Consider the following 54,996-nt stretch of genomic DNA (forward strand, 5'->3'; position numbering starts at 1 on the left):
TACGACGCCTTCGTCGACGCCTCGGGATCCCCCGTCGCCGTGAAGCAGGGCATCTCGGCACTGAAGCCCGGCGGCATCGCCGTGCTCGTCGGCATGGGCGCCGACGAGATCGCCCTCCCCGTCTCCACGATCCAGAACCGCGAGCTGATCGTCACCGGCATCTTCCGCTACGCGAACACCTGGCCCACGGCGATCGAGCTGGTCGCGTCCGGCGCCGTCGACCTCGATGCGCTGGTCACCGGGTCGTTCGGCCTCGCCGAGGTGCGCGAGGCTCTCGATTCCGCCTCGCACCCCTCGACCCTGAAGAGCATCGTGCGTCCTGACCGCGAGCACGCGAGGGAATCATGACCGACCTCGAGCGCACGGGGAACATCACCCTCGACGAGCAGCCCGACATGCTCGCGTGCATCGACATCCGCAAGGCGTTCGGCGGAGTGCCCGTGCTCAAGGGCGTGGGGCTGCACCTCGTGCCGGGCACCGTGACGGCGCTCGCGGGCGAGAACGGTGCCGGCAAGTCGACTCTCATGAAGATCGCCTCCGGCCAGATGAAGGCCGATGCCGGTCGTGTGCTCGTGCGCGGCGAGGAGCTCACCGCGGGATCCGCGCGCGACGCCCACCAGCGCGGCATCGCCATCGTGCCGCAGGAACTGGCCTCGATCCTCGACACCACGGTGTACGAGAACATCTTCGTGGGGCGGGAGCTGCGCAACCGGTTCGGGCTGGTCGACCGCCGCCGCATGGCCAGGGAGGCCCGGCAGATGCTCGCCGAGTTCGGCGTCGACATCGATCCCGGAGCCCGGATGGGATCGCTGCCGGTGGGACTGCGGCAGATCGTCGAGATCGTCAAGGCGACCAGCACCGGCGCGCGGGTGCTGCTGCTGGACGAACCGACCAGCGCGATCGCCGAGCGCGAGGTCGCCCGCCTGATCGAGAGCATGCGCATGCTGCGCGACCGCGGCGTCGCGATCCTCTTCACGACGCACAAGATGGAGGAGATCCGCGCGATCGCCGACCGGGTCGTGGTGCTCCGCGACGGCGGCCTCGTCGCGGATGCACCGCTCTCAGAACTCAGCGACGACGACATCGTGACCGCGATGATCGGCCGCGAGCTCGAAGACCTGTTCCCCGACCTGCCGCCGGCTTCCGACGACATCGCCCTCTCGGTGCGCGGGCTCGAGTACACACCGGCCCCGCAGCCGGTCGACCTGCAGGTGCGCCGCGGTGAGATCGTGGGGCTCGCGGGGCTCGTCGGTGCCGGACGCACCGAGCTGATCGAGGCGCTGTTCGGCGTGCGCTCCGCGACTGCGGGTGAGATCGCCGTCGGAGGCGCTCGCGTGCGTCGCGGACGCCCCGCCGACGCGATCACCGCCGGCATGGCCTTGGTCCCTGAGGACCGCAAGGGCGCGGGAGCCGTGCTCAGCATGGACATCCTCGCCAACGCGACCCTGCCGCGCATGAACCAGTTCTCGGTCGCCGGATGGCTCAAGGGCCGCAGCCGCGTGGACGCCGTCTCCGAGGTGATGAGCTCCGTGCGCCTGCGCAGCCGTGGTCTCGGGCAGCTGATGGAGACGCTCTCGGGCGGCAACCAGCAGAAGGTGGTGCTCGCGCGCTGGCTCACCGGCGAGGTGAAGGTGCTGCTGCTCGACGAACCCACCCGCGGCGTCGACATCGGCGCCCGCAGCGAGATCTACCGCATCATCACCGACCTCGCCGCCTCGGGCATGGCCGTGGTGATGGCGTCGAGCGACATGCCGGAGATCCTCGCCCTGTCGCACCGCGCTCTCGTGCTCAAGGACGGCGGCGTGGTGGCGGAGCTCGACCGCACCGCCCTCCAGCAACCCGACGTGCAGGACCGCATCTTCCGACTCGCGAGCGGACTCGACATCTCCGACGCACCTTCCGCAAAGGACGACCAATGACCGACACCCGCACCGCCGCGCCGACCTTCGTGCCCGAGTCGGAAGTGAAGCGCTTCAGCCCGACCTGGTTCGGCGACCTCGCGATCCGCTACGCGATGGTGATCGTGATGGTGCTCATCATCGCCTTCTTCCTTTACCGCAGCGCGCGCTTCGGCACGGTCGACAACCTGCAGACGATCCTGGTCGCGGCCGCACCGTTCGCCCTGATCGCCCTCGGGCAGACGCTCGTGATCCTCACCGGTGGCATCGACCTCTCGGTCGGCAGCGTGATCGCCGCAGCGGCCGTGTTCGGCAGCCTCACCGCGAAGGCGTTCCCGGATCAGATCTGGCTCGCGATCGTCGCCGGAGTCGTGGTGGGGTTCATCGCCGGGGCCATCAACGGCTTCGTGGTGTCGGTGATCAAGGTGCCACCCTTCATCGCGACGCTCGGCATGCTCACCCTCGCGTCCGGTGTCGCCTACGTCGCGGGCAACGGCGCCCCCATCACCGGGCTGCCGGCCGACTTCTCCCGCATCGCCAATGCCCAGTTCGGCGGGCTCACCCTGCCGGTCATCCTGATGATCGTCGGCATCCTGGGACTCGCGATCATCATGCGCCGCACCGCCTGGGGTATGCGGGTCTACGCGATCGGCGGCAACCCGATCGCCGCCGGCATCGCGGGCATCAACGTCGGCCGCACCATCTTCAGCGTGTATGCCATCTCCGGCATGCTCGCCGGCATCTCGGGCGTCATGCTCGCCAGCCGTGTCACGCTCGGCGCTCCGAACCTCGGCGTCGGCTACGAGCTCGACGCGATCGCGGCGGTCGTGATCGGCGGCGCGAGCCTGCTCGGCGGCCGCGGCTCGATCTGGGGGACCGCCCTCGGACTGCTCCTCATCCAGACCCTCAACAACGGCCTCGACATCCTGACCGTGCCCGCCTACTGGCAGAAGGTCATCAAGGGGGTGCTCATCGTCGCGGCGGTCGCCGTGGACGTGTGGGCGACCCGACGACGAAGCCGCTGACCGATCACGACGAAGAACCCTGCTTCATCGCACCATCCAACGAGAGGAATCCCATGTTCACCAAGAAGAGCCGCATCGCCGCGGCTTTCGCCGTCACCTCCGTCGCCGCGCTGATGCTCGCCGGATGCGGCGCGGGCGACCCGAACGCGAATGCCGGCAGCGGAGACGACAGCGGCCAGGAGCGCATCACCATCGGTGTGAGCGTCTACGACATGTCGTCGTTCGTCACCGAGGGCAAGGAGGGCATCGAGCGCTACGCCGAGGAGAACAACATCGAGATCCTGTGGAACTCCGCAGGGCTCGACGTCAACACCCAGGCGAGCCAGGTCGACCAGTACGTCACCGCCGGTGTCGACGCGATCGTGGTCATCCCGGTGCAGGCCGACTCGCTGCAGCCGCAGATCGCCGCCGCGAAGGCTGCCGACATCCCCTTCTTCGACGTCAACGCCTCGCTCAACAGCGAAGACCTCACCGGTTCGGTGCAGCCCGACGACGTGGCCGCCGGCGAGCAGGAAGCGCAGATGATGATGGAAGCCCTCGGCGGGAAGGGCAACGTCATCATCCTGCAGGGTCCGCTCGGAGGCTCGGGCGAGATCAACCGCGGCAAGGGCATCGACAACGTGCTCGCCGAGAACCCCGACGTGAAGGTGCTCGCCAAGGACACCGCGAACTGGAAGCGCGACGAGGCCGTCAACAAGGTCAGCAACTGGATCTCGGCCTTCGGCGACGACATCGACGGCGTGATCGCCCAGAACGACGACATGGGCCTCGGCGCCCTGCAGGCCCTCAAGGAAGCCGGCATGACCGACGTGCCGATCGTCGGCATCGACGGCATCGCCGACGGCCTCGAAGCCGTCAAGAACGGCGACTTCATCGGCACCTCGCTGCAGAACGGCACGGTCGAGCTGTCGGCCGGCGTGGCCTACGCCGCGGCCATCGTGCGCGGAGAGGACGTCAAGGAGAACCCGGTCTACCTGATGCCCGCGATCACGAAGGACAACGTCGACGAGGCGATCGGCCACGTGGTCACCGAGCGCGACGCGTTCCTGAAGAACCTCAGCGAGATGACCAACAAGAACCTCAAGAGCGGCAACATCGCTTACGAGGGTCTCACCGGCCAGTCGGAGTGACGGCCGCACCCGAGCCGCGAGGATGCTTCGGCGTCTTCGCGGCTCGGGTCGTTCACGGATGAGGGAGAGGCAGATGCCGTCGACGTACGTCGCCGGCGTGGATTCGTCCACGCAGAGTTGCAAGGTGACCGTGCACGAACTCGCGACCGGGGCGGTGGTGCGCACCGGACGGGCATCGCATCCGCCCGGCACGGAGGTCGCTCCCGAGGCGTGGTGGTCGGCCCTGCAGCACGCGATCGTCGACGCCGGCGGTCTGGACGACGTGGCCGCGATCTCGATCGCCGCGCAGCAGCACGGGCTCGTGGCACTCGACGCACAGGGGCACGTCGTTCGCGACGCGCTGCTCTGGAACGACGTGCGCAGTGCGGACGCCGCGGCGGCGCTCGTGGCGGAGGTCGGCGCGCAGGAGTATGCGCGTCGGGTCGGAGTCGTGCCGGTGGCGTCGTTCACCGGAGCCAAGCTGCGGTGGCTGCGTGATCACGAGCCCGCGAACGCAACCAGGGTCGCTGCGGTCGCCCTGCCCCACGACTGGCTCTCCTGGCGACTGCGCGGGTACGGGCCCGTCGGTGCGTCCGCGCTCGGTCCCGCCCTCGACGCCCTCGCCACCGACCGCTCCGACGCGAGCGGCACTGCGTACTGGAGCGCCTCCACAGGCGCCTACGACCTCGACCTGCTCGAGCGTGCGTTCGGTCGCGTCCCGATTCTCCCCCGCGTCCTCGGGCCCGCCGAGCGGATGGGCGTCATGCCCGGAGGCACCGCGGTCGGAGCCGGTCTGGGCGACAACGCCGGTGGTGCGCTGGGACTCGGTGCCCGACCGGGCGACGCGATGATCTCGATCGGCACGAGCGGCACGGTCTTCGCGGTCGCGGATCGGCCCCTCGCCGACCCCACCGGAACCGTCGCCGGCTTCGCCGACGGAAGCGGGAATCATCTCCCTCTCGTCGCGACCCTCAACGCGGCCCGCGTGCTCGATACGGTGGCCGGACTGCTCGGCGTCGATCACGACGCACTCGCCCTCCTGGCGCTGGCCGCCGAACCCGGAGCGGACGGCCTGGTCCTGCAGCCCTACTTCGAAGGGGAGCGCACCCCGAACCGCCCGGATGCCACCGCCACGCTGTTCGGCATGTCGCTCGCCTCGACACGACGCGAGACGCTGGCGCGCGCTGCGGTAGAGGGTCTTCTGTGCGGTCTGGCCGACGGCCTCGACGCGATCCGTCGGTGCGGCGTGCCGGCCACCCGCATCCTGCTCATCGGTGGGGCCGCGCGCAATCCCGCCGTCTCGCAGATCGCGGCTCAGGTGTTCGATGTGCCGATCGTGGTGCCGGGCATCGACGAGGCCGTCGCCCGAGGGGCGGCGGTGCAGGCGGCCTGGGCCCTCACGGACGAGCGCCCGTCCTGGGCAGACGGCGAGGCGCGGTCGTTCGCGGTCGACCACCGTCCGATCATCCGAGAGCAGTACGCCGCCCACGTCTGAGCCGGGCGGCGTACTGCTCTGCAGGGGACCTGCGGTCAGGCGCCCCAGCCGGCCTGCACTCCGCCCACCCGCTCGGCGGCGATCCGCTCCTGGTAGCCGGAGGCGAGATAGGCGGCCATCGGATCGGCGGCGAGACCGCGCGACTCCCGCCATTCGGCCAGGGCGGGCCGCACGTCGGTGTAGAAGGCATCCATGAAGAGGGCGTTCGCGGCGAGCACGTCGCCCGACCTCTGGGCAACGGCGAGCGCGTCACGGTCGACGAGCAGCGCACGCGCCGTCATCTCCTGCACGTTGAGCACCGAGCGGATCTGGCCGGGGATCTTGTCCTCGACGTTGTGGCACTGGTCGAGCATGAACGCCACGTCGGGGTTGTTCAGGCCGCCCCCGCGGATCACCTCGAACAGGATGCGGAACAGCTGGAACGGGTCGGCCGCGCCCACGATCAGGTCGTCGTCGGCGTAGAAGCGCGAGTTGAAGTCGAACGAGCCGAGCTTGCCGAGGCGCAGCAGCTGCATCACGATGAACTCGATGTTCGTGCCCGGGGCGTGGTGGCCCGTGTCGAGGCACACCATCGCCTTGTCGCCGAGCGCGCTGACCTGCGCGTACGAAGTGCCCCAGTCCGGGACGTCGGTGTGATAGAACGCCGGCTCGAAGAACTTGTACTCGAGCACGAGGCGCTGGTCGTCGCCGAGGCGGTCGTAGATCTTCTGCAGCGAGTCCTGCAGGCGGTCCTGGCGCCCGCGCATGTCGGCCTGGCCGGGATAGTTCGACCCCTCGGCCAGCCAGATCTTGAGGTCGCGGCTGCCGGTCGCATCCATCACGTCGATGCAGGCCAGGTGGTGGTCGATCGCCTTCCGCCGGATCGCGGCGTCCTCGTGCGTGAGGGCGCCGAACTTGTAGTCATCGTCCTGGAACGTGTTGGAGTTGACCGTGCCGAGGGTGACTCCGTGATCCTCGGCGTGCGTGCGCAGATCGGAGTACGAGTCCACCACGTCCCACGGGATGTGCAGCGCCACCGCGGGAGCGAGTGCCGTGTAGCGGTTGACCTGGGCGGCGTCGGCGATCTTCTCCCACGGATCCCGCGGCGTGCCGGGGGTGCCGAACACCTTGAAACGCGTGCCGGAGTTGCCGAAGGCCCAGCTGGGGAGCTCGATGCCCTGCTTCTCGAGGATGGCGAGGTTCGAGGGGGTGAGGATGCTCACGATGCACTGCTTTCGTTCTGGAGACCGAAGGAGGAGAGCTGGTCTTCGAGGTGGAACACCTCGGGAAGTGTGGGGGCGGCCTGGTCCGGTCGGCCGTCGAGGCCGACGAAGAAGCGACTCATCTCGGCCTCCCAGCGCGCGGCGACGGGCGACGCGGCGAGATACGCCTGGGCCGCGGCGTCGTCATCGGTCTCGTAGTAGCCGATGAGCTCACCGTCGGGAGCGAGGAACAGCGAGTAGTTGCGGCGTCCGGCCGCCGCGATCTCGGCGAGCATCTCCGGCCACACGGGCGCGTGACGCTCGCGGTACTCGTCCAGGAGCTCCGGTCGCACCTGGAGCTTGACGCATACGCGGGTCATGAGGGCCTTTCTGCGAGCGCCCGGCCGACCACTGTGCCGGCCGGGCGCCCGGTGTCCATCAGAAGTCGAACTCGCCGATGTTGTCGGCGTTGAACACGAACGGGTCGCCGAGCAGCACGACGCCGTCGTCTCCGACCGTGTACTCGCCGAGGTCACCGGCGGTGAAGCTGTCGCCCTTCTTGCCCGTGATGTCGCCCTCGATGAGCGTCTGCGCCGCGAAGGCCGCGAGGTAGCCGAGGTCTTCCGGGTTCCACAGCGCGAACGACGTGACGGTGCCGTCCTCGACGTATTCGCGCATCTGGTTCGGGGTGCCGAGACCGGTGAGGGCGACCTTGCCCTTGTAGTCGGAGGTGGACAGGTAGCGGGCGGCTGCCGCGATGCCGACCGTCGTGGGCGAGATGATGCCCTTGAGGTCAGGGTGGGTCTGCAGCAGGGCCGCGGTCTTGTCGAACGACGTCTGGTCGTCGTCGTCGCCGTAGACGGTCTCGACGAGCGTGATGTCGGGGTAATCGCTGGCGAGGTACTCCTTCATCAGGTCGATCCAGGCGTTCTGGTTGGTCGCGTTGGCCGAGGCCGAGAGGATGGCGATCTCTCCGGCGCCGCCGATCTGCTCGGCGATCTGGTCGACCTGGACCTTCGCGATGCCCTCGGAGTCCGCCTGGTTGATGAAGACGTCGCGGCATTCCGGGTTGGTGTCGGAGTCGAAGGTGACGACCTTCACGCCGGCGTCGCGCGCTTCGTTCAGCGCGTCGCAGATCGCCTTCGGATCGTTCGCCGAGACGACGAGTGCTCCGACACCCTGCTGCGTGGCCGTGTTGATGTAGCTGACCTGCGCATCGGGGGTGGCTTCGGCCGGCCCGACCTCGGCGAACGTGCCGCCGAACTCCTCGACGGCCGCCTTGCCGCCCTTGCTCGACGTGTCGAAGTAGGGGTTTCCGAGGTTCTTGGGCAGGAAGGTGATGGCGAGGTTGCCGTCTCCGCCGCCGTCGCCGCCGTCTCCGCTGCCGGTGCTCGCGCATCCGGACAGGGCGACCGCTGCGGCCACCGCGATGGCGGCGAACGCGGTCACACGCTTGCGTGCAAACATCATTGTTCTGTTCCTTTCGTGAGGGGTGCCGCTATTGCGGCGTCGGCGTCATGAAGCTGTGGGTGCGGCGCCGGTGGTCGAACGTCCTGGTCTGCGCCGAGCCTTCTGCAGCCAGGCGAGGAAGCTGGCGGCGACCACCGAGACGATCAGCAGGGCGCCGGTGATGATGTTGATCACGTCGGAGGTCACGTTCATCAGTCGCAGCGCGCTGGCGAGTGAGCCGATGAGCAGGGCCGCGGCGACGACGCCGTAGAGCTTTCCCCGCCCGCCGAACACCGAGACCCCGCCGAGGACGACAGCGGCGATCACCTGCAGCTCGAGGCCGGTGGCGTTGTCACCTCGCGCGCTGCCGTAGCGGAGCGTGTAGAACACCCCGGCGAACGCGGCGACCACTCCGGAGAGCACGAAGAGGATGAACTTCGTCCGCTCCACGTGCACGCCCGAGAACCTGGCGGCGTCCTTCGACAGTCCGATCGCGTACACACCACGCCCGAACGGGGTGTAGTGCAGCAGGAGGATGAAGCCCACCAGCAGGAGCAGGAAGGGGATCATGACCACGGGGATCGTCGTGCCGGCGAGCTTCGCCTTGGCGAGGTCGGTCCAGAACTCGGGGAACTCCGTGACCGCCGCGGTGCCGAGCAGGCCGACCGCGAGGCCGCGGAACAGCGCGAGGGTTCCGATGGTCACCGCGAGCGAGGGCAGGCCGACGACGGTCACGAGGAACCCGTTGAAGGCACCGCCGACCAGACCGACGAGCAGCGCGGCGAGCGCGGCGACCTCGAAGGGGATCCCGCCCTGCACGAGCGCTCCGGTGACGACGCTGGAGAGCCCCACCATGCTGCCGACCGACAGGTCGATCTCGCCGGTGATCATGACGAGCGTCATCGGCAGGGCGATCAGGAGGATCGGGGCGATGTCGAGGAGCAGGTAGGTGAGCGTGATCGGCTGACCGAAGCCGCGCACCGTGCTCGCGGAGGCGATGACGACGAGGACGAGCAGGGCGACGATCGCCATCTCCCTCGTGAGGAGCACACGCCGCCAGACCGGCTTGTCGAAGTCGCGGATCACCCGGGTGGTCGCGGTCGCGGTCGCGGCGGTCATGACTTGTCCCTCGCTTCGATGAGCCGTCGTTTCTGGCGGACGGCGAGGACACGGTCGAGCACGATCGCGCCGATGATCAGGAGGCCGACGACGGCGCGCTGCCAGAAGTCGGGGATGCCGAGGATGGGAAGGGCCCGGTTGATCGTGAGCAGCAGCACCGCACCGATCGCCGCCCCCCAGACCGAGCCGATGCCGCCGGTGATCGCGACGCCGCCGATCACGGCCGCGCCCACCGCATCCAGCTCCCACCCGGCTCCGGCCTGCGAGTTGATGGTGCCGTAGCGGGCGGCGTAGAACACTCCGGCGAGACCGGCGAGTGCACCGGAGACGACGAAGGCGGTCAGCACGCGGCGCGTGACGCGGAGGCCGTAGAGCTCCGCGGCCGCGGGATCGGATCCGATCGCGTAGTACTCGCGGCCGCCGCGTGTGTTCTTCATGTACCAGGCGGCTGCGGCGAGCACGATGAGTGCGACGATCGTGAGGATCGGGATGCCGATGAGCTGCCCGGTGCCGAGGGCGAGGAAGTCCTTCGGCATGTCGGAGGCGTTCACCCGGTCGCTGCCGGTCCACAGCACGTTGATGCCGCGGTAGGCGTAGAGCGTGCCGAGGGTGATCACCATGGCGGGCACTTTGGCGAAGGCGACCAGCGCCCCGTTGATGAGTCCGAGGAGGGCTCCGAACACGACGGCGGCCACCACCACGATCGTGATCGGGATGCCGGGGACGTCGATGAACAGGCGACCGGTGAGGTAGGCGGTGAGCCCCATGACCGAGCCGACCGAGAGGTCGACGTTGCGGGTGATGAGGACGATGGCCTGTCCGACGGCGACGAGCACGAGGATCGAGGGCGTCAGGAGCAGGTCGCGCCAGCCGTCGGGGCTGAACAGGAAGTTCGAGTTGTTCGTCGTCGCGGCGATGATCACGAGCGCCAGGGCGAGGAGGATGCCGAACTCCCGCGCCCTGCCGAGGGCTGCGAGCCTCTTCGTCATCGAGGAGACGGGGATGGCGGTGGTCACGAGGAGAGCTCCGATGCGTGCGTCGCGGCGTACATGACGTTCTCGGAAGTGGCCTCCGAGCGGGCGATCTCTGCGGTGATCCGCCCCTCGCGCATGACGAGGACGCGGTCGGCCATGCCGAGTACCTCCGGCAGTTCGGACGAGATCATGAGGATTCCCATGCCCTGCCCGGCGAGCTCGGAGAGCAGGCGGTGCACCTCGGACTTGGTGCCGACGTCGATGCCTCGGGTCGGCTCGTCGATGATGAGGACCTTCGGCTGCGTGGCGAGCCACTTGGCGAGGACGACCTTCTGCTGGTTGCCGCCGGAGAGCGTCGCGGCGACCGTGTCGAGGGCGTGCGTCTTGACCTCGAGCCGGGTGGCCCATTCCCGGGCGGCGCGGTTCTCGATCCCGGTGGTGAGGAAGCCCAGCTTCGCGAGCTGGCGGCGGATCGAGAGGGTGATGTTGCCGCCGACGCCCGATTCGATCACGAGTCCCTGCTTGCGGCGGTCTTCGGGAACGAGCGCGAGACCGGCCCGCATGGCATCGGTGGGGCGGTTGCGCGGGATGCGCGCGCCCTGCATCGTGACGGCGCCCTCGCGATAGGGGTCGACCCCGAACACGGCACGCGCGACTTCGCTGCGGCCGGCTCCGACGAGACCGGCAAGGCCCACGATCTCGCCCGCGCGCACGGTGAACGAGATGTCGTGGAAGACACCGGGGCTGGTGAGGTTCTCCACCTCGAGCAGCGGAGCGCCGACCGTGGTCTCCTGCTTGGGGAACAGCTCGGTCACCTCTCGACCGACCATCTGGTGCACGATCTCCTCGACCGAGGTGTCGGCGATCGCACTGGTGGCGATGTAGGCGCCGTCGCGCATGACGGTGACGGTGTCGCAGAGGGCGAAGACCTCGTCGAAGCGGTGCGAGATGAAGATGAGCGCGCGGCCCTCGTCGCGGAGGCTGCGGGCGATCGTGAACAGGCGCTCGACCTCGACGCCGGACAGAGCGGCGGTGGGCTCGTCCATGACGAGAAGGCTCGCGTCGAGCGAGACGGCCTTCGCGATCTCGATGACCTGCTGATCGGCGATCGAGAGGCCCTCCGCCGGACGGTCGGGGTCGATGGTCACGCCGAGCCGGGTGAACAGGCGCTCGACCTCGTGCCGCATGGCCTTGCGATCGATCCGTCCGAAGCGCCCCGTGGGCTGGCGGCCCATGAAGATGTTCTCGGTGACCGAGAGGTCGGGGAAGAGCGTCGGCTCCTGGTAGATCACGGCGACGCCCGCGCTCTTGGACTGTGCGGTCGAGGTGAAGTCCACGTCTTCGCCGTGGAACCGGAAAATCCCTTCGTCGCGCTGGTACAGGCCGGCGACGATCTTCACGAGGGTCGACTTGCCCGCCCCGTTCTCGCCGACCAGAGCGTGGATGGAACCGCCGTCGACCGACAGCGTCCCGGAACGGAGAGCGACCACCGCACCGAACGACTTTCGGATGTCGCGGAGCTCGAGCGCCGGTGGAGCACCGGGAGCCCCAGAGGGAATCGTCATTGATCGGACCTAAACTGCAGGATCATCCCTGCGGATTGAATCGTTTTAAAGAGTGGAGCATCTGTAAATTACGACCCTGGGTGGGCTGCTGTCAAGTCACGGAATGAGCAGTGGTACGTTTCAGGGAGAGGTTTCGCGGATCCCGCGGAAAGGAATACGTCGTGGTCGTCAGTGTTCGAGATGTCGCTCTCGCCGCATCCGTGTCTGTCGGGACCGTCTCGAACGTCCTGAACCATCCGGACAAGGTCTCTCCCGCCACGGTGGAACGTGTCACGGCCGCCATCGAGAAGCTCGGGTTCGTGCGCAACGATGCGGCCCGGCAGCTCCGGGCCGGCCAGAGCCGCTCGATCGGCCTCGTGGTGCTCGATGTGCGCAACCCGTTCTTCACCGATATCGCCCGCGGCGCGGAGGAACGCGCCGCCGAGGCCCGGATGACGGTGACCCTCGGCAACAGCGACGAGAAGGTCGAACGCGAACGCGCCTACATCGACCTGTTCGAGGAGCAGCGCATCGCCGGGCTGCTCATCTCCCCTCTCGCCGACGACCTCCCGCGTCTCCGCCGTCTCCGCGACCGCGGGACGACCGTGGTGCTCGTCGACCGTGAGGTCGCCGATGAGAGCTTCTCCTCGGTCTCGGTCGACGACGTGGGCGGCGGCTACCTCGCCGTGCAGCACCTCGCTGCCCAGGGGCGGCGCCGCATCGCTTTCGTCGGCGGGCCGATGGGCATCCGTCAGGTGGTCGACCGTCTCGAGGGTGCCAGCAAGGCGGCGAACGAGGCGGAGGTCTCCCTCGAGGTCATCCTGACCGACTCGCTGAGCGTGCTCGCCGGCCGCGCCGCCGGAGAGACCCTCAGCGCGCGGGCCCCGGAGGACCGGCCCGACGCCATCTTCGCCGCGAACGACCTGCTCGCCATGGGGGTTCTGCAGGCGCTCATGATGCGGGGCAGCATCCGGGTGCCGGACGAGATCGCGCTCATCGGCTACGACGACATCGACTTCGCCGCCGCGGCCGTCGTCCCGCTCTCGTCGATCCGTCAGCCCGCGGAACTCATCGGATACACGGCCGTCGATCTGATGCTGCGAGAGGCCGGCGGGCGGTCCGAGCGCGAGCGGGTGGTGTTCCAGCCGGAGCTCGTCGTGCGGGATTCGACGGCCCGCCCGGTCTGAGCGACGCCGACCAGCCGCACGTCAGCGGCGGAGGGCCTTGCGTACCTTCTTCGACGCCTTCTCGGCGGCCTTCTTGCGCCGCTTCCGCGCCCGGGGGTCGTTCCACAACCGCACCAGCTGGTGCCGGACCGACTCGCCCTTGTCGATCTGCACCGTCGCCGCACGACTGCCGAAGATGTAGGCGACGAAGGCGACGCCGACGATGAGGAGGATCTTGTTGCGCATGATGCCTGCTTTCTCAGGAGAGACGGCGCTGGTCGTGCGCGAGCCGGGCCCGGAGGCTCGTGTGGATCGAGACGAACGTCGCGGTGTCGCGTCCGGTGAGGACAGCGAGGTTGGCGAGCAGACGGTCGACATGGTCGACGAGCTCCCGCGGGTCGGTGTTCTGACGCGGCGTCACGGAGACGTGCAGCACCGGGCTGCGACGCACATCGTTGGCCGTCACCTGCGCCGAGAGGACCTCGTCGCGCGTCGTGAGGGAGTTCTTCACCGCGTCCGAGACGAACGACTCGTTGACCGTCACACGCCCCAGCGGGTTCTGCGCTCCCGTCGAGCGGAGCACGGTCTTCGAACGCCGTCCGGCGATGCTCGTGAGCGCGAGGATCAGCAGCACGATCACGACCACGATCGCGACGACCGCGCCGATGCCGATCCACGACAGTGCTCCTCCCGCGATGGCGGTCGCGGCGATCGCCTGGTCCAGCCAGGACCGCGCATCCCTGCCGCCTGCTGTCCAGATGTCGGACAGCGTCGGCCAGCTCATGATGGCGATGCCGAGGGCGCCGAGCGCGAGGAACAGCAGCCCGATGATCAGGAGCAGGGTGCGATTCAGCGCACGGTTGGTGTTGTTCACAGCTCGTCTTCCTTCTCGGTGGGGCGCTCGATGCGCACCCGCGTGCGAACCCTGTCGGTCAGCCGATACGACTGCAGCTCCGCCTCGGCGGCTGCCCGCACGTCGGATGCGTCGAGAGGCACGCCGATTCCCGGGCGCACGGTCACGTCGACGGTGCGGTGTCCGACACCGACGGTGATGCTGTCGCGGGTGAGACCCGTCTCCTCCGCGAGGTGCTGAGCCAACGCACTGGCGATCACGCCGTTGTCGACGACCACCGCGCGTCCGCCGGCATCCAGCACGTGCTTGGACAGTCGCCCCGGCGTGATGGCCAGCACCACGAAGGTCAGCCCGATGAGGGCGAGCACCACACTGCCGGCGATCACGAGCCCGGCGGGCTGTGCGGTGGGCAACCCGATGAGCCAGCCTCCCGCCGCGGCGGGACCGACCAGGAGTGCGGGCTGCGCGGCGAGGCTCAGCACGATCTCGAGCCCGATGTACGCGAGGGCGAGGATGAGCAGGATGACCGCGACGAACATCGCGACGGTGCGCGGCGAGTGCGTCTCGCGTCGGATGACACGGCGCAGAACCGGGGTGCTCATTGCACTCGTCTCCTTTCCGGGATGGTGGCACCGGTGACGGTGAGATTGATGCGGATGACGTTGCGTCCGAGGATCGTGCTCAGGCTCTGCTGCAGCTGCTCCTGCAGATCCCGCGCACGTTCGAGGACGGGCACGGTCTGCGCGATCGCGGCCGTGTCGTCCAGGCGGGGAACGGGAAGAGGCGTGGCGATCCGCACGCTGATCCCCCGCGGGTGCTCGGCGACATCGACCTTCACGTCGCTGCGAGGCACCCCGATCAACGTCGCAGACGCCTTCTCGGTGACGGTGCGGTAGACGCGATCCTTCACCTCGACGCGTCCGCGGACGGCGGCCCCGCCGGCGGCGGCTCCCGAGGGAGCGCCGCCGGCGATGTGCTGGTCGGCGCGCATCAGGAGGTGCGCCGCCCGGTGAAGACGTCCGCGAGACCGCGGACGTCGAGCTTGCCGGACGCGATCCGACCCACGAGCGCGCCGATGCCCGCGAAGACGGCCATGAGGAGGAATCCCCAGAAGCCGAACAGCAGAGCGGCGAGAGCGAGGAGAGCGCCGATCAGGGCACCGACCGTTGTGGCACTCATGAGACTCGCGACTCTTCGCTCTCGTCGCTGTCGTCGCCGGGCACGTGCACGTCGTTGACCTCGACGTTGACCTCGACGACCTCGAGGCCGACCAGGCGGCTGATCGCGCCCGCGACAGCGGCACGGACGTTGTTCGCGACGTCCTGGATCGGCGCCGGGTACTCGACCACGATGGTCAGGTCGGCGGCGGCCTGCGTGTCGCCCACCTCGACCTTGACGCCCTGGGCGAGGTCGGTGGCGTTGATCACGTCGCGGATCGCCCCGAAGGCACGTGCGCCGCCGCCGCCGAGCGCGTAGACGCCGGCGACCTCACGTGCGGCGATGCCGGCGACCTTGGCGACCACGCCGTCGGCGATGGTGGTCTTGCCCGCGGCATTGGCGTCCGTGGGGACGCGCGATGCGGAGAATCCGCTCGACCGGTCGACGCGCGATGCGCCGGTGGCGGCTTTCGGTGCAGCCTGGGCGAGTTCCTTCTCTGCCGGAGCGGGGGTGGTCTGGTCCTGGTTTGCCATGAGGTGTCCCATCTCGATCTGAAGACCGGTCGCGGGTCCCGTATGAGACTCCCGCCGGGAGCGAAACGCTCGCTCGGAGATAGGACGTGCGGAAGGGCCGAAACGTCACAAAGAAGTGCGGATGCCGCGCAACGGCCCGCGGAACGGGACGTTCAGGAGGACGGAGTTCCGTACATCTCGCCCACCGGGACCGGCACCGGGAGCACGTTGCCCGGCTGCGCGAGCGGGCAGGCCCACGCCGGGTCGTACGCGCACGAAGGGTTGTAGGCGAAGTTGAAGTCGAGCACGATCGTGCCGCCGTCCGCATCCGACCCCAGGTCGGCGCCCTTGATCGTGTCGATTAGGTAGCGCCCGCCGCCGTAGGTTCCGCCGGGACGACCGGCGAGCGCGTCGCGCAGCGGGATGAAGAGACCGCCGCCGTAGGACTTCAGCCGCCAGACGTCGAGCGACCCGGCGTCGGGGATCTCGACCCGACCGACGCGCTCGAACGGAACGATGCCGTCGGTGCCGGTCGCGAACTCGAAGCCTCCCTCATCGGCGGCGAGGACAGGCAGTTCGAATCGCCACTGCGGATCGTACGAGGCGATCGGGAGTCCTTCGAAGAGCGCCCGATCCTCCGACAGCAGCGGGGTGGCGGGATGGCGGAGCATCAGTTCGTCCCGTTCGATCCGCCAGAGCTCGTGCGCCTCCTCCGGGGAGTCGGCGATCCGAACGGCGTCGTACAGGGCGAAGACCCGACGCCGCCAGTCGACGACGTCGATGGCGGTGCGTGCGGCTGTGTTCGTCATGGCCCCAGGCTACGCGGCCGAGCCGGCGATCATCGCGGCATAACCCTCTCGATAGGTGGGGTAGTCGAGGCGGCCGAGCACGGACCGCAGGAGGGTGCCGTCATAGACGAACCCGCCCGGTTCCGCCGAGGCGATATCCGGCGGCACCTCGACCCCCAGCTCGCGTGCGATGAACGTGACGACATCGCCGAGCGGAGCAGGGCTCTCGTCCACGGCGTGCAGGAGTCGTGGCGGCTCCGGCATCCGCAGCAGCATCTCGAGCGTGCGGACGAGGTCGGTCTCGTGGATGCGGTTTGTGCGTCGCGCATGTTCCACCGCCACCCCCGCGCGCACCGTGCGCAGAAGGTACTCGCGTCCGGGTCCGTAGATTCCCGCCGGCCGCACGATCGTCGCGTCGAAGATCTCGACCGCTGCCCGCTCCCCGTCGAGAAGCCCTCGCGAGCGCATGCTCGTGGGCCCTGGCTGATCCCGCTCGGTGATCGGCCGCGCGGACCCCGAACCGTCGAAGACCCCGGTCGACGACACGAACACCGTGCGCGCGGGGATCGCCGGCAGGGCGGCGGCGAGATGCGTCAGCGCGGTGCGATAGGCGGCGGGGGTGTCACCGGGTGGGAGCGTGACGAGCATGCGGTCGACCGCGGGAAGCCGCGCGGCGAGCGGCGCCGCCAGGTCGGCGCGGATCCCGATCGCACCCGCAGGAGGAGGACTGTCGCTTCGACGCAGCGCGTACACCTCGCCGTTTTCGAGGAACTGTGGCGCCAGGCGCGCGGCGATCTTGCCGGAGCCGACGAGGAGGGTGCGGGAGGAGGGCGCAGCGGAGCCGTGCATGCGTTTCGATCAGCCCGCGGCGAGCGCCGGCAGCGCGACGCCGTGCAGCGCGTCGACGACGGGGGCGAGTTCCGGCTGCGCCGCGGCGTCTTCGAGCACCTGCTCGAGGGCGGCGTCGTGGATGGGTCGAGCCCGCTCGTAGAGCTCACGCCCTGCGGGGGTGAGCTCGGTGTAGATGCCCCGACGATCGTCGGCGCAGAGGATCCGGGTCAGGAGTCCGCGGTCTTCCAGGCGGTTGACCAGGCGTGTCGTGGCGCTGGGACTCAGGGCCGCGGCTCGGGCGAGCTGCTGCATGCGCATATGCCATCCGTCTTGACGGTCGAGCGCATCCAGCACCGTGTACTCGACCACCGAGAGCGAGGCGGCGTCGGCCAGGCTGCGCTCGAGGGCCGACTCGATCAGGCCGTGCAGGGCGGCGAGCGTCCGCCACCCTTGCGCGCGCACCTCCACCGCGTCGTCACCGATACCCATGGCCATCCTCCGAGATAGTTGCTTGCGCTGGATACTTGCGTGTGCAATCATTGTCCTTCGATGCGCAATATGCCGCGTCTGCAAGTATCCCCACCAATGTACCAGGAGAATCGTCATGCCTCTAGGACTGATCGCCCTCGCCATCGGGGCGTTCGGCATCGGACTCACCGAGTTCGTCATCATGGGCCTGCTGCCCGAGGTCGCCCACGACTTCGGCGTCACCGAGTCCGCCGCCGGCTGGCTCATCTCCGGCTACGCGCTGGCCGTCGTGGTCGGTGCCCTCGTGCTCACCGCCGCGGCGACCCGTCTGCCCAAGAAGCCCGTGCTGCTCGGCCTCATCGTGCTGTTCATCATCGGGAACGTTCTCACCGCACTCGCCGACGACCACGGCATCGCCATGCTCGGCCGCATCATCGCCGCCCTCTGCCACGGCGCGTTCTTCGGCATCGGCTCCGTCGTCGCGGCCGGCCTCGTCGCCCCCGAGAAGAAGGCGGGCGCCATCGCCATCATGTTCACCGGCCTCACCGCCGCGAACGTCTTCGGCGTGCCGTTCGGCACCTTCCTCGGCCAGGAGCTGGGCTGGCGCTCGACGTTCTGGGCGATCTCCGGCATCGGCGTGCTGGCCTTCGTCGGCATCGCACTGCTGGTCCCCCGTCTCCCGCGTCCGACCGCACACGTCAGCCTGCGCAGCGAACTGTCCGCCTTCCGCTCCGGTCAGGTGTGGTTCTCGCTCATCGTCACGATCCTCGCGTTCGGCGGGATGTTCGGAGCCTTCACCTACATCGCCTACACGCTCACCGAGGTGAGCGGCTTCGCGACCTCGACCGTGCCGTGGCTGCTCGTGCTCTTCGGCGCCGGCCTCGTGCTCGGCAACTGGCTGGGCGGACGACTCGCCGACCGTGCGATCGACCGCACCCTGGTCATCTTCATCGCCGCCCTCGTGATGGTGCTCGCCCTGTTCTCGGTCGCCGCGCCGTCGGGCATCGCCACGATCATCGCCCTGTTCCTGATGGGCGGGTTCGGGTTCGGCACGGTCCCCGGGCTGCAGAGCCGCGTCATGCAGTACGCCGGCGGAGCGCCCACCCTCGCCTCCGGCGCCAACATCGGCGCCTTCAACATCGGCAACGCGCTCGGTGCGTGGGCGGGCGGAATGGGCATCTCGGCAGGGCTCGGCTACACCTCGCCGATCTGGATGGGGGCGATCCTCACCGGCATCGCGCTCGTCGTGATGGTCGTGGCGGCGGCCCGTGCCCGCAGCGTTCTGTCTCGTGATGCACTGTCTCGTGATGCACTGTCTCGCGATGCACTATCGCGCGATGCGGTGTCGTCGGGCACGGGTCCGACCGCCGTCGCCTCGGTCCCGGCCGGCTGACCCGACACTCGGTCACCCGTCGGACGGATTCACGGATGCAGGACGATTCGACACTCTTCTTGTCGACCTCCGTGCGTTCTCCCGACATGTGCACCCGGCGACGATCGCCGCACGCAGAAGCGCCGCACCCTCCGACGAGGATGCGGCGCTTCGTTCCCGCTGCGGGTTACTCCGCGGCGGCGATCTTCTTGGCGTCGTCCGTGTTGAGCACGCGGAACAGGATCGCGGCGATCACGGCGCCGACGACAGGGGCGACGATGTACAGCCACAGCGAGCTCCACGCGAAGTGACCGCTGACCGAGAGGCCGAGCGCGACGGCCGGGTTGAAGCCGCCGCCCGAGATCGATCCGACCGTGGCCGCACCGACGAAGACGGTCGCACCGATCGCGAGACCGTAGAAGGAGTTGCCCGCGGTGTCCTTCGAGGTGGCGGTGTTGAGCACGACCCACACCAGGATCAGCGTGAAGAGGGCCTCGACGAGGAACGCCGGCCCGACCTCGATGACCATGGCCTTGTCCCCGGCGGGCCACACGGCGAGCGCGACGAGCGCTGCCACGGCACCACCGACGAACTGGGCGATGAGGTAGGCGATGAAGTCGACGACGCTGAGGCCGCCGCGCAGGAACACACCGACCGAGACGGCCGGGTTCAGGTGTGCACCCGAGATGTGACCCGTCGAGTACACGAGCACCATCAGGGTGAAGCCGATCGCGAGCGGGGTCAGCGGGCTGCCGCTGTTGACCGCCGCGATGATCGCGAGGACGAAGAGGAAGGTGGCGATCGCTTCTGCGAGCGCCTTGCGTGCCGTACCAGTCATGAGAGAGCCCTTTGTCTTGGGGATTCGTGGGAGAGGAGGCTCGTTTGGCCGCTCACTCCGGTCGACGCCCCCCTCTTGCGGCACTGACGCTATCGCTGCGCCGACCGGAATATCGGGAGCCGCGCGGGCTTTCTGTGAATTCGCTGAACTACGCGCGAGCGGCGATCGCGGCGCTGTCCACGCCTCGGGGCAGCGCACCGAACAGGCCGGAACCGCCGTCGATGCGGGCGGCGATGAACCCGTCGGCGACCACGGCGGGCGCCGCGCGCAGCAGCTGTGCCGCCGACAGGGTCAGCGCGAGGGCCTCGACGAGCCTGCGCGCCGAGGCGTCCGGCATCGGATCCGCCGCCGCCTCTGCCACCAGACGCCTCGTGCGGTCCAGATGGGCGTCGAACCGGGAGTCCACACCCCGCACCGCCGACACCTCGGCGTCGAAGGCCTCGAGCGATTCGGGTTCTCGGGCGAGCGCCCGCAGCACGTCGAGCGCGATCACGTTGCCCGAGCCCTCCCAGATCGCCATCACCGGCTGCTCGCGGTACCGCATCTCGAGGGGCCAGTCCGTCGTGATGCCGTTGCCCCCGAGGCACTCCAGCGCCTCGGCGGCGTGGCCGGGCGCGCGCTTGCACACCCAGTACTTCATGACCGCCGTCGCCAGCCGGCGGAACGCCCGATCCTGTGCCGAGGCGTCATCGTCGTACGCACGGGCGAGCCGCATCGCGACCGCCGTCCCCGCCTCGACCTCGAGCTGCAGGTCGGCGATCACGGCCGTCATCGCGGGCTGATCGATGAGGGTGCGCCCGAACGCCGATCGATGCCGCACATGCCAGGCGGCCTCGGCGACCCCCTGGCGCATGCCGGCCAGCGAGCCGAGCATCGAGTCGAGCCGTGTGCGGGTGACCATGTCGATGATGGTGCGCACGCCGCGCCCCTCCTCCCCCACGAGGGTCGCCTCGGCCTGCTCGTACTCCACCTCGCTCGAGGCGTTCGACCGGTTGCCCAGCTTGTCCTTGAGTCTCTGGAAACGCAGCCGATTGCGCGTGCCGTCGTCGAGCAGCCGCGGCAGCAGGAAGCACGACAGCCCACCCGGCGCCTGCGCGAGCACCAGGAAGGCGTCCGACATCGGTGCGGAGCAGAACCACTTGTGGCCGGTCAGCGCATAGCGCCCGTCGCCCTGCGGCACGGCGGACGTGGTGTTCGCCCGCACATCGGACCCGCCCTGCTTCTCGGTCATGGCCATGCCGAACAGGGCGCCGGGCTTTCCGAGGCGCAGTCCGGGCTCGTACGAACGCGACAGCAGCCGGGGCATCCACTCCTCCGCGAGGCGCGGATGCGAGGCGATCACGGGAACGGCCGAATGCGTCATCGACACCGGACAGGCATGACCGGGCTCGACCTGCGCGTAGAGCATGAACGTGGCGGCGCGAGCGGCGCCGGCCCCCGGACGGGGATCGGCGAATGCGGCGGTGTGCGCCCCGTCGGCGACGGCTGCGCCGATGACCCGGTGATAGGCGGGGTCGTACTCGACCTCGTCGATGCGCTCGCCCCAGCGGTCGTGCGTGCGCAGCACGGGCTCGTTCCGGTTCGCCCGCCGGGCGTCGTCCTGGAAGCCCGCCGACCCGACGCGACGACCGATGCCCCGCAACGCCTCGTCCGCCCACTCCGCGCCGTGCAGCCGCACCGCCTCGGTCAGCGCGATGTTCGCCGCGTACTCGTCGACATCGACGCGCGGCGGGGCCTGATTGAAGACGCTGTATGTGCTCACGATGCCCCGATGGAATCACGGATACCGATCTCGGGGCAATGGCGGGGGCGAGCGATGTCAACCCCATGGCCGCTCTTCGCCCTTCCCCGTACCGTTCGAGGATGACCACGGAGACCGCGCCCGCCGCCGAGACCTCGACCCGGCTGCGGAGGGCGATCACCGGCCCCCTCCTGTTCGCGTTCATCCTCGGGGACGTGCTGGGCGCAGGCATCTACGCCCTGATGGGGGTGCTCTCCGAGAAGGTGGGCGGGATGCTGTGGGCGCCCCTGCTCCTGGCACTGCTGCTCGCCATGCTCACCGCGGGTTCCTATGCGGAACTCGTCACGAAGTATCCGCGCGCCGGAGGAGCCGCCGTCTTCGCGGAGCGGGCATTCCACAGTCCGCTGGTGTCGTTCCTGGTGGGATTCAGCATGCTCGCCGCAGGAGTCACGAGTGCGGCCGGCCTCGCCATCGCGTTCGCGGGCGACTACCTGGGCACGTTCCTCGATCTGCCGACGATCCCGGTCGCGATCGCCTTCCTCGCCCTGGTCGGCCTCCTGAACGCCCGCGGCATCCGCGAGTCCATGGGCGCGAACCTCGTGATGACCGCGATCGAGCTGAGCGGCCTGGTCATCGTGATCGCCGTGGTCGCGGTCTTCGTGGGCGGCGGAGGCGGCGACGTCTCCCGTGTCGCGGAGGCGCCGGAAGGGACGAGCGTCGCCGTCGCAGTGCTGTCCGGTGCCGTCATCGCCTACTACTCGTTCGTCGGGTTCGAGACGTCCGCGAACATGATCGAAGAGGTGAAGGATCCGCGCCGGACGTACCCTCGTGCCCTCTTCGGCGCCCTGTTCACGGCCGGAGCGGTCTACGTGCTCGTCGGTCTGGCGAGCTCGATCGCCCTCCCACCTGCCGAACTGCAGGATTCGAGCGGTCCCCTGCTCGCCGTGGTCGAGGCCACCGGCGTCAGCATCCCCTCCTGGCTGTTCAGCCTCATCGCGCTCGTCGCGGTCGCCAACGGCGCACTGCTGACGATGATCATGGTCAGCCGTCTCACCTACGGCATGGCCGAGCAGGGCCTGCTGCCCGCCGCCCTCGGCCGCGTGCTCCCGAAGCGGAAGACCCCCTGGGTCGCGATCCTCACCACCACCCTCGTGGCGATGGGGCTGACGCTCGTCGGCGATCTGGCGACGCTCGCCGAGACGGTGGTCCTGCTCCTCCTCGTCGTCTTCCTCAGCGTCAACGTGTCCGTGCTGGTGCTGCGCCGAGACCGCGTCGACAACGATCACTTCCGCGTGTGGACCTTCGTCCCCGTGCTCGGCGTCGGCTCCTGCATCCTGCTCCTCACCCAGCAGCGACCGGCCGTCTGGCTGTTCGGCGCGATACTGCTCGCCGTCGGAGGCGTGCTGTACGTGCTGGCGCGCTGGGGCAGGAAGCACTCCGAGAAGAAGAACGCCCGCCCCGACGGCGAGCCCGTCCACGACCAGAAGGAGAACCATGAGCACGCCTGAGCACACGTCCGCCGACGAGATGACGAGCGCGGAGAAGCGGCACGATCAGCTGACGTCCGCACCGGACGCCACCGAGGCCGACGCCGCCCCCCGCGTCGAGGTCAGCGAGCACGAAGGCAACACCCGCATCGACATCGCCCCGGGGGCACCGGTGCGTCCGGGGCCCGGTCCCGGAATGCCCGAGGCCGATTCCGAGGCCGATTCCGAGGACTGACGCGCGGCCCGGCTCTAGAGCCAGCCCTTGCGCTTGAAGGCCGCGTAGAGCCCGAAGCCCAGCGCGATCATCATCCCGACCGCCATCGGGTAACCGAGGAGCCAGTGCAGCTCGGGCATGTGATCGAAGTTCATGCCGTAGATCGTGCCGACGAGCGTCGGGGCGAACAGGATCGCCGCCCATCCCGAGATCTTCTTGACCTCGTCGTTCTGACGGATGCTGAGCTCCGTCATCCGCCGCATCTCCTCGTTCTGGCGACGCGCGACGATCGTCGACTCGACGGTGAGCGCGTTGTCGAGGACGGTGCGGAACGTCGTGGCGCGGTCACTGACGCGCAGGGTGTGATCCAGCACGTCGCGGAGATACCGCTGCAGCTCTTCGGTCACCTGGTACTTGTCCGACCCGCGCAGCAGGGCCTCCAGCATGCCCGACAGCGGCTGCGTGGCCCGCTGGAAGTCGATGACCTCCCGCCCCAGGTCGTAGATGCGCTGGGTGGCGTCGGTGTTCTCCTCGAACAGCTGGCTCTCGATCTCGTCGATGTCGTTCTCGAGCCCGGCGAGGACGGGCGTGTACTCGTCGACGACCTCATCGAGGATCGCGTACATCACGGCCTCGGGACCACGGGCGAGGAGGGCGGGGTCGGCCTCCAGCCGTCGGCGGACGCGCGCGAGGTCCGGTGACTCCGCATGCCTGATCGTCACGACGAAGTCGGGTCCGACGAGCACGTGCACCTCGCCGAACTCGACCTCCTCGACGTCGTCGAGATAACGCGCCGGCCTCAGCACCATGAACAGCACCTCGCCGTAGCGTTCGAGCTTGGCGCGCTGGTGACCGGAGAGGGCGTCCTCCACGACGAGCGCATGGATGCCGAACTCGTCCGCGACCGCACGGATCTCCTCCTCGCTCGGCCGATAGAGGCCGATCCACCCCATGCCGCCGCGCTCCCGCATGCGCTCGAAGGTCTCGCTGAGGGTCACCGGATTCTCGGTGCGGACGCCATCCACGTAGATCGCATTGTCGATGATCGCCATCGTCGCCCCTTCGCGTTCCTGTCGGTCAGAGCGGGATCACTCCGCAGCGGGCGGGGCCACGCAGGGGATCGCGGTATCGGCGATCGCCTGGTGGTACTGCTCGGCCGTGAACGGAAGGCCGAACTCGGGCGCGGTCTGCCCCGCAGCGGCCGGGGCTTTGGAGGCGATGGCGGCGAGTTCCCACGAGAGCTGCTGGGCGAACTGCGCCCCGGCCGTCGAGTCGTTGAGCACGACGGCCACGGTGAACCCGGTGGCAGGGTCGGAGTACGCCGCCGTGGCGTATCCGGGCGTCCAGCCGTGCTGACCGATCATCGATCCCACGAGGTAGGCACCACCCGTGGCCTGGAACCAGGAGTCGGCTCCGTCGGCAGCCGGGAGCGGCTCACCGAAGCGGTCCGGCTTCTCCTTGGTGCGCAGCGCCTGCTTCGCCTCCGCCTGTGCGTAGCGACCCAGGTCGGTGATGGTCGACACGACACCGGAGTCGGTGAAGCCCGAGCTGGAAGACAGCTTCGTGATGTCGACGGGGGCGGCGCAGTCGAACCCGCCTTCGACGGCGTTGAGGAAATGACCGTTCAGTACCGCTCCGGTTCCCGGCGGCGCAGGGGTCGGGCTCGGCAGCGAAGTGTCCGGGAGCCCGAGGGGCTCGGTGACGTATTCGGCGATCAGCTCGGAGGCGGTCATCCCCGAGGCGCGTTCGAGGGCCAGCCCCAGCAGGAGGTAGCCGGCATCCGAGTCGCGGAAGGTGGTGTGCGGGGCGACGCGGTCACGCGCCAGGCCGAAACCGGCCAGCTCCAGAGGAGACCAGACCCGGTCGGGGGTGTTCAGCCACGCCGACTTGACGGTTCCCTCGGAGGATCCCGCCCCACTGGTGCCGTTGCACAGGTCGAGGAGGGTGATGCCCTCGTCTCGCATGTCGGCGACACCCGAGACGTAGTCCGCGACGTTCGCATCGAGTTCGACCACATCGCGGTCGGCGAGGGCATAGAGCACGTCGCAGGTCATCAGACGGGTCACGTCGGCGATGCGGAAAGACATGTCGGTCGACACCTCGGCTCCGCCCTCGCGGTCCTGCGTGCCGATGCCGGCCACCCAGCTCCCGCTCCACGGCGCCCAGACACCGACGATCGCGCCCGTCGCACCGGACGCGACGAGGGCGTTGTCGACGGCGGCCTGCATCGCGGCGACCGTGTCATCGGGGAGCGCCCCGTCGACCTGAGCGGGGGGCGTGTACGAGAAGGACTCCTCGGAAGAGCATCCGGTGAGAACGAGAGCGAGCACAGCCGCCGTGGCCGTTGCGGCGCGCCACCGGCGCGACGAGAGAAGCTGCATGGAAAGAACCCCCGAAGACGTGTCTCCCGAGTCTAGAGCGCCGATGCTGAAAGTCGGCCCCGGAGCGGACGTCGAGCCCCGCATAAGGTTGTCGTCATGCCCCACACCTTCGATGCCGACGTGATCACCGCCGTCCTCCGCCACATGAACGGCGACCACACCGATGACAACATCCTCATCGCCCGGGCGTTCGCGGAGCCGTCGGATGCGGAGATCACCGCATCGATCATGACCGGCTTCGACGGGGACGGCGGGCTGTGGGAGATCACACACGACGGCGCCGTCACCGAGTTGCGCGTGCCGTGGCCCGGCGGCCCGATCGACGACCGCCCCTCGGTGCGCCGTGAGGTCGTGGCGCTGTACGACGCCGCCTGCGCCCGGCTCGGCGTCGAACCTCGCCCGCACGCCTGACGGATCCGGCTTCCCTCCGGGGTTAGGTAACCCTTACACTGGCCTCATGCCCGAGATCCTCTCCTTCTCCGCCGCCCTGCGCGAGCGTTCGTCCGGATCGCACTCCCGCAGCGAGACCGCCGGCTTCATGTCCGACCTCCTGAAGGGCGAGGGATCGCGCGAGGACTACATCTCCCTCGTCGCACAGCACTACTTCATCTACGAGGCCCTCGAGGGCGCCGGCGAGCGCATGCGCCAGGATCCGGTCGCCTCGGTCTTCATCACCGACAAACTCACGCGTCTACCCGCGCTCGAAGCCGACCTCGAGTTCCTGCTCGGTGCCGACTGGCGTGAGCGGATCGTCGCGCTGCCCACCACGCAGCGTTACGTCGACCGCATCCGTCAGGTGGGCGCAACGTGGGCCGGCGGTTTCGTCGCCCACCACTACACCCGCTACCTCGGCGACCTCTCCGGAGGCATCTTCATCGGACGCGTGATGGCACGCCGCTTCGGCTTCGAGACCAACGGCATCGGCTTCTACCTGTTCGACGACATCGCCGATCCGGCCGCCTTCAAGGACGTGTACCGCGAGCAGCTCGACGCCGCTCCCTGGGACGATGCCGAGCGCGAGCGCGTGATCGACGAGGTGCTCCTCGCCTACCGTTTCAACACCGAGCTGTTCGAAGACCTCGACCGCGCGCGCGCCGCTGCCTGAACGGCTGCGAGAGCCGGAGCCTGAGCCTGAGCCTGAGCCAGGGCCGGGCCTTCAGCTCTTCGGCAGCTCCGGGGTCGATGCCGCGAGCCAGGCGTCGCGCATGAACCGGCGCACGTCTTCGTCGACCCGGATGTCACGGGGTCGCAGCGCACGCGACAGGTAGAGCCCGTCGAGCGAGGTCAGCCGGCTGAGCGCGACGTAGGTCTGCCCCGGTGCGAACGCCCCGGAGCCGAGGTCGATGATCGCCCGCTCGTAGGTCTTGCCCTGCGACTTGTGGATCGTGACCGCCCACGCCAAGCGCAACGGGAACTGGGTGAACTCCGCGACCACGTCACGGGAGAGCTTCTTGGTGTTCTGGTCGTACGCGTAGCGGAACCGTTCCCACACGGCCGGTTCGACGTCGACCTCCTCGCCGTCGATGTCGACACGCACAGCGCTGCCGAGGATGCGTACGACCGTGCCGATGGTGCCGTTGACCCACCGCGGCGGCTCCCCCGACATCGCGGTGTCGTTGCGCAGGAACATGACCTGCGCTCCGACCTTCAGCTTCAGCTCCGACTCGGCGGGGAGCGCGGCCTCGCCCCGCCCGAAGTCTCCGCTCACCTCGGCACGTGCGGTCTGCTCCTTGCCCGGCAATGCGGCCAGGTGACGACTGTTGATGCTGTTCACGATGTCGTTGCGGGTCGCGAGCGTGATCATCGGCACCTCCCCCGGCTCCGGGTCCGGTGGGGTCCGCGCTCCCTGGGCGTTCAGCACCCCGGCGATCTCGGCGGTGACCCGTCCGTAGCGCACGGCGTTCAGCATGGCCTTGAACCCGTCGTCGGACTGGCGGTGGATCTGCACGAGTTCGCGTACGTGCAGTTCGGCCCGCGAGTCGACCGCGAAGAGTCCGTCCTGATCGGACTCGCCGGTACCGCCGCCGGTCCCTGCCCACACCTTCGCATCGAAGAACCAGAACGAGCGGTAGTGGTCCTGCACGTAGCGGGCCTCATCACCGCGGGGCGGCACGGGCGCCAGCTGGTACGGGTCTCCGAACATGACGACCTGCACGCCGCCGAACGGCTCGCCCCTGCGCCCCCGCGCCTGGCGCAGGGAGCGGTCGATCGCATCCATAAGATCCGCGTTGACCATCGAGATCTCATCGATCACGAGCGTCTCGATGGCGTTCAGGATGCGACGGGTCGCGTCGTTCTGATCGATGTCGGCGTCCCCGATCAGACCGATCGGCAGGCGGAACAGCGAGTGGATCGTCTGCCCCTCGACGTTGAGCGCCGCCACGCCCGTGGGCGCGCAGATGGCGATCTGCTTCTTCGTGTTCCACGCGAAATGCTGCAGGAGGGTCGACTTGCCGGTCCCGGCTCGACCGGTGATGAAGACGTGCTCGCCGGTGTCCTCGATGAGGCGGAACAGCTCTTGCTGCTCCTCGGACAGGGCGGGAAGGGACACGGTTCTCACAGGGGCAGGGGGCGGACAGGGCGCTCGTCCATGCTACGGCCCGGCATCCGCGCACGCCCGCCGACGCTCGGCGTCCCCCCAGGACACCCTCCTAGACTGACGCCATGGACCGGGCACGTGCGAGCGCGCCCCGGCGCGCGCGCCTGGGGGTCGACCTGGCGATGCTCGCTGTCGTCGGCATGATGCTCGTCGCCGCACTCGGAGCCGGTGGCGTCACGCTGTATCAGCAGTTCTACGGACCGTCGGCGTTCGTGGTCCGCTACCTCGACCTGCTCTCCTCCGGTCGCGCCGCTGACGCGCTGCGTGTTCCCGGGGTCGCGATCGACCGCGAGACACTCGATGCCGCGGGCATCGACCCCGCGGCATCCGAGGCGATGCTCCGCCGCGCCGCGCTCGCGCCTCTGACCGACGTGACGGTGACGTCGGAGAAACCCGCAGACGGCGGCACCGCCGTCACCGTCAGCTACCAGGCGAGCGGCCACCCCGGGACCAGTACGTTCCTGATCGAACAGGACGGATGGGCGGGAGTCACCCCCCATTGGCGTTTCACGACGAGCCCCCTGGCCGTCGTGGATCTCACGGTTCGCGGTGCGGACAAGTTCGCCGTGAACGGGTTCGAGGTCGATCGGCGTCAGGTGTCGATCGACGGCGCCGATGCCGTCCCCCTCGACCCGCTGCCGCTGCTGGTGTTCACCCCCGGACTGTATGCGATCACGGTGGACACCCCCATATCGACGGCCTCCGGCCACGGAGTGCTCGCCGACACCCCCCTCGCCGTCACGCCGCTCGATGTGCAGACCGAGCCGACCGACGAGTTCATCGACGTGGTGCAGGAGCGCGTCGAGGCTTTCCTCACCGAGTGCACGACGCAGGAGGTGCTGCAGCCGACGGCCTGCCCGTTCGGCCTGCGGGTCACGAACCGCCTCGCCTCGGCCCCGAAGTGGTCGATCGCGACCCAGCCACGGGTCACGGTCACCCCCGACGGCGGGCAGTGGCAGATCCCGACGACGGATGCGGTCGCTCACGTCGACGTCGACATCAAGTCGCTGTTCGACGGCAAGACCCAGCCGCTGTCGGAAGACGTCCCCTTCCAGCTCACGGGAACGATCGCGATCCTTCCCGACGGCACCGCGTCGATCAGGATCGGCTCCCCCGGAGAGCAGCCCGTCGGCTGACGCCCGAGCGAGCCGGCCTCAGCGGCCTGCGCGCTGCTCCCGCTCGTCGCGCTCGGCGAGGGCAGCCAGCTTGGCGTTGTACTCCTCGAGCTCGGCGTCTCCCGTGCGATCGGCGTGCCGGTCCGCGCGGCGCTGCAGCTTGGTGTCGCTGCGACTCCACTGGATCGCGACCGTGATCGCGAGGATGAGCGTGGGGATCTCGCCGATCGACCAGGCGATGCCGCCACCCACGTACTGATCCTGCAGCGGGTCCACGCCCCAGTCACGGCCCATCGATCCGAACCAGTCGGCCACCATGAGCCCCTCCTGCATCATGATCGCGATGCCGAAGAAGGCGTGCATCGCCATCACGGCGATCAGTGTGATCAGACGACCGGGGTAGGGCAGACGGTAGGGCACCGGGTCGGCGCCGATCAGGCTCATCACGAAGAGGTAGCCCGAGATCAGGAAGTGGATGATCATCCACTCATGGCCGAGGTGCTCGTACATCGACCAGCGCACGAGGTCGGTGAAGTAGAACGCCCAGAGCGACAGGATGAAGATCGCCGCCGCCACGAACGGGTGCGTCACGACGCGGGCGAAGGGCGAGTGCACGGCCCACATGATCCACTCGCGACCGCCTCGGGTGCCGTCGTCGCGTTTGTGGATCGCACGCAGGGCGAGGGTGATGGGGGCACCGGACACCATCAGCAGCGGGATAGCCATCGACAGCATCATGTGGCCCATCATGTGGATGCTGAACAGGTATTCCTGGTAGGCGTTGAGCGGCCCGCTGGTCACCCAGACGAGCATCAGCATGCCGAGCACCCAGAACACGGTGCGATGGATCGGCCAGCGGTCTCCGCGCAGTCGCAGCCGCCGCACTCCTGCCAGGTAGAGGAACAGTCCGAAGCCGGCGGCGACGAGCCAGAGCACGTCGAAGTCCCAGGCGGTGAACCAGCGCTCGATCGTCAGTTCCGGCGGCAGCGTCGAGCCGGTGAGGATCTGCGCGGGGGTCTGGGCGAACGCGGCGACCTCCCCTGTGGGGGGAGGTGTGCGTGCGAGTGCGGCGGCAGCACCCGAGGCGAGACCCATCAACGCGACCTCGCACAGCACGAGGAGCCAGAACCAGCCGGCCGCGCGCTGACCGGAGAGCTTGGGGATCAGGCGGGCGCGGTACCAGGCCCCCAGCAGCCCCATTCCTCCCAGGAGCGCGACCTTGGCCAGCACGATCCAGCCGTAGGGCGTCGCCCACAGCGCATCCCAGCTGCCGACGGCGACGATGGACCGGGTGACGCCCGACACGGCGACCACGGCGAAAGCGGCGATCGCGAGCGACGAATAGCGCCCGACGAGTTGCGCGGTGTCGACATCGGCTCGTCCGCGCAACAGGACCAGGAGCAGGAGACCGCCGAGCCAGACGGCGGCGCCGATCGTGTGCAACAGGATCGAGTTGACGGCCATGTTGTGCCCGGCGAGGTCGCCGGCATGGCCCTGAGTCGCGAGCGGGAGGAAGGATGCGGCGGCGAGGAGGGCCGTGATCAGTGTGGGTGTCCACGAACGCCACGCGAACGCCAGCACCGTGATGATCGCACCGAAGATGGTGGTGATGAGCCAGGACTGCCCCAGCGGCAGCTCCAGCAGGAATCGACCGAGCTGAGTGCCGAACTCGCGCTCGATGCTGAGCTTCGGGTTGAAGGCGGCCATGAAGGCGAGGAAGCCGGCGAGACCCGCGGAGACCGTGAACACGGCCGCTCCCACCGAGGCGATGTTCAGGGCGGCATCGAATGATCGGTCCCCCGCGCGCAGTCCGAACAGCGCGAGCACGAGCGAGCCGAGCATGACCGCGCCCGAGATGTTCATGACGAGCTTGGCGATCGGCGTGCCCCAGAGCACGAACGGCCCCGGATCCTGCAGGAGCGGCGGCTTGGCGCCTCCGCCGACGAGCAGCGCCAGCACGAGGGCTGCCATCGCGGCGAGCAGGAGGATGACGATTCCCGCGATTCGATACGCCGAAATCCGACTCGTCGACTCGCTGCGGGAACTCACCCCTCCAGCCTAGGCGCGACCGGCGGTGAGAAAGCACGAAGGCCGCTCCCGTCGGAACGGGAGCGGCCTTCGAAGAGGTGCGGTCGAATTACTTGACGGCAGCCTTGAGCTTGGAACCAGCGGTCACCTTGACGCGCTTGCCGGCCGGGATCTTGATCTCGGCGCCGGTCTGCGGGTTGCGGCCCGTGCGAGCAGCGGTGTCGACCTGCTCGAAGGAGATCCAGCCCGGGATGGAGACCTTGCTGCCCTTGGCAACAGCGTCGGAGACCGTGGCGAACAGCGAGTCGAGGACACCGGAGACGGTGGCCTGGCTCTGGCCCGTGGCGCTTGCGATGCTCGCGACGAGCTCGGTCTTGGTGATGGACTTGTCAGCCATGTCATCCTCCAGCGACGAGATCCCGTCGCATCGTTGTGGGTATCGGAGCGGGTGCTCCTGGTCTAGCGACCGCCTCGAATGTACCAACCACCACCCTCATTTCCGCGTCATTTCGCGGGTTTTGGGCAATTACTGGGCGTGTCGCGTCACTTTTGTCACTCCAGTCACAGAAACCAAGGCCCTCAACGGGGCCGGTGCGCCTTGATCACGGCGCTGGACGTGCGCGCGAAAGCCGGCGCGACGCGGTCCTCCCCGTCCCCCACACCCCCACCCCCCACACCTCCACACCCCGTGTGGGGAGGAGTTCTCGCCGATGGGCGGAGGATGTTCCTGAGAGGTTCCGCCCGACGGGGAGTTCTCCGCCCGTCGCGGAGTGCAGAGGTGCGGGGATCAGCGCGCAAGATGGAGGCGCTGAGCGATCGCAGCCAGGATCAGGCTCTGCACGTCCGCCCAGTGGTTCATGAGCTGGTCGTAGCCGATGCGGATCACGTGATAGCCGCGGAGCATCAGCTCGGCGTCGTGCGCGATATCGCTCGTGCGTTGGGTTCCGACATGATGCCCACCGTCGATCTGCACGACGAGTCGTTCGCCGATCAAGAAGTCCACTCGGTGCCCGATGATCCAGACCTGCGGCGTGATCGGCAGGTCCAGCCATGCCATCCGCGTGCGGAAGATGGTCTCCGTCCCCGCGTCGGCGAAGGGACGGGCGTCGCCCAGGAGCCGCCTCGCCGCCGGCGGCAGGGGTGCCCGTTCGAGCACGTCGTGGTCCACGGCCCCTGCCCGCATCGCGGACTCCCAGGTCGCGAGCGCATCTTCATATGGCTGACAGCGCGCCACGAGCACGAGCGCGTTCTCGATCGAGTCCTCGAGCAGATCCGGATCTCGAGGGAAGATCGGCCGGCTCCAGTGCACGACCCCACGAGCATCCTTCGCGTGACCGGACTTCGGGGGTGCCGCCAGGTGCGGTCGCGATACGGCCGTCACCCACAGATCCTTCCGCGCGGCAACGGTGACGCAACTGAGCACGACTCCTCGCTTCGCCGCCGCGACGAGCATCGGGTCCGCACCGGGGAGTCCCACCCACCCCCGGCACACCGAGACCACCGCCCCTGCGCGCACCGCTTGCCGCAGCGCGTGCTCGGTGACCCCCGCTCGGCGCATAGTGACGACCCGCGCGATCCCGTTCCTGGCTGTGAGGGCGCGCACGACATCCATGCCTCGAGCCTGCCGCGCCTCGACGGCCCCGCAGCGCCACAGATCCGCCCTCTGTTGACTCCTTAGCAGTGGCTACTCGCTGTGCAGGGGCAGTCTTCGGGCGGACTTCCTCGTGATGGGCGGCGAACCCCATCACCGAAGTCCGCCTATCAGCGAGAAGTCCGCCCTTCGCGTGGCGCTTCAGGAGACAGGAGACAGGAGACAGGAGACAGGAGACAGAGACAGAGACAGGAGACAGGAGACAGGAGACAGGAGACAGAGGAGACAGGAGACAGGAGACAGAGACAGGAGACACAGGCGCGGAGCGAACGTGAGGGTGGAGACGCGAAAGGGGCGAGGATCCGAAGATCCTCGCCCCATTCGACTGTCTGCTGAGACTTACCAGCTCGACTTGGTCACGCCGGGCAGCTCGCCACGGTGTGCCATGTCACGGAAGCGGACACGCGAGATGCCGAACTTCGTGAGGACACCGCGGGGGCGGCCGTCGATGACGTCGCGCGAACGCACGCGAGCCGGCGACGCGTTGCGCGGCAGCTTCTGCAGGCCGACGCGAGCGGCCTCGCGGGCCTCGTCGGTGGCGTTCGGGTCGACCAGGGTCTTCTTCAGCTCGGCGCGACGCTCGGCGTAACGCTCGACGATGACCTTGCGCTGCTCGTTGCGAGCGATCTTGCTCTTCTTAGCCATTGATCAACGCTCCTCTCGGAATTCGACGTGCTGACGGATGACCGGGTCGTACTTCTTGAGCACGAGGCGGTCGGGGGTGTTGCGGCGGTTCTTCTTGGTCACGTACGTGTATCCCGTACCTGCCGTCGAACGCAGCTTGATGATCGGACGTACGTCCTGAGCCTTCTTGGCCATTAGAGCTTCACACCCTTCGCCTGGAGGTCCTTGACCACGTTCTCGATGCCACGGACGTCGATCACCTTGATGCCCTTGGCGGACACGTTGAGCGTGATCTTACGACCGAGCGAGGGAACGAAATACGTCTTCTTCTGCACGTTCGGGTCGAAGCGGCGCTTCGTCCGGCGGTGCGAGTGCGAGACATTGTGTCCGAAGCCGGGAACAGCTCCGGTCACCTGGCACACTGCTGCCATGATGTGACTCCTTCTATACCGTGAGGCCGGACGGCCCCACCCAAGATCCCTTGTCTGCACGCAACCACGACCCGCCGATCTCTCGGCCGCAGAAGGGGAAGCACGCGAACTGCGCACAGGAGTGTGCGCAGACAAAGAGTCAGTTTAGCACGGGCGCCGACGCGGTCGATCCCGGCTCCCCCGAAGCGAGTTCGGCAGCAGCCTCGGCCGCGCCCCTGCCCCATCGGAACGGCGACACCGTCGGGTCCGCGTCGATCCAGAAGCGCCACGGGAAAGCCGCGGTCCCGGCGACGCCGGCGACACCGACGCGCGGACCGCTGGCCACGTCGTCCCGCTGCGGACCCAGCCACAGCTCGGCTCGTGCTCCGCGACGCTCCCCACCCGTGATCGCGTCGATCCCGTCGTGCATGGGATGCCGCAATCCCACTGCCTGTCCGAGACGACCCGGCCCGCGGGCGAGGTCCCGCAGCGTCGTGCGCCGAAGGGGAAGCGCGACGCCACGTCGGAGGGCCGCCGCCTCCGTGCCGCTCACGATCTCGCCCGCCCGGAGCAGCACGCCGTCGCCCTGCCCTTCAGGGCCGCACACGACGTTCACGCACGAGTGGATGCCGTGGCTCAGGTACACGTACAGGTGGCCCGGCTCGCCCCACATCGTGGAGTTGCGGGCCGTGCGCCCCATGCGCGCATGAGAACCCGGATCGGGGATCTCGCCCGTGCCCTGCCCGTGGTATGCCTCGACCTCCGTGATGCGCAACCGCACCTCGACGGGAACGGAGTCGCTCCCGATCGTGACGACCGTGCGCAGCTCGCCTCCGAGCAGGCGCGGTGCGACGTCGACCGCAGAGGCGCTCAGGTCTGCACGGACGGCACGGCGCAGGCTTTCGTGCGGCAGGTCGACGCCGCGGAGGAGGTCGGAACCGTCCGTCATCTCAGAAGCGCGGAGCCGTCTGGCACCACGAGGCGTCGAAGCCGGTGAGGGCGACGATCTCCTTGCCGGAAGCCATGTCGATCAGGTGGGTCTCGACGTTCTCGGGCAGCGGCAGCAGCATCCCGTCGTAGGCGTTGTTCGCCAGGTCGGGAGCAACGACGACGGCGGCGTACTGGCCGCTCGGCGACGCGCAGGCCTGCAGGATCGAGTCCGTGGATCCGACCTCGACCAGCGGGGTCGCCGCGCCGTCGTCGTCGACGCGCACGACCACCTGTCCGATCGGCAGCCCCTCGTCGTCGCGAGCGATCACGTGGCGCAACGTGCCACCGGGATACGGCGTGATCGAGCTCGCCGTCCCGTAGTCGGGATCGGATGCCGCGAGCGGCTGCTCCGACCCGTCTGCGAGATTGAGTTCGACCACGGCCCCGTCGAGCCGTTCGACGATCGCCGTGTAGGTGCCGCGGGAGATCCCCTGGATGGTGGCCGCGAGGCCGAGGGACTGCACACCCGTGTCGGTCGAACGGTCGACGAGCGAGAGGGCTCCGTCGAAGTCGATGAACAGCACGGCTGCGCTGTCGGGCACGAACTGCCAGACGAAAACGCTCGCCTCGGCGCCGGCGACCTCGATGATCTGCGGGTCGTCATCGCCGCTCAGCGACTGGGTGACCAGCACGCTCGCACGCCCCTCGGTGTCGCTGAGCTCCTTGTCGGAGTAGCTGTAGCCGACGAGGCCGCCGCGTTCGGAGACCTGGATCGCGCCCACGTATCCCTCACCGGGAAGAGTGAGCTCACGCTGGTTCTTGCCGTCGCGGTCCATCACGAGCAGGCGGGACCCGTCGTCCTCCTCGACCGACACCACGAGCTGCGTGGAGGTCGCGCGGAAGTCGTTGATCTTGTCGTGCTCGAAGACCGGGACGGCCTTCTCGCCGCTGAGGTCGGTGAGGAAGATCTTGTCCTTGCCCGCGACATCGCGACGCAGCAGGAAGATGTTCGACGGCGGCGTCGTGAAGCTCGTGGTCAGCGTCGTCTTCGGGCCACCGCCGGCACCGACCACATCGGCGACACGGACCGTGTACTCCGTCGAGTCGTCGAGCGGGACCGTGAATCGCACGCCCACGCCGCGCCCCGAGGCATCCACCGTGAAGGGCACCTCCGGCTCGACCGTGACCTGCGCCGGGTCGATGTCGGCGAGTGCCTGGTTCGCAGTGAGGATCACGCGGCTGCCGGACGATTCGATCGCCTGTGCCGCATCGACCTGCACATCGCTGATGCGCGGACCCTGAAGAAGGCTGGCGATGCCCAACCCCGTCCCGACGACGACGAGCACCCCGAGGACCGCGGCAACCGTGAGCACGAACCGGCGTCGGCTCCCCGGCGCGGGCGGGACCCGGCGCTCGGCGGTGGCGCGGGGGGTCGGCGGCGCATACGGATCCACTGTCGCGTCATGTGCCGCCGCACCTACCGCTGCACCGGCCACCGAGGTCTCGACGACGGGTTCCGGTGCGGCGCCGACGAACACGGGTTCGGTCGCGAGGGGGACGGGCGGAAGAGCGGTCGCCTCCGCATCCTCGCGCGCCGCAGCCTCGAAGGCGGCCATCTTGCGGGCGGCGGCCTCCTGCTCGGCGACCTCACGGTCACCTGCCTCACGGACCGCGGCTTCACGAGCAGCGGCTTCACGCGCAGCCGCCTCGCGCGCAGCCGCCTCGCGCGCAGCCGCTTCGTCTGCACCGGCAGGTTGCTGATCGCCCGGCCGATCGGCCGGGGTGGGCTGGTCGGCGGGCGGTGCGACATGGTCGGCAGACGCCACCGCGCGGTCGATCCGCTCGGCCTCCGCCGCTTCGGCAGCTTCTCGCGCTGCACGCATCTCCGCGCGGGTGCGCGGGACGGCGGGCACCTCTGGGCGCTCGTCGTCAGTACTCATAGGGGTCTCCCGGCTCATCGATCGCGACGACATCGGTCGGCTCGATGCGGAGCTTGCCGTCGGCATCCGCGCGCACGGTGCCGGTGATCTCGACCCATTGGCCGGTCGCGTACTCGTCGGGCTTCACATCGACGGGCAGAACGGCGGTCTGGGCATCGATCACGCAATGCGTGATGACCAGACGGGTCAGGTTCACACCGTCGTCCCCCGACGCGCCGGGCGTCACGAAGCCCGTGAGCTTCACCGCGGCGCCGTCGTAAGCGGCCGTGTTCGTCGCCGCCGTGAAGACGCTCGCCCAGTCGCCGACGCCGAACGTCGACGTGTCGGCCACGCCGAGCGCGACCGAGTCCGCGCCGGCGAACAATGCGCTCTGCTCTCCCGCGCGCGACATCGCGAGCTCGACCGACAGGGAGGCCGGCGGCAGGACGAGACCCGCCACGACGACACCCGAGGCGATGACTCCGCCGGCGACGGCCGCGACTCCGGCGAGCGCGCGGCGAGAGGAGGCCGGGGCACCATCGTGATCCGCACCGTCGTGATCCGCACCGTCTTGATCCGCACCCTCGCGGTCGCCGTGGACTGCGGGAGCGGGCACAGGCCCGTGGTCGTGGCCGTGGTCGCCCTCCTCCCCCAACGGGAGGGTGCACGACCAGATCGCTCCGGCCAGGGTCACGACCGCGGCGGTACAGGCGAACCACACCGACTCCGGGCTGATGTAGAGGTTGAGGCGCCCCGTGAGACCGAGGCCGAGGGTGACGACCGAGATGACGGTCGCGAGCCCCACACCCAGCCAGCGGGTGCCGAGTGCACGTATGCGGGTGGCGGTCTGCTCGGACCGCGCCGTCTGCTCAGACAAGGACGTTCACCCCGATACCGATCGCGAAAGCCGAGGCGAGCACGATGCCGACGATCCCGACGAGCGTGCGCGCGGTGAACGTGGTGCGCATGAGCGCCAGCATCTTGATGTCGACGAGCGGACCGACGAGCAGGAAGGCGACGAGGGCGCCGGACGAGAACGTCGAGGCGAACGAGAGCGCGAAGAACGCATCGACGTTCGAGCAGATGGCCACCGTCATCGCGAGCGCCATCATGGCGACGATCGACAGCACCGGGTTCGACCCGATCGCGAGCAGCCACTCGCGCGGGATCAGTACCTGCACGGCCCCGGCGAGCGCCGAGCCGATCACGAGTGCGGGCATGACGGCGCGCAGCTCGATCAGGAACTGGGTGAGACTGCGGCGCACCGGCGTGCCCGGTTCGTGGGTGACCAGCTCGCAGGTGTCGACGAAGCGCTGGGTGAGCATGCCGTCCGGGTCGGGGTGGCGGCTGTAGATCCAGCCGATGAGGTTCGCGATGAGGTAGCCGCCCACGAGCCGGGCGACGAGGATCCCACCGTCCCAGCCGAAAGCGGCGTGCGTGGTGAGGATCACGATCGGGTTCACGATCGGCGCGGCGATGAGGAACGTCATCGCTTCGGCCGGCGCGAGGCCGCGCATCATGAGGCCACGGGCGAAGGGCACGTTGCCGCACTCGCACACCGGGATCAGCATGCCCAACAGTGACAGCACCGCACGGCGGGCCCACGCGCGCTTCGGCAGCCAGCGGTGGATCGCATCGGCCGGGAGCCACACCTGCACCACGATCGAGAGCAGCACGCCGAGGATCACGAACGGCAGGGCTTCGATGAGCACACTCAGCGCGAGGGTGAGCCCGTCCTGCGCGCGGGTGGGCAGCGAGGCGGGGAACAGCGTCGGCAGGAAGGCATCGATCAGGAAGAGCGCGGCGATGATGGCAGCGCCCAGGCCGACGCCGATCCATGCCGATCGCGGCGAGGGCGCCGGGCGATGGGAGTGGCCGTGACGGGTCGCCGTTGCTGCCGAGGAGCTCACGCGGACGCGGCCCTCTCGGCGTCGCGCTTGTTCGCACACGGGGTGCACAGCCCGAAGATGTCGACCACGTGGGCGGCCTCGGTGAAGCCGTGCAGTGCCGCGGTGCGGTGCGCCCACTGCTCGACGTCCTTGGCCTCGATCTCGACGGTCAGACCGCAGGATCGGCAGATGAGGTGGTGATGGTGGCCCTGCGTGGTGCAGGCGCGGTACAGCGCCTCGCCCTCGGGACTCTGCAGCGAGTCGGCGTCTCCGGAGGCGGCGAGTCCGGCCAGCGCACGGTAGACGGTGGCGAGGCCGATGCCGGTGTTGTCGTCGCGCAGCGCGGCGTGCAGGCTCTGCGCGCTCACGAATCCGCGCGCGTCGGCGAGTGCTTCGCGCACACGTTCGCGCTGCCAGGTGTTCCGCTGAGCCATATGAAGAGTCTAGGCCGCGGGGGTTGGCGAGGGCTGGGAGAGGATCTCAGGCCCGCACACGGCGCACTCGGGCCCGCGCCTTCTGCACGATCCAGCACACCACGTAGATCGTGAACGACAGGGTTGTGATGTACGGGCTCACCGGGAGCGTGCCGGCGAGGGCCAGCAGGATGCCGCCGACCGCGGAGACGAAGCCGAACAGCGCGGCCAGCAACGGCACGGCGATGGGGCCTGCGGTGACGCGCATCGCGGCGGCCGCGGGGGTGACCAGCAACGCCATCACCAGGAGCGCACCGATGATGTGCACGCTCACCGCGACGATCAGGCCGAGCAGCACCATGAACAGCAGGCTGACGGCACGGGTCGGCACGCCGCGGGCCGCAGCCGATTCCGGGTCGAGCGAGTCGAACCGCAGCGGGTTCCACATCACCAGCAGCCCGATCAACACGACCATGCTGATGCCGATGAGCCAGCCGAGGTCGGGGCTCGAGACCGACACGATCTGGCCGGTGAGCAGGCTGAAGCGGTTGGCGCTGCGGCCGTCGTAGAGCGAGAGGAACAGGATGCCGAGGCCCAGGCCGAACGGCATGAGCACACCCACGATGGAGTTGCGGTCCCTGGCCTTGGCCCCGAGGACCCCGATCAGGATGGCGGCGACGAGCGCTCCGCCGAGAGACCCGGCCACCACGCTTCCGCCGAAGAGCAGGGCGGCAGCCGCTCCCGCGAATGACAGCTCGCTCACGCCGTGCACCGCGAAAGCCAGGTCGCGCTGCATCACGAAGACGCCGATGAGTCCGCCGACGATGCCGAGCACCGCGCCGGCGATGATCGAGTTCGCGAGCAGGGTGACGAGCTCGCCGTAGTCCTGAAACGAGAAGACGTCGCTCCAGTCGACCAGCGGCACGATGCCCAGTGCGACGCTCATGCCGCTCCTCCGTGGTCGTGGTGTCCGTGCTCGTGGTCGCCGTGGTCGTGGTGGGGCTCGGCGTCCGGCACGCCCACGACCACCAGCCGGTCGCCCGCGCGGAGCACGAACACCGGAGTGCCGTAGAGGTCGGTGAGCACGCGCGTCTGCAGCACCTCGTCGGGGGTTCCGAGCAGGAACCGTCCGCCGGCGATGTAGAGGATGCGGTCGACCCGGCCGAGGATCGGGTTGATGTCATGGGTGACGAACAACACCGCCGCCTCGCGCTCACGGCGCTGACGATCGATGATGTCGGTCACGGCGACCTGGTTCGCGAGGTCGAGGTTCGACAGCGGCTCGTCGCACAGCAGCAGAGCCGGCTCGTCGGCGAGGGCCTGACCGACCCGCAACCGCTGCTGCTCGCCGCCCGAGAGCAGTCCGACCCGGCGATCGGCGAAGTGCGAGGCGCCGACCGCCTCGAGCAGGTGGTCGACCTTGGCGCGGTCGCCACGGTGCGGGATCGGGAAGCCGAAGCGGCTCCCCTGCACGCCGAGGGCGACGAGGTCGCGGGCTCGCATGCTCGTGTCGGGGGCGAGCGAGCGCTGCTGCGGGATGTACCCGATACGGGAGTTACCGCGGTGCACGGGCTCACCCGCGACGCGGATCGTGCCCGAAGACAGCGGTTGCAGGCCCAGGATGCTCCGCAGCAGGGTGGTCTTGCCCGACCCGGAGGGGCCGAGCACCGCGATGAACTCCCCCGGCTCGACCGTGAGGTCGAGGCCCGACCAGAGTTCGCGATCACCGCGCTGCAGCGACGCGTCGGAGATCTCGAGGACCGGATTCCCGCGCTGTGCGGCGCCGCTCACGACTTGACGGCGGCGGCGAGGCTCTGGATCGCGTCACTCATCCACTCAGAGTACGACGATCCGTCCTCGAGCAGCTCCGTGAAGGCGACGATGGGGATGCCGGCGTCCTTCGCCGCGGTTTCGACGCGCTGGGTCTCGGACCCGCCGGTCTGCGCGTTGGTCAGCAGTGCCGTCACCTGACCGCTGCCGATCACGTCGAGCGCCTGCAGCAGCACGGCCGGGGCGACGTCGGTGCCTTCTTCGACCGACTCGGCGAATCCGTCGGGGGTGACATCGGTGAATCCGGCGGCTGCGGCGAGGTAGCCGGGCAGCGGCTCGGTGATGAAGACGTCGACGTCGGGCGCCTCCGTCTTGAGGGTCGCCAGCTCGGTCTCGAAGCCTTCGAGGTCGGCGGTGAGGGTGGCCGCGTTCGCGGCGAACTCCTTCGCTCCGTCGGGGTCGAGCTCGGTCAGCTCGTCGGCGATGGCCTCTACGACGTGGATCATGGTGTGCGGGTCGAACCAGACGTGCTCGTTGAAGCCCTCGATGTGGTCGTGGCCCTCGTGCCCGGCCTCGTCGTCGGCGTGATCGTGCGCCTCGTCCTCGGGCGCGTCGCTCTCCTCGGGGGCAGCGCTCGCCGACTCGTCGGCGTGGTCGTGGCCCGCCTCGTCGTGACCCTCGTTCCCGGGGAAGTCGTGCGAGTACTCGACGGCTGTGACCACATGCGGGTCCTTCGCGTCCTGCAGCAGCGTGTCGATGAAGGCGTCGTAGCCGCCGCCGTTCTCGATCACGAGGTCGGCCTTCTGCACGGTCAGCCGGTCGCGGGCGCTGGCTTCGTAGGAGTGCGGGTCCTGCGAGGCGGAGGTGATGATCGACTGCACGTCGACGCGGTCTCCGCCGATCGTCGCGGCGATGTCGCCGTAGACGTTGGTGCTCGCGACGACCGTGATGGTGCCGTCGTCGCCCTCCCCCGCCGAGGGGGTGGAGCATCCGGCCAGCGTGAGAGCGGCGACGGATGCGAGGGCGAGGGCGACGACGGGCTTCTTCATGCCCTCACTCTAAACGCTAATGAGAACCATTATCAAATCCGCCGCCCCACCTGGCCAGGAACCTGCTGCCCACGAACCTGCCTGCCCGCCAAAACGGAGACGATTCGACGTTCACGCGGGGTGTCGGTGATCAACACCCCGCGCGTGACGCGAATCGTCTCTGTTTTCGCAGCTGCGGGAGCTCAGGCGCGCAGCTCGGCCGGCGCGATCCAGACCGTGGCCTCGCCGGGAAGCGTCGAGCCCTCGAGCGGAGCACTCGCGAGCACGACGTCGGCGGCATCCGCACCGAGGTCGACGGGCTCGGCGCCGAAGTTCGACACCACCTGCCAGCCGTTCGGGCGGGCGAAGCGCAGCACATCGTCGCGGCCGGTCTCGATCCACTCCAGGGTCTCGCCGGTCTGCAGCAGGTGCCGCAGGCGCAGGGCCTCCCGGTACAGCGAGAGCGTCGACGACGGGTCCGCCGCCTCGACGTCGACCGCATACTGCGCGAACCACTCCGGCTGCGGAAGGTGCGCGCCTGCGGCCCCGAATCCGTACGAGGATCCCGCAGCGGTCCACGGCAGCGGCACGCGGCATCCGTCCCGACCGAGGCCGTCGAACTCCGCGCCACGGAAGAAGCCCGGATCCTGACGCTGCTCCGGCGTGATCTGCGCGACCTCGTGGAGACCGAGCTCCTCCCCCTGATAGAGATAGGTGCTGCCAGGCAGGCCGAGCAGCAGCAGGGTGGCCGCGTGCGCCCGGCGGAGCCCGCCCTCGCGGTCGAGTGCGTCCGCCGGACCACCGGCCTTCACCCACTCGGTGCCCTGCTTGACCGGACGGCCGTTCAGTGCCGGGAGCCCGTAGCGGGTGGCATGGCGGGTGACGTCATGGTTCGACAGCACCCAGGTGGTCGACGATCCGGTCGCCGCCGCCTGCTGCAGGTTGTCGGCGATGATGCTGCGGAACTGCGCGGCGTCGAAGTCGGCGACCAGCAGATCGAAGTTGAACGCCTGCCCGAGCCCCTCGGCCGACGCGTACTTCGCCCGGCGCTCCGGCGTCTCCACCCAGGCCTCGGCGACGGCGGTGCGCGGCGGGTCGTACTCGTCGAACACCGCACGCCACTCGGCGTAGATCTCGTGCACGTCGTCACGGTCGACCATCGGGTGCGTGCCCGAGGTGCGGTCCATCGCGTCGAGCTCGGCACGCGAGGGCAGCGGTTCGCTGAGGTCCTTCGTGAGCATGTGGGCGACGTCGATGCGGAATCCGTCGACACCGCGGTCCGACCAGAAGCGCAGCGTCTTCAGGAAGTCGGCGCGCACCTCGGGGTGGTCCCAGTTCAGGTCGGGCTGCTCCACGGCGAAGTTGTGCAGATACCACTGCCCGTCTTCCACGCGCTCCCAGGCGCTGCCTCCGAACACCGAGTCCCAGTCGGTCGGCGGCTCGGAGCCGTCGGGTCCGGTGCCCTCGCGGAAGATGTAGCGGTCGCGCGCCGCCGAGCCGCGCCCCGCAGCGAGCGCCTCCTGGAACCACTCGTGCTGGTCTGACGAGTGGTTCGGGACGATGTCGACGATCACGCGGATGCCGCGGGAGTGCAGCGCCTCGACCATGTCGTCGAAGTCGGCGAGGGAGCCCAGCCGCGGGTCGACGTCACGGTAGTCGGCGACGTCGTATCCGCCGTCGGCGAGCGCGGACGGATAGAACGGGCTGAGCCAGACCGCATCGATACCGAGGCCCTGCAGGTAATCGGCCCGGGAGACGATGCCCGGGATGTCACCGATGCCGTCGCCGTTCGCGTCGGCGAAGCTGCGCGGGTAGATCTGGTAGACGGCGGCCTGACGCCACCACGCGGCGTCTTCGGCGGTGCGGGTCTCGGCGAGAAGCGCGTCGGTCATGAGGGGAGGACTCCTTCTGTGTTTCCGGTGATTCGGTGGCTTCGAGTGTTCGGGTTCTTCGGTGGCTTCGAGCGGTTCGAGCGGTGCGGCGGTCAGCCCTTGACGGCGCCCTGGGTGACGCCCTCCATGACCCACCGCTGCGTGAACAGGTAGGCCACGATCGCGGGCGCCATCGCCATGAGGTACGAGGCGAAGGCGACGTTGTAGTTGTTGCTGAACTGGTTCTGGAACAGGTTCTGCCGCACCGGCAGCGTCTGCAGCGCCGGATCGGCGATGATGAGCGACGGCATCATGAAGTCGTTCCAGGCGTAGAGGAAGGCGAAGATGCCGACCGTCGCACTCATCGGGGCGAGCAGCGGGAAGATGAGCTTCCAGAACGTCTGCCAGGTCGTGGCTCCGTCGATGCGCGCGCTCTCCTCGAGCTCGATCGGTATCGAGCGCAGGAACGCGGTGAACAGCAGCACGCTGAAGCTCAGCTGGAACATGGTCGCGAGGATGATCACGCCGAACGGGTTGTCGAGCCCGACGCGTCCGGTGAGCTGGATCTGCGGCAGAGCCACGACCGGGAACGGGATGAACATCGCCGCGAGCAGATAGAAGAACGAGTAGCGGAACAGCCGACGGTCCCAGTTGCGCACGATGGCGTAAGAGGCGAAGGCCGCCAGCACGATCGTCGCGATCACGGTGCCGGCGGTGACCAGCAGCGAGATGCCCGCACCGACGGGGAACTTCGTCAGCGTCCACGCCTCGACGAAACCGTCGACGCTGAACGGGGCCGGCAGCGAGAAGGCATTGCCGTCGACCGCCTGACCCGTGGTCTTGAGCGCCATCGAGATGGTCACGTACAGCGGCAGGAGCACGGTCACGGCGCACAGGATCAGGATGATCGTGCCCGACCAGTTGACGCGCTCCATGCGCACGCGCGGCTTCTTGCCCGAGGTGGGGACAGTGGTGAGTGTCTGCGTCGACATCAGAGTGCGTTCCTTCCGCGCGTCAGCGACAGCTGGAGGAGGGAGATGAGCACGGCGACGATGAAGAAGATGGTCGCGTTGGCCATCTGATAGGCGTAGTCGCCGCCGTTGAAGCCCGCGATGATCGTCATCGCGACGCTGCGGGTGGAGGTTCCGGGGCCTCCGTTGGTGAGGCCGACGATGATGTCGTAGGCGTTCAGGAACCCCTTGAATCCGAGGATCACGTTGATCACCACATAGCCCGCGACGAGCGGGAGCGTGATGCGGGTGAGCTGCTGCGCCTTGCTGGCGCCATCGATGCTCGCCGCCTCGTACACCTCGCCGGGAACCGAGAGAAGGCCGGCGATGTAGATCAGCAGGGTGCCGGGCACGGCCTGCCAGGCGGTGACGATGACGATGGCGATCCAGGCGAGGTCGGGGTTGGCGAGCAGGCTCGTCTCGAGCCACGGGATGCCGGCCGCCGCGCCAGCCGCGGGGATCGAGTTCGAGAACAGGAAGTTGAAGACGTAGGCGATGATGATGCCCGAGATCACCATCGGGATCACGAAGATCGTGCGCAGGCCCGTCTTGAAGCGGATGCGCGAGGTGAGCCCGACCGCCAGCAGGAACGCGACCACGTTGACGACGATCACCGTGGCGATCGAGAACCCGAAGGTGAACAGGTAGCTCTGCAGGATCGACGGATCGCTGAACAGCGCGATGTAGTTCGTCAGTCCGTTGAAGCTCCACTCCCCGATGCCGATCGAGTCGGTGAAGCTGAAGAAGATGCCGATGACTCCCGGAACCGTGATCGCGAGCGTGAAGAGCACCAGCGTCGGCAGCAGGAACAGGTAGTAGATCGGCTCGACGCGACGCGTGTGCCGCCGGAGCTTCCGGTCGCCGCCGGTGACGATGAGGGTCGTGCTGTCACCGGGCGCGGTGGGCGTGGTGGGCGTGGTGGTGCTCATGGCGCGGACTCCTCTGTCTCGCCGGAAGCGGATGGGGTGCCGGAAGCGGACGCGGCGTCCTTCGTCGACGGGATCGGCGCGCGGAAGGCGATGCGGGCCCAGTCCGCGTCCATCGTGCGCAGGATGGAGGTCGGAGAGGCGCCGAGCACCATCGCCTGCGCGTAGTTCATGATCGGAAGCGTCTTGGGCACGAGCACCGACGGGCCCTGGTAGATCTGCCCGTTGTCGTAGTACTCGACCATCCCCTCGATGCGGGGGTCGTCGGGGGCGGGAGCACCCTTCGTCGGGGTGAAGCCGAGCTGCGAGGCGTTGTACTCCTCGATGTTCTGCGGCTCGTAGAGGAACTCGAGGAAGTCGCGGGCGGCCTCCTGATGGCGAGAACCCTCGGGGATCATCGCGGCCAGGTCCATGTTGACGCGCACGCCGAGGTCGGCCGGGTCGTCGGTCATCGGCAGCGGGAAGGTGCCCAGCTGCAGGTCGGGTGCGGTCTTCGCGATCTCGCTGAAGGCCCACGGGCCCTGCAGGTACATCGCGGCCTCACCCTTGCCGAAAGCGAGGTTGCCGTCGCCGTAGCCGCGGCTCGGCGCATCCCCGTTCGTGTAGTCGTTCGCGAGCTGCATCATCTTGTCCATCGGCTCGGCGAAGTCCTTCGAGAACGAGACCGCGGAGTCGGGACCGACGTCCGCGCCCTCATCAGCGAGGGCATCGAAGAAATCGATCACGTCCACCGAGCCGCCCGCGGTGTAGTCGTACCACCCCTGGCCCACGGTCCAGTCGTCCTTGAACGTGCCGTAGAACGGATCGATGCCGGCGGCCTTGAGCTGGTCGCACACCGCGAGCAGCTCGTCCCAGGTCTGCGGGACCTCGAGGCCCTGCGCCTGGAAGATCTCCTTGTTGTAGATGACGGACGCGGCCATCACCGAGTACGGGAGGGCGCTGGTGCGGCCCTCGCAGGACCCGTACTGGTCCATCAGCGGCTGCAGGTCGTCGCGGATGCCCGCGGCGGCGTCGGTGCCTGCGAGATCGGTGAGCGCGCAGCGCTGCACGAACCGGGCGATCTCGTAGTTGTAGTTGGCGAGCATGATGTCGGGCGGGTTGCCCCGCACGAAACTCGCCGAGACGACATCGACGCCCGAGGTGTCGATCTCGACCTTCACGTCGCTCTGCGAGGAGTTGTACTCGGCGACGAGGGCGGTCATGAACTCGATCGCCTCGCGCTTGCTGAAGGTGAAGCGGATGGTCTCCGCTCCCGTGTCAGCGGCGCAACCCGCGAGGGCTGTGCCGACCAGGGTGACCCCCAGGGCCGCGGCCGCCGCTCGCACCGCGCGTGTTCGTCTCTCAGACACCGTCGTCCTTCCGTCATATAAATTCATGCACTAAATCTAGTGAGCGAATTTACTCTATCGAACGGTACTCTCTCATTGGAGGACAGGGAGGTCAAGGGCCATGACAGAAGTCTCCGCAGACCTGGGAACCGGACGCGCGAGCGTCGGTGCCGTCCTCGACTTCGCCTGGACCGCCGGCGAGTTCACCGCGACCGAGGCGATGGCCGGCACCTCCCTGACCCGTTCCACCGCGATCGACGCCATCGACACGCTGGTCGGGGCCGAGGTGCTGCGCGAGCTGCCGAACGCCCGTGCCGCGGGCACCTACCGCTCCGGCCGCCCCTCGCGTCGCTTCGTCCTCGCCCCCGATCTCGGGGTCGTGATCGGTGTCGACGCGGGAGACACCCACCTCGCCGTGACTGTGGCCGACCCCCTCGATCGGACCCTCGTGCATCACCGCGTGGAGTTCGAGCCGGGGCAGTCGGCGCCCGAGCGGCGCACGGCGATACTGGAGCGCCTGGACGATGCGCTCGCCGAGGCCGAGGTGACGCGCGACCAGGTGCTCGCGCTGTGCGTCGGCGTCGCGGCGCCCGTGAACCGCGACGGCATCTCCCCACCTCACCCGGACGGCTTCTGGGAACGGACCAACCCCGGGCTCGCCGAGGCACTGAGCGACTGGGCCCCGGTCGTGCAGATCAAGAACGACGCGCAACTCGCCGCCATCGCCGAGGGCGCTGAGGGCGCGGCGATCGGATGCCGCGACTACGTGGCGCTGCTCGCGAGCGAACGGTTCGGCGGCGGCGTGGTGGTCGACGGCCATGTGCTGCACGGTGCGCACGGCGGTGTCGGCGAGGGCGTCGTCTTCGACCACATCGTGGGTGTGGGTTCGGCGTTCGGGCTCCGCTACGCCGTGCAGGATCAGGTGCGTGCAGCTGTGGATTCCGGGGAGATCGCCGGCGACAGCACCGTCGGCCGGCTCGTCGAGGCCGACCGCATCGACCCCCGGCTCGTCCTGACCCTCGCGGCCTCAGGCGACCCGGACGCCGTGCTGGTCACCTCGCGCGTCGGGGCCACCGTCGCCCGCATCGTCGGCGTGCTCGGCAGCATGTACGACCCGGCGCGCGTCATCGTGTGCGGAGCGGTCGCCGAGAGCATCGAGCCCGTGCTGACCGCCGCCCGTCGCATCCTGCCCGAGGAACTGCACCTGCCGGCGCCGGAGATCCTGGCGTCGACGCTGGGGGCCGAGGTCGTGTCACGGGGTGCCGTGGCGACCGCCCGGAAGGCGGCAAGGGAACACGCGGTGCCGCGTCTGGCGGAGGAGCGCCTCCGCGCGAGCGCCTGACGCGGGATCCGGCGCCGCCCTGCGCGCCCCCGCCTCGACATCAGGCCATCTTGCGAGAACCGGCAACCTGCCGCCGGATCGGCATGATCCGGCGGCAGGTTGCCTGATCTGACGCTGACCGACGCGGGGTCAGTCCACGAGCAGCGCGGGCTCCTCGAGCACGGAGGCGACGTCGGCGATGAAGCGGCTCATGCCGTCGCCGTCGATCACGCGGTGGTCGAACGACCCTGCGACCGTGGTCACCCAACGAGGACGCACCTCGCCGTCGACGACCCACGGCTTCTGACTGATGGTGCCCATCGCCACGATGCCCGCCTCGCCGGGGTTGATGATCGGCGTGCCGGCATCCATCCCGAACACACCGATGTTCGTGATCGTGATCGTGCCGCCCTGCTGATCGGCCGGTGGAGTCTTGCCCTCGCGCGCCGTGAGCGTGAGACGGTTCAGAGCCCGCGCCAGGTCCTTCATGCCGAGGTCCTGCGCGTCCTTGATGTTCGGCACCAGCAGGCCGCGCGGGGTGGCGGCGGCGATCCCGAGGTTCACGTAGTGGCGCACGGCGATCTCCGCACCGGCTTCGGTCTCGATCCAGGCCGCGTTCACCATCGGCGTGCGACGGGCGGCCCAGATCACGGCGCGAGCCATGATCAGCAGCGGCGAGACGCGGATATCGGCGTAGTCGGGCGAGGCCTTCAGACGCTTCACGAGCTCCATCGTGCGGCTCGCGTCGATCTCCTTCCAGACCGTCACGTGCGGGGCCGAGTACGCGCTCTGCACCATCGCTGAAGACGTGGCCTTGCGCACACCCTTGACCGGGATCGACTCGGTGCGGTCGTCGCCGGCGGCCGAAGGCTGGGTCGGAGTGAGCCCTCGCGCGAGCCCTGCCGGTGCAGCCTGCGGTGCGGGCACGGTCTCCTCGCGCACGGCTCCCCACTCGGGAGTCTCGATGTTGCGGAAGACGCTCGCCTGCGACGCGTGCTTCATGACGTCGTCCCGGGTGACCTCGCCGTCGGCACCGGTCGCGGCGACCGTGGTGAGGTCGACGCCGAGGTCGCGCGCGAGCTTGCGGATCGGCGGCTTCGCGATCACGCCCACCGACGAGCGCACCGGACGCTCGGCCGGGCGCTTGCGACGCGAAGTGGCGCCGCCGCCCGTGCCGTAGCCGACCAGCACCGATCCGCCGCCCTCTTCTGCGGCGGGAGCCACGGCGACGGGAGCGGCCGTTGCACCCGCCGCAGGCTCGGTCACGAAGGTGATGATGGGCGTGCCGACCTCGACCGTCGTTCCCTCCTCGACCAGCAGCTCGCCCACCACACCCGCGTGCGGCGACGGCAGCTCGACGAGCGACTTGGCCGTCTCGATCTCGCAGAGCACGTCGTTGATCGCGACCGTGTCGCCGGGGGCGACCTTCCAGGCCACGATCTCGGCCTCGGTCAGGCCTTCCCCGACGTCGGGGAGGGTGAAGTTCTGCGTGCTCATGACGAGTCCTTTCGGCCGAGCGGGGATGTCAGTAGGCGAGTGAGCGATCGACGGCCTCGAGGATGCGGTCGGCATCCGGGAGATATGCGCCTTCGAGCTTCGCGGGCGGGAACGGGGTGTCGTAACCGGAGACGCGCAGCACTGGAGCTTCGAGCGCATAGAACGCGCGCTCCATGACGGTCGCCGCGATCTCCCCGCCGATGCTTCCGAAGCCCTGGGCCTCCTGCGCGTAGACCATGCGTCCGGTCTTGCGCACCGAGTCGAGGATGGGCTCGTAGTCGACCGGCGACAGCGAGCGCACGTCGACGACCTCGCAGCTCGTGCCCTCGGCTTCGGCGAGCGCCGCGGCCTGCAGGAGGGTGGTGACCATCGCGCCGTGGCCGACGAGGGTCACGTCACTGCCCGTGCGCACGACACGTGAGGAGTGCAGCGGCACGGCGGAGGAATCGAGCTCGACCTCGCCCTTCTGCCAGTAGCGGCTCTTCGGCTCCATGAAGATCACCGGGTCGTTCGAGGCGATCGCCTCCTGGATCATCCAGTACGCGTCGTTCGGCGTCGACGGCGAGACCACCCGCAGACCCGGGGTGTGCGCGAAATACGCCTCGGGGCTCTCCTGGTGGTGTTCGACCGCGCCGATGTGCCCGCCGTAGGGAATCCGGATCACGATGGGCATGCTGATGGCGCCCTCGTGCCGGTTGGTGAGCTTCGCGAGCTGGGTGGTGATCTGGTCGAACGCGGGGAACACGAAGCCGTCGAACTGGATCTCGATGACGGGACGGAACCCGACCATCGCCATGCCGATCGCGGTCCCGACGATGCCCGACTCGGCCAGCGGGGTGTCCAGCACCCGGCGGTCGCCGAAGTCGCGCTGCAGGTGCTCCGTCACACGGAAGACGCCGCCGAGCTTGCCGATGTCCTCGCCCATGAGCAGGACCTTCGGGTCGTTCTCCATCGCCTTGCGCATACCCGCGTTCAGCGCCTTGCTGAGCGGCATCGTCTCGAGAGTCACCGGGCTCCTCCTTCGAGCGACGCGTCTTCGAACGACGCCTCGTACTGCGCGCGCCAGGCCTTCTGCTGGTCGATCAGCGGATGCGGCTCGCTGTACACGTGGTCGAACATCTTGTCCGGGCTGGGCGGCCCCAGCTCGACCGTGCGGGCGCGCAGATCCTCCGCGGCATCCGCCGCCTCGGCCTCCACGTCGGCGAAGAGCTGCGCCGAGGCACCGCGTCCTTCGAGGAACGCGCGCATCCGGACGATGGGGTCGCGACCGGCCCAGTACTGCTCCTCGTCGCTGCCGCGGTACTTCGTCGGGTCGTCGCTGGTGGTGTGCGCGCCGAGCCGGTAGGTGACGGCCTCGATCGCCTGCGGACCTTTGCCGGCACGGGCCTCGTCGAGAGCCGTGCGCGAGACCGCATAGCTGGCGAGCACGTCGTTGCCGTCGACCCGGACGCTCGGGATGCCGTAGCCCGCGCTGCGCTGCACCAGCGGCACACGCGACTGCGTGGAGACGGGCACGGAGATCGCCCAGTGGTTGTTCTGGAGGAAGAAGACGGTCGGCGCCTGGTAGCTCGCGGCGAAGACCATCGCCTCGTGCACGTCTCCCTGGCTGGACGCACCGTCGCCGTAGTAGACGATGACCGCTTCGTCGCGGTCCGGGTCGCCTGTACCGGTGCGGCCGTCGAACGCGAGACCCATCCCGTAGCCGGCCGCGTGCAGCACCTGCGACCCGAGCACGAGGGTGTACAGCCGGGTATTGCCGTTCTTGGGGTCGGTGGGGTCCCACCCGCCGTGCGAGACACCACGCATCAGCTTGATGATGTCGACCGGGTCGACGCCGCGGATGCGGGTCACCGCGTGCTCGCGGTACGAAGGGAAGATCGTGTCCTGCGCACGGGCCGCACGACCGGAGCCGACCTGCGCCGCCTCCTGCCCCCGGCTCGGCGGCCACAGCGCGAGCTGCCCCTGCCTCTGCAGGTTCGTCGCCTGGGTGTCGATCGCGCGGATGACGACCATGTCCCGGTAGAACTGCTCGAGTTCGGCGTCGCCGATCGCTTCGATCAGGGGAAGGTACCGTTCTGCGGCGGCGGACGGGGCGTACCGTCCGGTCTCGTCCAGAACGCTCACAAGGGGTGTCTCGGAGGTGGTCACGCTCTCACGCTACCCGCGCCCGCATGCGTCGTCACGCATACCTAGGACGCCCTTGTAACTGCCCGGAACCCGGAGAAAACCGCGGAAAACCGCCCCGGGCCGGTGCGGCGACGGCTCAGCGGACCGAAGCGGCCACCTCGAGCACGCGGGCGATGGAGCCCTCCTCGCCCACCGAGATGCGGATGCCGTCCCCCGAGAACGGCCGGACGATGAGGTCGTTCTCGACGAAGGCCGCAGCGACCTCGTCGGTGCGCTCTCCTGCGGGCAGCCAGACGAAGTTGGACTGGGAGTCGGGGACGTCCCAGCCCTGTGCGCGGAGGCCCTCGACCAGGCGGGCGCGTCGCTCGACGATCACGGCGATACGCTCCAGCAGCTCGGGCTCGGCGTCGAGGCTCGCGATCGCGGCGTTCTCGGCGGCGGACGTGACCGAGAGGGGGATGCCGGTGGTGCGCGCGGCGTCGAGCACCTTCTCGTGGCCGATCGCGTAGCCGACGCGGAGGCCGGCGAGGCCGTAGGCCTTCGAGAAGGTGCGCAGCACCACGACGTTCGGGTGCTGCTCGAACACGCGCTCGGCGAGACCGTCGACCGCGTCGGGCGCCGTGACGAACTCGGCGTACGCCTCGTCGAGGATGATCAGGACATCGTTCGGGACGCGCTCGACGAAGGCGGTGAACTCGGCCGACGTGATGATCGGACCGGTCGGGTTGTTGGGCGTGCACAGGATGATCGCACGGGTGCGGTCGGTCACGGCGTCCGCCATCGCGTCGAGGTCGTGGCGGGAGTCGGCGGTGAGCGGAACCTGCACCCCGGTCGCGCCCGCCACGAGCGGCAGGCTCGGGTAGGCCTCGAAGGAACGCCAGGCGTAGATGACCTCATCGCCGACCGATGCGGTCGCGAGGATTAGCTGGTGCAGGATCGACACGCTGCCGGAAGCGACGTGCACCTGGTCGGGCTCGACCCCGTAACGGGCTCCGAGACGCGCGCGCAGGCGGCCGGCGGTGGCATCCGGGTAGCGGTTGATCGGCGTCGTGCTCTGCAGGGCTTCGAGCACCGAGGGCAGCGGATCGAAGGGGTTCTCGTTGCTCGACAGCTTGAACGCGTCGGGCCCTGCCTGCTTGCCCTGACGGTACGGCGCGAGAGCGGCGATGGCGGGACGGATGCGGGGCAGGATCGGCTCGGTCACGAGGTCGAGTCTACGAGGGCAGCAGACTCTTCCCCGGCGGCTTCTCCCCTGTCGACGACCGATTCGCGGTCGTACCATTCCGGTATGGCGATGACGGTGCGACTTCCGGAAGAACTCGATGCTCAGCTCGAGGCGATCGCGCGCGCCCGGCACACCTCGAAGCACGCGGTGATCATCGAGGCGGCGACGCGCTTCGCGAACAGCGAGTCGAAGACGGATCGCGTGCTCTCCATCGCGGACGAGATCACCGAGCGCTACCAGGCCCTCGCCCTGATCGCGAAGCTCGGCCTGCACGTCCGCGACGAAGGACTGCTCTTCTCCGCGCTCGCTTGACCATCCGCAGGGATGTTCGGCGCCGACGCGTACCCGACGTTCGAAGCGAAGGCCGCCGCGCTGATCAGTTCGGTAGCTCAGAACCACGCGCTGTTCGATAGCAACGAGCGCGTCTCGCTCTGCCTCACCTTCATCTTCATCCGACTCAACGGCTACGAGCCGACGTTCACGAGCGACGAGGCATTCGACCTCGTCCTCGACGTCGCACAGAGTCGGTTGGACTTGAAGCAGATCGCGCAGGTCATTGCCGCCCATATCCGGGAAGACACGGCGCGCTGACATCTCGCGGGCGTCCGTGGGACACTGGTCGGACTATGCGCTTCATCATCCGCGTCGTCGTCAACGCCTTCGCCCTCTGGGTCGTCACGCTCATCCCCGCCCTGCAGGTCGTGATCACCGCCTTCCCACCCGGCGAGACGCTGCAGCTGGTGCTGACCCTGCTCGCGGTGGCCGCGATCTTCGCCCTCGTGAACACGATCATCGGCACCGTGGTGAAGATCGTCGCGTTCCCGCTCTACATCATCACGTTCGGGCTGATCGGGTTCCTGATCAACGGCTTCCTGCTGTGGCTGACGGCCTGGATCACGAGTGGCTTCGGCTGGGGCCTGACGGTCGGCGACTTCTGGTGGGGCGTGGTGGCCGCGCTCATCATCTCGATCATCAACGGCATCTTCGGCTTCATCCTGCGCCCGCAGAGCAAGAGCCGCCGCGACTGAGAAAGCGCGCTCCTCCAGCCGCTCGAAAAGCAGCCGGCTGATCTCGAAGTCGGTCATCATCCCTTTCGCTCGGCGTGGTACTCGGTCCGCTCGACCTCGACCGCCTGTCCGAGCTCGTCCCAGTACTCGTCGAGAGCCTCGGCGCGGGGATCGCCCGACGCATCCACCATCTCCGCTGTCTCGATGTAGGTCTCGAGATGGTGGGTCTGCAGCGTCAGGTCCTGCATCCCGTCGTGCGGATCCCCTTCGCGCGAGGCCGTGAAGCTGTCGGGGGATCCCGTGCCGGCCGCGGAGCCCCCGGCGGCGAGCGCCGAGACGACGTCGTCGGTGTGGCGGAGCTGGATCAGGGTCTGATCCTCTCCGAGCGTCGGTTCGGTCGGGCTCCCCGCGGTCAGCTGCATCGACACCTCGAAATCGCTCTCCATCGCGAGATGGGCGGCGATCATCCCGCCCTGCGAATGCGCGACCACGTCGACCTGATCCCCCGGCTTCGCCCCCGCCGCGCCCAACGCGTCGACCGTGGCCTGATACGACGCCGATGCGCGGCCCTGATAGAGCTCGATGTTCGACTTCATGTCCCACGGCTCGGACTTCCCCGACCGCCACGGCAGGGACTCCTGAGTCCCGGCGACGTAGGCCACATACCGGGTCGCCCCACCGACCATCGTGTATTTCTCGACCGCG

Annotated in this window: 59 protein-coding genes (2 of these 59 only partly in view); 16 read left to right on the forward strand and 43 right to left on the reverse strand. The window is 68.9% G+C overall.

The genetic code is table 11. From position 1 onward, the window contains the following. The 5 genes from GZ64_RS0100900 to xylB form a co-directional block, all read left to right on the forward strand. A protein-coding gene (locus GZ64_RS0100900; protein WP_029264807.1) for an NAD(P)-dependent alcohol dehydrogenase crosses the window boundary here: on the forward strand, window positions 1-348 show its end. The gene continues 699 nt to the left of window position 1, outside the view; the window shows 348 of its 1,047 coding nt (coding positions 700-1,047); the start codon falls outside the window, past its left edge; it ends in the stop codon at window positions 346-348. Further along, the gene (locus tag GZ64_RS0100905) at window positions 345-1,919 is read left to right on the forward strand and encodes a sugar ABC transporter ATP-binding protein (protein ID WP_081859627.1); all 1,575 of its coding nucleotides are present in this window, start codon (window positions 345-347) and stop codon (window positions 1,917-1,919) included. The genes GZ64_RS0100900 and GZ64_RS0100905 overlap by 4 nt, the downstream gene beginning before the upstream one ends. After that, window positions 1,916-2,923, forward strand: coding sequence for an ABC transporter permease (locus GZ64_RS0100910; RefSeq protein ID WP_021201646.1), 1,008 nt, complete (start codon window positions 1,916-1,918; stop codon window positions 2,921-2,923). Before GZ64_RS0100905 ends, GZ64_RS0100910 begins: the two co-directional genes overlap by 4 nt. 113 nt (window positions 2,924-3,036) lie before the next feature. Then, window positions 3,037-4,053, forward strand: a complete 1,017-nt coding sequence (locus tag GZ64_RS0100915) for a substrate-binding domain-containing protein (RefSeq protein WP_373695394.1) — start codon at window positions 3,037-3,039, stop codon at window positions 4,051-4,053. A gap of 73 nt (window positions 4,054-4,126) precedes the next feature. Continuing rightward, the gene (gene xylB, locus GZ64_RS0100920; protein ID WP_029264810.1) at window positions 4,127-5,527 is read left to right on the forward strand and encodes a xylulokinase; all 1,401 of its coding nucleotides are present in this window, start codon (window positions 4,127-4,129) and stop codon (window positions 5,525-5,527) included. A gap of 35 nt (window positions 5,528-5,562) precedes the next feature. On the opposite strand, the gene rhaI is transcribed toward xylB, so the two are convergent. From rhaI to GZ64_RS0100950, 6 genes are read right to left on the reverse strand one after another with little or no spacing between them, the layout of a single operon-like run. Next, a complete protein-coding gene (rhaI, locus tag GZ64_RS0100925) occupies window positions 5,563-6,729 on the reverse strand; it encodes an L-rhamnose isomerase (protein WP_021201643.1) in 1,167 nt (388 codons plus the stop codon). Then, on the reverse strand, window positions 6,726-7,088 hold the full coding sequence (locus tag GZ64_RS0100930) for an L-rhamnose mutarotase (RefSeq protein ID WP_029264811.1): 363 nt from the start codon (window positions 7,086-7,088) through the stop codon (window positions 6,726-6,728). Before GZ64_RS0100930 ends, rhaI begins: the two co-directional genes overlap by 4 nt. A 58-nt stretch (window positions 7,089-7,146) precedes the next feature. Then, window positions 7,147-8,178: a rhamnose ABC transporter substrate-binding protein gene (gene rhaS, locus GZ64_RS0100935; protein WP_029264812.1), complete on the reverse strand. Its 1,032-nt coding sequence runs from the start codon at window positions 8,176-8,178 to the stop codon at window positions 7,147-7,149. 45 nt (window positions 8,179-8,223) lie between these two features. Next, window positions 8,224-9,276 carry an ABC transporter permease gene (locus GZ64_RS0100940; RefSeq protein ID WP_029264813.1) on the reverse strand — a complete coding sequence of 351 codons (1,053 nt, stop codon included), beginning with the start codon at window positions 9,274-9,276 and terminating at the stop codon, window positions 8,224-8,226. Then, a complete protein-coding gene (locus GZ64_RS0100945) occupies window positions 9,273-10,265 on the reverse strand; it encodes an ABC transporter permease (protein WP_036271616.1) in 993 nt (330 codons plus the stop codon). Before GZ64_RS0100945 ends, GZ64_RS0100940 begins: the two co-directional genes overlap by 4 nt. A 23-nt stretch (window positions 10,266-10,288) precedes the next feature. Then, the gene (locus tag GZ64_RS0100950; RefSeq protein ID WP_021201638.1) at window positions 10,289-11,815 is read right to left on the reverse strand and encodes a sugar ABC transporter ATP-binding protein; all 1,527 of its coding nucleotides are present in this window, start codon (window positions 11,813-11,815) and stop codon (window positions 10,289-10,291) included. 161 nt (window positions 11,816-11,976) lie between these two features. Between GZ64_RS0100950 and GZ64_RS0100955 the strand changes: the two genes are divergently transcribed. Continuing rightward, on the forward strand, window positions 11,977-12,981 hold the full coding sequence (locus GZ64_RS0100955; RefSeq protein ID WP_029259386.1) for a LacI family DNA-binding transcriptional regulator: 1,005 nt from the start codon (window positions 11,977-11,979) through the stop codon (window positions 12,979-12,981). A 21-nt stretch (window positions 12,982-13,002) separates the two neighbouring features. Here GZ64_RS0100955 and GZ64_RS0100960 read toward each other — a convergent pair whose 3' ends face one another. The 9 genes from GZ64_RS0100960 to GZ64_RS0101000 all read right to left on the reverse strand — a co-directional run bounded on the left by GZ64_RS0100960 (window position 13,003) and on the right by GZ64_RS0101000 (window position 17,591). Further along, entirely contained in the window at window positions 13,003-13,206 is a 204-nt protein-coding gene (locus GZ64_RS0100960; RefSeq protein ID WP_029264814.1) for a hypothetical protein, read from the reverse strand. Window positions 13,207-13,219: 13 nt separating this feature from the next. Beyond that, entirely contained in the window at window positions 13,220-13,834 is a 615-nt protein-coding gene (locus tag GZ64_RS0100965; protein WP_029259388.1) for a hypothetical protein, read from the reverse strand. Continuing rightward, the gene (locus GZ64_RS0100970) at window positions 13,831-14,415 is read right to left on the reverse strand and encodes a DUF6286 domain-containing protein (RefSeq protein WP_021201634.1); all 585 of its coding nucleotides are present in this window, start codon (window positions 14,413-14,415) and stop codon (window positions 13,831-13,833) included. Before GZ64_RS0100970 ends, GZ64_RS0100965 begins: the two co-directional genes overlap by 4 nt. Next, window positions 14,412-14,804 (reverse strand): hypothetical protein, encoded by a 393-nt coding sequence (locus GZ64_RS0100975; protein ID WP_021201633.1) that lies wholly within the window; start codon window positions 14,802-14,804, stop codon window positions 14,412-14,414. The genes GZ64_RS0100970 and GZ64_RS0100975 overlap by 4 nt, the downstream gene beginning before the upstream one ends. Then, a complete protein-coding gene (locus GZ64_RS0100980) occupies window positions 14,804-14,992 on the reverse strand; it encodes a DUF2273 domain-containing protein (protein ID WP_017829702.1) in 189 nt (62 codons plus the stop codon). The genes GZ64_RS0100975 and GZ64_RS0100980 overlap by 1 nt, the downstream gene beginning before the upstream one ends. Next, window positions 14,989-15,504: an Asp23/Gls24 family envelope stress response protein gene (locus GZ64_RS0100985; RefSeq protein ID WP_029264815.1), complete on the reverse strand. Its 516-nt coding sequence runs from the start codon at window positions 15,502-15,504 to the stop codon at window positions 14,989-14,991. Before GZ64_RS0100985 ends, GZ64_RS0100980 begins: the two co-directional genes overlap by 4 nt. Before the next feature lie 152 nt (window positions 15,505-15,656). Next, entirely contained in the window at window positions 15,657-16,292 is a 636-nt protein-coding gene (locus GZ64_RS0100990; protein WP_029259390.1) for a DUF1684 domain-containing protein, read from the reverse strand. A 9-nt stretch (window positions 16,293-16,301) separates the two neighbouring features. Continuing rightward, window positions 16,302-17,120 carry a sugar nucleotide-binding protein gene (locus GZ64_RS0100995; protein WP_029264816.1) on the reverse strand — a complete coding sequence of 273 codons (819 nt, stop codon included), beginning with the start codon at window positions 17,118-17,120 and terminating at the stop codon, window positions 16,302-16,304. Between the two features lie 9 nt (window positions 17,121-17,129). Beyond that, window positions 17,130-17,591, reverse strand: a complete 462-nt coding sequence (locus GZ64_RS0101000; RefSeq protein WP_029264817.1) for a MarR family winged helix-turn-helix transcriptional regulator — start codon at window positions 17,589-17,591, stop codon at window positions 17,130-17,132. A 115-nt stretch (window positions 17,592-17,706) separates the two neighbouring features. Between GZ64_RS0101000 and GZ64_RS0101005 the strand changes: the two genes are divergently transcribed. Next, on the forward strand, window positions 17,707-18,963 hold the full coding sequence (locus tag GZ64_RS0101005) for an MFS transporter (protein WP_051667792.1): 1,257 nt from the start codon (window positions 17,707-17,709) through the stop codon (window positions 18,961-18,963). A gap of 166 nt (window positions 18,964-19,129) precedes the next feature. Here the strand turns inward: GZ64_RS0101005 and GZ64_RS0101010 are convergent, their stop codons facing one another. Both GZ64_RS0101010 and GZ64_RS0101015 read right to left on the reverse strand, forming a co-directional pair. Further along, complete coding sequence (locus GZ64_RS0101010; RefSeq protein WP_021201627.1) at window positions 19,130-19,780, reverse strand: MIP/aquaporin family protein; 651 nt, start codon at window positions 19,778-19,780, stop codon at window positions 19,130-19,132. A gap of 148 nt (window positions 19,781-19,928) precedes the next feature. Beyond that, window positions 19,929-21,542: an acyl-CoA dehydrogenase family protein gene (locus GZ64_RS0101015; protein ID WP_051667793.1), complete on the reverse strand. Its 1,614-nt coding sequence runs from the start codon at window positions 21,540-21,542 to the stop codon at window positions 19,929-19,931. A 101-nt stretch (window positions 21,543-21,643) separates the two neighbouring features. Here GZ64_RS0101015 and GZ64_RS0101020 point away from each other — a divergent pair, with 101 nt between their 5' ends. Together GZ64_RS0101020 and GZ64_RS0101025 are read left to right on the forward strand one after the other, a co-directional pair. Further along, the gene (locus tag GZ64_RS0101020; RefSeq protein WP_029264820.1) at window positions 21,644-23,029 is read left to right on the forward strand and encodes an APC family permease; all 1,386 of its coding nucleotides are present in this window, start codon (window positions 21,644-21,646) and stop codon (window positions 23,027-23,029) included. Beyond that, window positions 23,016-23,243, forward strand: coding sequence for a hypothetical protein (locus GZ64_RS0101025; RefSeq protein ID WP_029264821.1), 228 nt, complete (start codon window positions 23,016-23,018; stop codon window positions 23,241-23,243). The genes GZ64_RS0101020 and GZ64_RS0101025 overlap by 14 nt, the downstream gene beginning before the upstream one ends. A 14-nt stretch (window positions 23,244-23,257) precedes the next feature. On the opposite strand, the gene corA is transcribed toward GZ64_RS0101025, so the two are convergent. Next, on the reverse strand, window positions 23,258-24,274 hold the full coding sequence (gene corA / locus GZ64_RS0101030; RefSeq protein ID WP_021201623.1) for a magnesium/cobalt transporter CorA: 1,017 nt from the start codon (window positions 24,272-24,274) through the stop codon (window positions 23,258-23,260). 36 nt (window positions 24,275-24,310) lie between these two features. Next, a complete protein-coding gene (locus GZ64_RS0101035) occupies window positions 24,311-25,603 on the reverse strand; it encodes a serine hydrolase domain-containing protein (protein ID WP_029264822.1) in 1,293 nt (430 codons plus the stop codon). A gap of 96 nt (window positions 25,604-25,699) precedes the next feature. On the opposite strand from GZ64_RS0101035, the gene GZ64_RS0101040 reads away from it, so the two are divergent. Continuing rightward, on the forward strand, window positions 25,700-26,014 hold the full coding sequence (locus GZ64_RS0101040) for a DUF2470 domain-containing protein (RefSeq protein ID WP_029264823.1): 315 nt from the start codon (window positions 25,700-25,702) through the stop codon (window positions 26,012-26,014). 46 nt (window positions 26,015-26,060) lie between these two features. Beyond that, window positions 26,061-26,708, forward strand: a complete 648-nt coding sequence (locus GZ64_RS0101045) for a biliverdin-producing heme oxygenase (protein ID WP_021201620.1) — start codon at window positions 26,061-26,063, stop codon at window positions 26,706-26,708. A 51-nt stretch (window positions 26,709-26,759) separates the two neighbouring features. Here the strand turns inward: GZ64_RS0101045 and GZ64_RS0101055 are convergent, their stop codons facing one another. Then, on the reverse strand, window positions 26,760-28,154 hold the full coding sequence (locus GZ64_RS0101055; protein WP_029264824.1) for an ATP-dependent DNA helicase: 1,395 nt from the start codon (window positions 28,152-28,154) through the stop codon (window positions 26,760-26,762). A gap of 113 nt (window positions 28,155-28,267) precedes the next feature. Here GZ64_RS0101055 and GZ64_RS0101060 point away from each other — a divergent pair, with 113 nt between their 5' ends. Continuing rightward, window positions 28,268-29,338, forward strand: coding sequence for a hypothetical protein (locus GZ64_RS0101060; RefSeq protein WP_021201618.1), 1,071 nt, complete (start codon window positions 28,268-28,270; stop codon window positions 29,336-29,338). 18 nt (window positions 29,339-29,356) lie between these two features. Here the strand turns inward: GZ64_RS0101060 and GZ64_RS0101065 are convergent, their stop codons facing one another. The 18 genes from GZ64_RS0101065 to GZ64_RS0101150 form a co-directional block, all read right to left on the reverse strand. Continuing rightward, the gene (locus GZ64_RS0101065; protein WP_051667799.1) at window positions 29,357-31,288 is read right to left on the reverse strand and encodes a cytochrome c oxidase assembly protein; all 1,932 of its coding nucleotides are present in this window, start codon (window positions 31,286-31,288) and stop codon (window positions 29,357-29,359) included. 166 nt (window positions 31,289-31,454) lie between these two features. Continuing rightward, a complete protein-coding gene (locus tag GZ64_RS0101070; protein WP_017203554.1) occupies window positions 31,455-31,742 on the reverse strand; it encodes an HU family DNA-binding protein in 288 nt (95 codons plus the stop codon). Window positions 31,743-32,132: 390 nt separating this feature from the next. Beyond that, a complete protein-coding gene (locus tag GZ64_RS19600) occupies window positions 32,133-32,957 on the reverse strand; it encodes an endonuclease domain-containing protein (RefSeq protein WP_029264825.1) in 825 nt (274 codons plus the stop codon). A gap of 378 nt (window positions 32,958-33,335) precedes the next feature. Beyond that, window positions 33,336-33,641 carry a 30S ribosomal protein S14 gene (gene rpsN, locus GZ64_RS0101080; RefSeq protein WP_017829734.1) on the reverse strand — a complete coding sequence of 102 codons (306 nt, stop codon included), beginning with the start codon at window positions 33,639-33,641 and terminating at the stop codon, window positions 33,336-33,338. 3 nt (window positions 33,642-33,644) lie between these two features. Continuing rightward, window positions 33,645-33,815, reverse strand: a complete 171-nt coding sequence (rpmG, locus tag GZ64_RS0101085) for a 50S ribosomal protein L33 (RefSeq protein WP_017203558.1) — start codon at window positions 33,813-33,815, stop codon at window positions 33,645-33,647. After that, entirely contained in the window at window positions 33,815-34,051 is a 237-nt protein-coding gene (rpmB, locus tag GZ64_RS0101090; RefSeq protein WP_017203559.1) for a 50S ribosomal protein L28, read from the reverse strand. Before rpmB ends, rpmG begins: the two co-directional genes overlap by 1 nt. Window positions 34,052-34,190: 139 nt before the next feature. Then, on the reverse strand, window positions 34,191-34,979 hold the full coding sequence (locus GZ64_RS0101095) for a DNA-3-methyladenine glycosylase (RefSeq protein ID WP_051667794.1): 789 nt from the start codon (window positions 34,977-34,979) through the stop codon (window positions 34,191-34,193). 1 nt (window position 34,980) lies between these two features. After that, the gene (locus tag GZ64_RS18865) at window positions 34,981-36,900 is read right to left on the reverse strand and encodes a hypothetical protein (protein WP_231479800.1); all 1,920 of its coding nucleotides are present in this window, start codon (window positions 36,898-36,900) and stop codon (window positions 34,981-34,983) included. Further along, on the reverse strand, window positions 36,890-37,756 hold the full coding sequence (locus tag GZ64_RS0101105; RefSeq protein ID WP_208323785.1) for a TIGR03943 family putative permease subunit: 867 nt from the start codon (window positions 37,754-37,756) through the stop codon (window positions 36,890-36,892). Before GZ64_RS0101105 ends, GZ64_RS18865 begins: the two co-directional genes overlap by 11 nt. Continuing rightward, window positions 37,749-38,789, reverse strand: a complete 1,041-nt coding sequence (locus GZ64_RS0101110) for a permease (protein ID WP_021201612.1) — start codon at window positions 38,787-38,789, stop codon at window positions 37,749-37,751. The genes GZ64_RS0101105 and GZ64_RS0101110 overlap by 8 nt, the downstream gene beginning before the upstream one ends. Beyond that, window positions 38,786-39,202, reverse strand: coding sequence for a Fur family transcriptional regulator (locus tag GZ64_RS0101115; protein ID WP_021201611.1), 417 nt, complete (start codon window positions 39,200-39,202; stop codon window positions 38,786-38,788). Before GZ64_RS0101115 ends, GZ64_RS0101110 begins: the two co-directional genes overlap by 4 nt. 46 nt (window positions 39,203-39,248) lie before the next feature. After that, window positions 39,249-40,127: a metal ABC transporter permease gene (locus GZ64_RS0101120; protein ID WP_029264828.1), complete on the reverse strand. Its 879-nt coding sequence runs from the start codon at window positions 40,125-40,127 to the stop codon at window positions 39,249-39,251. Continuing rightward, complete coding sequence (locus GZ64_RS0101125; RefSeq protein ID WP_029264829.1) at window positions 40,124-40,972, reverse strand: metal ABC transporter ATP-binding protein; 849 nt, start codon at window positions 40,970-40,972, stop codon at window positions 40,124-40,126. Before GZ64_RS0101125 ends, GZ64_RS0101120 begins: the two co-directional genes overlap by 4 nt. Next, window positions 40,969-42,000 (reverse strand): metal ABC transporter solute-binding protein, Zn/Mn family, encoded by a 1,032-nt coding sequence (locus GZ64_RS0101130; RefSeq protein WP_029264830.1) that lies wholly within the window; start codon window positions 41,998-42,000, stop codon window positions 40,969-40,971. Before GZ64_RS0101130 ends, GZ64_RS0101125 begins: the two co-directional genes overlap by 4 nt. A 182-nt stretch (window positions 42,001-42,182) precedes the next feature. Then, window positions 42,183-43,871 (reverse strand): glycoside hydrolase family 13 protein, encoded by a 1,689-nt coding sequence (locus GZ64_RS0101135; protein ID WP_029264831.1) that lies wholly within the window; start codon window positions 43,869-43,871, stop codon window positions 42,183-42,185. 92 nt (window positions 43,872-43,963) lie between these two features. Then, a complete protein-coding gene (locus GZ64_RS0101140) occupies window positions 43,964-44,842 on the reverse strand; it encodes a carbohydrate ABC transporter permease (protein WP_021201606.1) in 879 nt (292 codons plus the stop codon). After that, entirely contained in the window at window positions 44,842-45,789 is a 948-nt protein-coding gene (locus tag GZ64_RS0101145; RefSeq protein ID WP_172889164.1) for a carbohydrate ABC transporter permease, read from the reverse strand. The genes GZ64_RS0101140 and GZ64_RS0101145 overlap by 1 nt, the downstream gene beginning before the upstream one ends. Continuing rightward, on the reverse strand, window positions 45,786-47,135 hold the full coding sequence (locus GZ64_RS0101150; protein ID WP_036330896.1) for an ABC transporter substrate-binding protein: 1,350 nt from the start codon (window positions 47,133-47,135) through the stop codon (window positions 45,786-45,788). Before GZ64_RS0101150 ends, GZ64_RS0101145 begins: the two co-directional genes overlap by 4 nt. A gap of 100 nt (window positions 47,136-47,235) precedes the next feature. Here GZ64_RS0101150 and GZ64_RS0101155 point away from each other — a divergent pair, with 100 nt between their 5' ends. Further along, window positions 47,236-48,456, forward strand: coding sequence for an ROK family protein (locus GZ64_RS0101155; protein ID WP_029264834.1), 1,221 nt, complete (start codon window positions 47,236-47,238; stop codon window positions 48,454-48,456). Between the two features lie 129 nt (window positions 48,457-48,585). Here GZ64_RS0101155 and GZ64_RS0101160 read toward each other — a convergent pair whose 3' ends face one another. The 4 genes from GZ64_RS0101160 to GZ64_RS0101175 form a co-directional block, all read right to left on the reverse strand. Beyond that, window positions 48,586-49,932, reverse strand: coding sequence for a dihydrolipoamide acetyltransferase family protein (locus GZ64_RS0101160; RefSeq protein ID WP_029264835.1), 1,347 nt, complete (start codon window positions 49,930-49,932; stop codon window positions 48,586-48,588). A 28-nt stretch (window positions 49,933-49,960) separates the two neighbouring features. Beyond that, window positions 49,961-50,926: an alpha-ketoacid dehydrogenase subunit beta gene (locus GZ64_RS0101165; RefSeq protein WP_029264836.1), complete on the reverse strand. Its 966-nt coding sequence runs from the start codon at window positions 50,924-50,926 to the stop codon at window positions 49,961-49,963. A gap of 11 nt (window positions 50,927-50,937) precedes the next feature. Further along, the gene (locus tag GZ64_RS0101170) at window positions 50,938-52,080 is read right to left on the reverse strand and encodes a thiamine pyrophosphate-dependent dehydrogenase E1 component subunit alpha (RefSeq protein WP_029264838.1); all 1,143 of its coding nucleotides are present in this window, start codon (window positions 52,078-52,080) and stop codon (window positions 50,938-50,940) included. 115 nt (window positions 52,081-52,195) lie between these two features. Then, a complete protein-coding gene (locus GZ64_RS0101175; RefSeq protein WP_029264840.1) occupies window positions 52,196-53,263 on the reverse strand; it encodes a histidinol-phosphate transaminase in 1,068 nt (355 codons plus the stop codon). An 84-nt stretch (window positions 53,264-53,347) separates the two neighbouring features. Between GZ64_RS0101175 and GZ64_RS19940 the strand changes: the two genes are divergently transcribed. From GZ64_RS19940 to GZ64_RS0101190, 3 genes are read left to right on the forward strand one after another with little or no spacing between them, the layout of a single operon-like run. Beyond that, complete coding sequence (locus GZ64_RS19940) at window positions 53,348-53,596, forward strand: ribbon-helix-helix protein, CopG family (RefSeq protein WP_231479801.1); 249 nt, start codon at window positions 53,348-53,350, stop codon at window positions 53,594-53,596. Window positions 53,597-53,608: 12 nt separating this feature from the next. Then, complete coding sequence (locus GZ64_RS18870) at window positions 53,609-53,875, forward strand: type II toxin-antitoxin system death-on-curing family toxin (RefSeq protein ID WP_168441094.1); 267 nt, start codon at window positions 53,609-53,611, stop codon at window positions 53,873-53,875. A 35-nt stretch (window positions 53,876-53,910) separates the two neighbouring features. Further along, window positions 53,911-54,312, forward strand: a complete 402-nt coding sequence (locus GZ64_RS0101190; protein WP_021201595.1) for a phage holin family protein — start codon at window positions 53,911-53,913, stop codon at window positions 54,310-54,312. A gap of 56 nt (window positions 54,313-54,368) precedes the next feature. Here the strand turns inward: GZ64_RS0101190 and GZ64_RS0101195 are convergent, their stop codons facing one another. Then, a protein-coding gene (locus tag GZ64_RS0101195; RefSeq protein ID WP_029264841.1) for a hypothetical protein crosses the window boundary here: on the reverse strand, window positions 54,369-54,996 show its 3' end. It continues 689 nt past the right edge of the window; 628 of the gene's 1,317 nt are visible here — the last part of the coding sequence; its start codon lies off the right edge, out of view; it ends in the stop codon at window positions 54,369-54,371.

The sequence above is a fragment of the Microbacterium sp. Cr-K32 genome (assembly GCF_000708345.1).
GTDB lineage: Bacteria > Actinomycetota > Actinomycetes > Actinomycetales > Microbacteriaceae > Microbacterium > Microbacterium maritypicum_A.

Excerpts from the sequence above, each read along its gene's own strand:
- GZ64_RS0100905 (WP_081859627.1), top strand. The coding sequence starts at position 345 with ATGACCGACCTCGAGCGCACGGGGAACATCACCCTCGACGAGCAGCCC.
- GZ64_RS0100910 (WP_021201646.1), top strand. The coding sequence starts at position 1,916 with ATGACCGACACCCGCACCGCCGCGCCGACCTTCGTGCCCGAGTCGGAA.
- GZ64_RS0100915 (WP_373695394.1), top strand. The coding sequence starts at position 3,037 with ATGCTCGCCGGATGCGGCGCGGGCGACCCGAACGCGAATGCCGGCAGC.
- xylB (WP_029264810.1), top strand. The coding sequence starts at position 4,127 with ATGCCGTCGACGTACGTCGCCGGCGTGGATTCGTCCACGCAGAGTTGC.
- GZ64_RS0100930 (WP_029264811.1), bottom strand. The coding sequence starts at position 7,088 with ATGACCCGCGTATGCGTCAAGCTCCAGGTGCGACCGGAGCTCCTGGAC.
- rhaS (WP_029264812.1), bottom strand. The coding sequence starts at position 8,178 with ATGATGTTTGCACGCAAGCGTGTGACCGCGTTCGCCGCCATCGCGGTG.
- GZ64_RS0100940 (WP_029264813.1), bottom strand. The coding sequence starts at position 9,276 with ATGACCGCCGCGACCGCGACCGCGACCACCCGGGTGATCCGCGACTTC.
- GZ64_RS0100945 (WP_036271616.1), bottom strand. The coding sequence starts at position 10,265 with ATGACGAAGAGGCTCGCAGCCCTCGGCAGGGCGCGGGAGTTCGGCATC.
- GZ64_RS0100950 (WP_021201638.1), bottom strand. The coding sequence starts at position 11,815 with ATGACGATTCCCTCTGGGGCTCCCGGTGCTCCACCGGCGCTCGAGCTC.
- GZ64_RS0100960 (WP_029264814.1), bottom strand. The coding sequence starts at position 13,206 with ATGCGCAACAAGATCCTCCTCATCGTCGGCGTCGCCTTCGTCGCCTAC.
- GZ64_RS0100970 (WP_021201634.1), bottom strand. The coding sequence starts at position 14,415 with ATGAGCACCCCGGTTCTGCGCCGTGTCATCCGACGCGAGACGCACTCG.
- GZ64_RS0100975 (WP_021201633.1), bottom strand. The coding sequence starts at position 14,804 with ATGCGCGCCGACCAGCACATCGCCGGCGGCGCTCCCTCGGGAGCCGCC.
- GZ64_RS0100980 (WP_017829702.1), bottom strand. The coding sequence starts at position 14,992 with ATGAGTGCCACAACGGTCGGTGCCCTGATCGGCGCTCTCCTCGCTCTC.
- GZ64_RS0100985 (WP_029264815.1), bottom strand. The coding sequence starts at position 15,504 with ATGGCAAACCAGGACCAGACCACCCCCGCTCCGGCAGAGAAGGAACTC.
- GZ64_RS0100990 (WP_029259390.1), bottom strand. The coding sequence starts at position 16,292 with ATGACGAACACAGCCGCACGCACCGCCATCGACGTCGTCGACTGGCGG.
- GZ64_RS0100995 (WP_029264816.1), bottom strand. The coding sequence starts at position 17,120 with ATGCACGGCTCCGCTGCGCCCTCCTCCCGCACCCTCCTCGTCGGCTCC.
- GZ64_RS0101000 (WP_029264817.1), bottom strand. The coding sequence starts at position 17,591 with ATGGGTATCGGTGACGACGCGGTGGAGGTGCGCGCGCAAGGGTGGCGG.
- GZ64_RS0101005 (WP_051667792.1), top strand. The coding sequence starts at position 17,707 with ATGCCTCTAGGACTGATCGCCCTCGCCATCGGGGCGTTCGGCATCGGA.
- GZ64_RS0101010 (WP_021201627.1), bottom strand. The coding sequence starts at position 19,780 with ATGACTGGTACGGCACGCAAGGCGCTCGCAGAAGCGATCGCCACCTTC.
- GZ64_RS0101020 (WP_029264820.1), top strand. The coding sequence starts at position 21,644 with ATGACCACGGAGACCGCGCCCGCCGCCGAGACCTCGACCCGGCTGCGG.
- GZ64_RS0101025 (WP_029264821.1), top strand. The coding sequence starts at position 23,016 with ATGAGCACGCCTGAGCACACGTCCGCCGACGAGATGACGAGCGCGGAG.
- corA (WP_021201623.1), bottom strand. The coding sequence starts at position 24,274 with ATGGCGATCATCGACAATGCGATCTACGTGGATGGCGTCCGCACCGAG.
- GZ64_RS0101035 (WP_029264822.1), bottom strand. The coding sequence starts at position 25,603 with ATGCAGCTTCTCTCGTCGCGCCGGTGGCGCGCCGCAACGGCCACGGCG.
- GZ64_RS0101040 (WP_029264823.1), top strand. The coding sequence starts at position 25,700 with ATGCCCCACACCTTCGATGCCGACGTGATCACCGCCGTCCTCCGCCAC.
- GZ64_RS0101045 (WP_021201620.1), top strand. The coding sequence starts at position 26,061 with ATGCCCGAGATCCTCTCCTTCTCCGCCGCCCTGCGCGAGCGTTCGTCC.
- GZ64_RS0101060 (WP_021201618.1), top strand. The coding sequence starts at position 28,268 with ATGGACCGGGCACGTGCGAGCGCGCCCCGGCGCGCGCGCCTGGGGGTC.
- GZ64_RS0101065 (WP_051667799.1), bottom strand. The coding sequence starts at position 31,288 with ATGGCAGCCCTCGTGCTGGCGCTGCTCGTCGGCGGAGGCGCCAAGCCG.
- GZ64_RS0101070 (WP_017203554.1), bottom strand. The coding sequence starts at position 31,742 with ATGGCTGACAAGTCCATCACCAAGACCGAGCTCGTCGCGAGCATCGCA.
- GZ64_RS19600 (WP_029264825.1), bottom strand. The coding sequence starts at position 32,957 with ATGGATGTCGTGCGCGCCCTCACAGCCAGGAACGGGATCGCGCGGGTC.
- rpsN (WP_017829734.1), bottom strand. The coding sequence starts at position 33,641 with ATGGCTAAGAAGAGCAAGATCGCTCGCAACGAGCAGCGCAAGGTCATC.
- rpmG (WP_017203558.1), bottom strand. The coding sequence starts at position 33,815 with ATGGCCAAGAAGGCTCAGGACGTACGTCCGATCATCAAGCTGCGTTCG.
- rpmB (WP_017203559.1), bottom strand. The coding sequence starts at position 34,051 with ATGGCAGCAGTGTGCCAGGTGACCGGAGCTGTTCCCGGCTTCGGACAC.
- GZ64_RS0101095 (WP_051667794.1), bottom strand. The coding sequence starts at position 34,979 with ATGACGGACGGTTCCGACCTCCTCCGCGGCGTCGACCTGCCGCACGAA.
- GZ64_RS18865 (WP_231479800.1), bottom strand. The coding sequence starts at position 36,900 with ATGAGTACTGACGACGAGCGCCCAGAGGTGCCCGCCGTCCCGCGCACC.
- GZ64_RS0101115 (WP_021201611.1), bottom strand. The coding sequence starts at position 39,202 with ATGGCTCAGCGGAACACCTGGCAGCGCGAACGTGTGCGCGAAGCACTC.
- GZ64_RS0101120 (WP_029264828.1), bottom strand. The coding sequence starts at position 40,127 with ATGAGCGTCGCACTGGGCATCGTGCCGCTGGTCGACTGGAGCGACGTC.
- GZ64_RS0101130 (WP_029264830.1), bottom strand. The coding sequence starts at position 42,000 with ATGAAGAAGCCCGTCGTCGCCCTCGCCCTCGCATCCGTCGCCGCTCTC.
- GZ64_RS0101135 (WP_029264831.1), bottom strand. The coding sequence starts at position 43,871 with ATGACCGACGCGCTTCTCGCCGAGACCCGCACCGCCGAAGACGCCGCG.
- GZ64_RS0101140 (WP_021201606.1), bottom strand. The coding sequence starts at position 44,842 with ATGTCGACGCAGACACTCACCACTGTCCCCACCTCGGGCAAGAAGCCG.
- GZ64_RS0101145 (WP_172889164.1), bottom strand. The coding sequence starts at position 45,789 with ATGAGCACCACCACGCCCACCACGCCCACCGCGCCCGGTGACAGCACG.
- GZ64_RS0101155 (WP_029264834.1), top strand. The coding sequence starts at position 47,236 with ATGACAGAAGTCTCCGCAGACCTGGGAACCGGACGCGCGAGCGTCGGT.
- GZ64_RS0101160 (WP_029264835.1), bottom strand. The coding sequence starts at position 49,932 with ATGAGCACGCAGAACTTCACCCTCCCCGACGTCGGGGAAGGCCTGACC.
- GZ64_RS0101165 (WP_029264836.1), bottom strand. The coding sequence starts at position 50,926 with ATGCCGCTCAGCAAGGCGCTGAACGCGGGTATGCGCAAGGCGATGGAG.
- GZ64_RS19940 (WP_231479801.1), top strand. The coding sequence starts at position 53,348 with ATGGCGATGACGGTGCGACTTCCGGAAGAACTCGATGCTCAGCTCGAG.
- GZ64_RS18870 (WP_168441094.1), top strand. The coding sequence starts at position 53,609 with ATGTTCGGCGCCGACGCGTACCCGACGTTCGAAGCGAAGGCCGCCGCG.
- GZ64_RS0101190 (WP_021201595.1), top strand. The coding sequence starts at position 53,911 with ATGCGCTTCATCATCCGCGTCGTCGTCAACGCCTTCGCCCTCTGGGTC.